Here is a 57,671-nt window from a genome sequence, read left to right on the forward strand (position 1 = left end):
GGCTCCAGTCAAGGTAGCTGCGAAGAACGTCGAGCATTTCGGTTCCTTCGACGCGCTGCGTAAGACCGTACTTGACGTCCGTGGCCAGCTCGGTGAGGAAAACCCGGTCGTGGTGGCCCTCTCTGGCGTGAATGAGGAAGGCAAGCCCATGGTTGCCGTGGCCACCAATGAAGCCGCACGCAAGCAGGGTATCAAGGCGGGAGATCTCGTTCGAGGCGCATCTAAGATCCTCGGCGGCGGTGGCGGCGGCAAGCCGGACTTCGCTCAGGGTGGCGGCGCGGACGCCACCAAGATTGACGAGGCTCTCGAGGCGTTGGTCCATCAGGCCATGAAGGGCTGAACCACCAAACATGGTTTGGCTTGGCATTGATTTGGGTGATGCCAGGGTCGGACTCGCATTGTCTGACCCCGGCATCACCCTCGCACACCCTGCAGGCAACATCCAAGTCTACGGGGATTCATTTCGCGCATTGGATGAGGTCGTCGACGTCATCGAAGACGAATCAGTCGACCATGTGATAGTCGGGTTGCCGTTGCTGTTAAGCGGAGAAGAAGGCAAAAGCGCGAAGAAGGCACGGCGGTGGACCGTTAATCTTGAGAGAAGACTGCGTGCCGCGGTGGATGATGATGAATACTCGTTGACGCAAGTTCCAACCATCGAATTGGTTGACGAGCGACTGACCACGGTGACTGCGCATCATCAGCTGTTCGATGCGCAAATCGGTGGACGTGAGCATCGTCCTATGGTCGATCAACAGTCGGCGGTGGTGATACTGCAGACGGCAATCGACAGAAGAGAGAGACAAGAGGAGAGGGGCCTGTGACCGACAATCTCGATGATTTTTTCTCCGATAACGCGCAATGGGTGGATTCGTCGGATGACACATCCTTCAACTCGGCAATGCCGCCGCAGCCGCCGAAATCACGTAGAGACATGCGTCGTCGCAGAAAACAAAAGCGTCGTCATCTGTACATCACGATTATTGCTGCACTTGTGGTAGTTATTCTGATCGGTGTCAGCGGATTCTTCGGAATACGTGCTTTGAAACATTGGAAGGTCGCGAACGAAGCGAATTCGCAGAGCCAGATTGAGGATTATACGGGACCAGGCGATAAGGAAGTGACCTTTACCGTAGAATCCGGTCAGGGCGCCGCCGAAATCGCTGAGAACCTTGTCAAAGTGAAGATCGTCAAGTCCGCTGCCGCGTTTACTTCCGCGGTAAGCGGGGCTTCGGCCACGTTGTATCCGGGATCGTACGCTTTGAAGACGCATATGAAGGCGTCCGACGTGGTCAAGATTTTGTCTGACCAAAGCCAGGCCGGAGGCTTCGCCGAAGTCAAGGCCGGTGAACGTGTGTCTGATGTCATCGCAGATGCGGCGCAGGTATCGGGCATAAACGTTTCGGAATTCCAAGCCATCATAGATGGTGGGGGATCGGGAATCCTCCCTGAAGAAGCCGATGGCAAATTCGAAGGTTGGCTTGAGCCTGGCGCCTACAATGCGCAGAACAAGTCCGCTGAGGATATTATCAAAAGCATGGTCGATGCGCGCATCGCCAAGTTGGATGATCTGGGTGTGCCGACCGGCAGCGAACGCGAACGTATTTTAATCATCGCGTCCATTGCTGAATCTGAAGTGGGCAGTGACAGATACTACGGGCAGGTCGCAAGGGTTATTCTCAACCGTATCGACAGCGACATGGCGCTCGGCATGGACACGACTGTCGCCTACGGTCTAGGCATTTCCGCGAGCCAGCTTACCGATGACCAGCTGAACGATGATAGCAATCCATACAATACCCGCATTCACAAGGGGCTGACGCCGACGCCAATCAGCAATCCTGGAGACGACGCCATCAAGGCATCCATCAACCCTCCGGAAGGCAAGTGGATGTATTTCGTCACCACCAATCTGCAAACCGGCGAAACGAAATTCGTCGAAACGGAAGACGAGTTCTGGAAGATTCGCGACGAGTATAAGAACAACAACGAAAACGCGAACTAATCAGAACATAACGCCAACCGCAATGCCTATCGCCCCGGTCGCCACAATCGCCGGGGCGAATGGCGTTCTACCGGCGTAAGAAGTATGCTTTTGCGGATCAAAACGTGTCCATAGGACAATCCAGCACAAGCCGACTATGCCGATAGCAAGCCACCAAGACACTACGGCGAACAGGCCGAACATGCCGATGGCCAAACCCATAAGCAACGTGGTCGTGACGTCGCCAAATCCCAATGAACCGGGTTTCACCAAAGCAAGAGCGCATTGCAGCGCCGCCGACAGCGTGGCGAAGAGCAGTGCCTGCAGCGCTAAGAATAGTGTGTTGGCGTAGAGCGCGTATATGAGGTTCACGATAATCTGTACCACGCATCCTGCGGCGACCCATGTGCGTGGGATGCGACGTGAACGGATGTCTTCGACGCTGACGGCTAGTCCACAGATCAGACTCGGCAGGCAAATCATGTACCACATACCGTTAAGATAGTCCACTAGTTGCATTCGGAAGAAAAGGAGTTGGCATGTTGCGCTGGCAGACAGCAGGTGAGTCGCACGGTGAGGCGCTTGTCGCCATGATCGAAGGGCTGCCTGCGGGCGTCCACATCACGACAGAGGATATTGTTGGCGCGTTGGCGCGTCGTCGTCTTGGATATGGCCGTGGCGCACGTATGAAGTTCGAGCAGGACAAGGTTCGTATGCTTACTGGTGTGCGCTTCGGTGAGACCATCGGCTCCCCGGTGGCCATTGAAATCGCCAACACCGAGTGGCCGAAGTGGACTGAAGTGATGAGCGCCGACCCGCTTGATCATGAGATCGCTCGTGAGGGACGCAATGCCCCGCTGTCCCGCCCGCGCCCAGGGCATGCTGACTTGACCGGCATGCGCAAATACGGTTTTGATGACGCTCGTCCGGTACTGGAACGTTCTTCCGCACGTGAGACGGCTTCGCGTGTGGCGCTGGGCGAGGTTGCCAAGCAGTTCCTGGAGCAGACATTCGGCATCCGCACCGTTTCGCATGTGCTCTCCATTGGCGGTGCGGGCATTGCCGATCCGCAGCAGGCCACGCTTCCTAAGCCGGAGGATCTTGAAGCATTGGATGCCTCTCCGGTGCGTACGCTTGATAAGGAAGCGGAAAAGCAGATGATCACCCGCATCGATGAGGCGAAAGAGAACGCCGACACGTTGGGCGGTGTGATTGAGGTTGTAGTATACGGCGTTCCTGCGGGTGTTGGTACCTATGTCGAGTCGGATCGCCGTCTTGATGCGGCTTTGGCAAGCGCTGTGATGGGCATTCAGGCCATCAAGGGTGTGGAAATCGGTGACGGCTTCCTTGAAGCCGTGCGCCCTGGCTCCCAGGCCCATGATGAGATGGTGGTGGGTGAGGATGGTCGTATCGCTCGTCTGAGCAACCGTGCCGGTGGCATCGAGGGTGGTATGTCGAACGGCCAGCCGATTGTGGTGCGTGCGGCCATGAAGCCAATTCCTTCCATTCCGAAGGCGCTGCGAACCGTTGATGTGACCACAGGCGAACCGGCGCAAGCCATCAACCAGCGTTCTGATAACACCGCGGTTCCGGCGGCCGCGGTTGTGGCCGAGGCGATGGTACGTCTGACCATCGCGCAGTATGTGCTTGAGAAGTTCGGCGGCGACTGCGTTGCCGAGACCAAGCGCAATGCCGAGCAGTACATTGCCTCTTGGCCTGAGCATATGAGGTGATTCGTTTCATGGCTGGTATGCACAGGCCTGTCGCCGTGATCATCGGCATGATGGGTGCGGGCAAAACACGTGTCGGCAAGGAAGTGGCGCAGATGATGAATTTGCCGTTTGCCGATGCCGATAATGAGATCGAATATGATGCGGGAATGCGGATCCCCAAGTATTTCGAAAAGTACGGCGAGTTGGAATTCCGTAAACTGGAAAGCGACGTTGTGCTTGACATGCTTGAGGATTTCGATGGCATCTTTTCCTTGGGCGGGGGCGCGCCGATGACACCTTCCATCCAGGAGGGATTGGCGAGATATGTTGCGTCTGGTGGCAAGGTCGTGTATTTGATGGCTGATCCGGAAGAGGCCATGGAACGCGCGAATCGTGGTGGAGGTCGTCCGATGCTCAGCGGTGATGCCAATATGCGTTGGAAGAAACTCTATAAGGAACGTGACCCGGTGTTCAGGCGCGTGGCGAACGTGCATGTGGGCACACGCGGCCAGTCTCCGCAGGTGGCTGCGAGAAAGCTGATGGAAATGATTGATCAACGTATAGTACATGTCACCGGTTCCACCATCGAGCCGTACGATGTTCGTATCGGCGAGGGTGTGATGGGACAGCTTGCACAGGTTTTGGGCAGCAAGCCCGTCAAGGTGGCGCTTATCCACACCCAGCCGGTGCAGCGTCATTCGGATCGTGCGCGCACGCTGCTTCGTCAGGCGGGCTATGATGCGTACGACATTGTCATTCCCGATGCGGAGGCTGGCAAGACCATCGAGGTAGCCAACGGCATTTGGCAGCGCTTGGGCGATGAGGGTTTTACCCGTTCCGACGCGATCGTCGGTCTTGGTGGTGGAGCGGCAACCGATTTGGCTGGTTTTGTGGCAGCCACATGGATGCGTGGCATTCGCTATGTGAACTGCCCGACGTCGATGCTTGCCATGGTTGATGCTTCGACCGGTGGTAAAACCGGCATCAATACGCCGCAGGGAAAGAATCTGGTCGGTTCGTTCTACACTCCGGCCGGAGTGCTCGCCGACTTGAAGTCGCTCACATCGTTGCCGAACGACATTTTCATCGAAGGCTTGGGTGAGGTTGCCAAGTCCGGTTTCATCATGGATCCGGAGATCCTGCAGATCCTCGAGAATCATGCCGATGAACTGCGTGCCTTTGACGGGTCGGCGTTTCTGGATTCCGATCTGAAGGATGTGGTCGCGGAGCTGATCGAACATACCGTGGGCGTGAAGGCCTACCATGTGTCCGCCGATCTCAAGGAGGCGGGACTGCGAGAATTCCTGAACTATGGGCATACGCTCGGCCATGCCATCGAAAAGCTTGAGCACTTCCGTTGGCGTCATGGCAACGCGGTGGCGGTCGGCTGCGTGTATGCGGCCGAACTGTCGCATCTTCTGGGATACATCGATCAGGATCTTGTGGACTACCATCGTTCGCTGCTGGAATCGCTGGGATTGCCAACGTCTTGGAACAACGGTACGTGGGACGATGTGCTCGCTTTGATGCATCGAGACAAGAAGGCCCGCGGCAACAAGCTTCGTTTCGTGGTGCTCGAAGGCGTGGGGAAGCCCATTCATCTTGAGGATCCACCCGCGGACGCCGTCGAAGAAGCGTTCCGTCGCATTCAGCAGTAATAACAAGGGAGTTTGAACATGACTAAAGTAGTGGTCGTCAATGGGCCGAACCTCGGCCGTCTTGGTGTGCGTCAGCCCGACGTGTATGGCAAGCAGGATCTTGAAACCTTGCGTAGCTTGTGCACGCAGTGGGGTGAGGAGCTTGGTCTTAACGTGGAAGTCCGTCAAAGCGATGACGAAGCTGAAATGATCGGCTGGATGCATCAGGCTGCCGACGAAAAGACGCCCATTGTGATGAACCCCGCCGCATTCACCCATTACTCCTACGGTCTTGCGGACGCCGCCCACATGGTGATCGACGAGGGTCTGCCGCTGATGGAGGTGCACATCTCCAATCCGTCCGCGCGCGACGAGTTCCGCAAACGCTCCGTTATTTCACCGGTCGCCACCGGCACCATCACCGGCATGGGCTTCTACGGCTACAAGCTGGCGTTGGAAGCCGTGGCGCATCTGTTGGAAGCCAAGTAATGTTTTTCGATTTCTGATCGGGACTGCCTAAGCTGCGCAATACATGCCGGATACCTTCCGATGGGCGTCCGGCATGTATTGTGATCACCGATCCGTCCGATCCTGATGAGAACCAGGAAGATGACGGGACACTGCCGAACGATGGAAGCGTCACCATCTACTACAAGCCCGATATCGACAGCGCGCCCGTCATCAAGAGACTTGTGGTTTCTGATAGCGGGGCCATCGGATCGAAGAAACACGCCGCGTCTTATACCGCTGATAGACTGAAGTTCCATGGTTAGAAGACAACATGGCAATTCTCAAGAGCACGTTACCAAGCATATTTTTGTCACCGGTGGCGTCGTTTCCTCTCTCGGCAAAGGCCTGACCGCCTCCTCCCTCGGCCGCCTGCTTCGTAGCCGCGGCATCAAGGTTTTGCAGCAGAAGCTCGATCCGTACATCAACGTTGATCCGGGCACTATGAATCCATTCCAGCATGGTGAAGTCTATGTCACCGAAGACGGGGCCGAAACCGATCTCGACATCGGCCACTATGAGCGTTTCCTTGACGTGTACCTGAGCCAAAAGGCGAACGTCACCACCGGCCAGATCTACCAGGAAGTGCTGCGCAAGGAACGCGCCGGCGAATACCTCGGTCAGTGCGTGCAGGTCATTCCGCACATCACCAACGAGATCAAGTCCCGTATGCGTGCGCAGGCCTCCGACGACGTCGACGTGATCATCACCGAAATCGGTGGCACCGTCGGCGACATCGAATCCCAGCCGTTCCTGGAGGCCGCGCGTGAGGTCCGCCGCGATCTGGGCGCCGAGAACTGCATGTTCGTGCACGTCTCCTTGGTGCCGTACATTGCCGCGGCTCATGAGCTCAAGACCAAGCCGACCCAGCACTCCGTCATGATGCTGCGCCAGCTTGGCATCTCCCCGGACGCCTTGGTGTTGCGTTCCGATCGCCCGCTGAACCAGTCCATCAAGGACAAGATCTCCCTGATGTGCGACGTGGATTCCGAAGGCGTGGTCAACTGTGTGGACGCCCCGAGCATCTACGACGTGCCGAAGACCCTGTTCGACGAAGGCCTCGACGCCTATGTCGTGCGCGAACTCGGCCTGCCGTTCCACGATGTCGATTGGGACGAGTGGGAGGATCTGCTGGAGCGCGTGCACCACCCGAAGCATGAGGTGAACATCGCCATCGTCGGCAAGTACATCGATCTGCCGGATGCCTACCTGTCCGTCACCGAAGCCATCAAGGCCGGTGGTTTCGCCAACTATGCTAAGGTGAACGTCAAGTGGGTCGCCGCCGATAAGTGCGAGACCGAGGAGGGCGCGGCCGCTGCGCTCGACCAGGTCGACGGCATCGTCGTTCCCGGAGGCTTCGGCATCCGTGGCATCGATGGCAAGATCGGTGCCCTGAAGTTCGCCCGTGAGAACAAACTGCCGGCCCTCGGCCTGTGCCTCGGCCTGCAGTCCATGGTCATCGAATACGCCCGCCACGTCCTCGGCTTGGAGGACGCGAACTCCACCGAGTTCGAGCCCGATTGCGCGACCCCAGTCATCGCAACCATGGAGGAGCAGAAAGACATCGTCGCCGGCAATGGTGACATGGGACACACCATGCGTCTTGGCTCCTATCCGGCTGAGCTTGAAGAAGGTTCCATCGTCGCGGAACTGTACGGCACCACGCATGTCACTGAACGTCATCGTCACCGTTACGAAGTGAACGTGGCATATAAGGATCGTCTGCGTGAAGCGGGTTTGCGTATTTCCGGCCAGAGTCCGGACGGCGAACTCACCGAGTTCGTCGAGCTTCCTCGTGAAGTGCACCCGTTCTATGTATCCACTCAGGCTCATCCTGAGTTCAAGTCCCGCCCGACTAAGCCGCACCCGCTGTTTGCAGGTCTGGTCAAGGCCGCTCTGGACCACCAGCAGGAGCGCTAAATCGACGAATTGTGATTAACGTCGGATAACTCGATATGCAACATGGTCATGAGTCCAAAGGAGTTCATGGCCATGTTGCATAATAGGGGCTTGGCCTTGAATTACCAACAAGATGTATTCGTAATGAAAAACCTTTACGAGGGAGCATGAGCTTGAACGATATGGATTCTCCGGAAAGCGGCAACGGTAAGTTCGCCTTCCCGAACATGGGCGATGAACCAAAAGTCATCTCTCAGGTGAGCTTGGATTCGTTTGCCGAAACGGCCGATCCCATTGATGATGGCGCAGCGTTGACTGTGAATGCCAGCAAGAAGCGCCATCTGTTGTGGCTGTGGATTGTTCTTGCGGTGATGCTTCTTATTGGTGCCGTGGCCGGAGGTGGATACTGGTTCTTCCAGTCACATGCGTTGCCAGGCGTTACTCTTTGGGGCAAGTCCATGACAGGGCAATCTCGAGATCATATCGTCCAAGAGATTTCCGATACGGCGGAGTCATTGACGGTTCCCGTTTCCTATGAGGGAACGAGCAAGAAAGTCACGTTGAAGGATCTTGGCGTTGCCGTTGACGCGGAATCCATCGCCGAAAATGTGATGAACACAAAACGTGACGATTCCTTCTTTCAGAAGTATGCATTCTGGACCCGTGAGGATGTCGACGTCGAGTCTTTCGATGATTCTCGAGTCAGCGCCCAGACGGTAGGTGACATGTTGGGAGTGCAGTCCGTGTCCGCCACCAACCCGTCGCTACAGCTCAACGCGGATGGTACCGCCTTCGATGTGACGCCAGGTCAGCAGGGGACTGGTATCGATGTGACGGATATCGTCAAAGAAGCCAAGAACGTGCTTGAGTCCTTTGGCAAGCAGACCGCTCAAATGGTGACTCTTAAAAATAAGGTTACTGATCCCGTCATCACGGATGACCAAGCCAACGAGGCCAAAGCTTCTGCTGACGCGTGGATAGCGAAGCCGGTGGCTATCAAGATCGGCGACCATAAAGTGGCGGAATTCGGTGCGCAGTCCATTGCATCGGCTATCACGCTTGGACCGGATAGTGAGAAGCTCGGCGATAATCAAATCCGAAATGGCTCTTTGATCATCGACGGTGACAAATTGCAGCAATACTATAATGATTCCATCAAATCGAACTTCCATGCGGATCGAGTTGATGGTGATGTCATCGTTAATAGTGTCGGTGATGTGCTGCAAACCAATGTAGCTGGGCATGATGGTATAACCGTTACTGATGGTAGCGACACCAATGTTGGCCGTGATGCCGCTGAGGCGTTTGCCAAAGGTTCTGATTCAGTAAGTATTCAAGGCACTTGCGACCCACAGAATGAGAAAAAAACCACGCGTACCGTGGTAGTCAGCTTGTCTTCACATACCGTTACAGCCATTGAAAATGGGCAGACCGTCCGTGTCATGCATATGTCTGCCGGTCAGGGCAATGATTATCAGACGGGCCAGTGCCAGCCGAGCGGCGACTTGTGCACGCCAACCTACTGCGATCCGAACTCCTACGACAACTGCACGCCTGACGGCGACTTCAAAGTGTGGCTCAAGTACCAGTCCCAAGATATGAGCGGCACGCTTACCCTATCGGACGGAAACACCGAGAAGTGGGATGTCAAGGATGTTGGATTCGTCAACTATTTCTCGAAAACAGGTTGCGCGATTCATCGCATCGCCACTCAAAGCGCGTTTAACGACAGCGGTATTCAGGCTATGGGGAAAAACACATCCCATGGTTGCGTCGGCGTCGGCTGGGATCAGGCTGAATGGTTCTACAATTGGTGCCTGATGGGAACGACGGTTCACGTTCAGGCCTGATATGCGGGCTAACGGCAGAAAGACGCAAAGGCGGAAGACTGAATGTTCGGCTTCCGCCTTTACGCTATGTAAGATAAATCACGACAAATCATTGCCGAATAGCGAAAGGGGAGCTAGTATTTAGCCCCACGTTCTGTTAGGTTGTCATAGGTACAAATGAGTGATTGGAGGCAGCGTACGGTGGCAGAGAACCAAGCGCCCAACGCCGCGGCTGACGTGGAGATGAGCCAGTATGTGGCTGATCGCACGCGAGTGAATGAAGACAAAATCAAGCAGGATGACGAGATCATTCAGCAGTTCGGCGACTATACGTACGGATGGCATGACACGGATTTCGCCGGAGAAGCGGCAAAAAAAGGCATTGACGAGAATGTCGTGCGCGCTATTTCCGCAGATAAGAACGAGCCGGAATGGATGCTGGAAAAGCGATTGGAAGGCTATCGCGATTTCATTAACCGTCCGATGCCTCAATGGGGTGTCGATCTAAAGGATTTCGACGCCGACGATTTCAAGTATTACGTCAAGCCGATCGACAAGCAGGCCACGACTTGGGAGGAATTGCCTGACGAGATTCGTGCGACGTATGACAAGCTCGGTATTCCCGAAGCGGAAAAAAGCCGTCTTGTCTCCGGCATCGCGGCACAGTACGAATCCGAGGTCATCTACAACTCAATCCAGAAGGATCTTGAAGACCAAGGCGTGATTTTCGTCGACACCGACACCGCGGTGCAGAAGTATCCGGAAATCGTCAAGAAGTATTTCGGCAAGTGCATTCCGAGCAACGACAACAAATTCTCGGCATTGAACACCGCCGCATGGTCGGGCGGGTCGTTCGTCTACGTGCCGAAGGGTGTGCATGTTGATATTCCGTTGCAGGCATACTTCCGTATCAATACGCCGAATATGGGTCAGTTCGAGCGCACGTTGATTATTGCCGATGAGGGATCGTACGTGCATTATGTGGAAGGCTGCACCGCACCGATCTACTCGACCGATTCGTTGCATTCCGGTGTGGTGGAGATTTTCGTCGAGCCGCATGCCCGCGTGCGCTACACTACCGTGCAGAATTGGTCGAACAACGTCTACAATCTGGTGACGCAGCGTGCCTACGTGCGTGAAGGCGGCACCATGGAATGGGTCGATGGCAATATTGGTTCCAAGGCAACCATGAAGTATCCGGCCTGCATTCTCGCCGAGCCGTATGCGAAGGCCAGCACCATGTCGCTCGGCTTCGCAGGCAAGGGCCAGTATCAGGACACCGGTGCGAAGATGATTCATCTTGCACCGCACACCAGTTCCACCATCGTGGCGAAGTCGATTTCCCGCGGCGGTGGACGTTCCGCATACCGCGGTCTCGTCAAAATCGTCAAGGGTGCCGAAGGATCGTCCAACTCGACGGTATGCGATGCACTGCTTGTCGATGAGTTCAGCCGCTCCGACACCTACCCGCATGTGGACGTGCGCGAAGACGACGTTTCCATGGCACATGAGGCTACGGTTTCCAAGGTTTCCGAAGACCAGCTGTTCTACCTGATGAGCCGCGGTCTTTCCGAAGACGAGGCCATGGGCATGATCGTGCGAGGCTTCGTGGAGCCTATCAGCCGTGAGCTGCCGATGGAATACGCGCTTGAACTGAACCGACTGGTTGAACTGCAGATGGAAGGATCGGTGGGCTGATCACCATGGCACAAACTCAGGAAATCAATATTCCCGTTGCGGATCCGAATGATCCGTATGCGAATCCGGCAGCCATGCCCTCTTCGGCGGATCGTTCGCCGCGTTCATTTGATGTGGACGCATTCGAAGTGCCCGACCGCAAGCAGGATGATTGGCGCTATACCCCTGTGGAACGCGTCGAAGAATTTTTTGAACCGTTTACGCCGTCGAACGAAACCCAGATTGCCGTCACTATGATCGACGGCACGGCTCTTACTGAAGGCGTGACCTATAGCGAAGGCAAGCCGGGAGACGCCGATACAGGGATTGTTTCCAAGCCTTGCGATCGCGTATCCGCGGTGCAATGGAATTCCACATCCCGCGCTGGAATTCTGCGTATTGGGGGTGAAATCGAGCAACCAGTGCTTGTCAAGGTGCATGGTGCCGGAACCGACTTGGATGCTTTCCATCTGGTGATCATCGCAGCTGACCGCACCCACGCTGATGTTGTTGTAGAGCATGACGGCGATGCACGTATCGCCGAAGGTGTGGAGATCCTCACAGGTAAGGACTCCCATGTGTCCACCACATTCATTCAGGAGTGGAACAAGGGCTCCAAGCATGTGGGCAACCAGCGTATCCACTTGGGGGAGGGCGCTTCCCTGCGCCATTCCGTGGTCACGCTCGGCGGCGACGTTGTTCGAATCCGTATGGATCAGGATTTCGGCGGCGACCAAGGCGATCTCAATATGCTTGGCATCTACTTTGTGGATCCGGGCGAGCATATCGAACATCGCACCATGGTTGTGCACAACCATCCCGAGTGTAAGAGTCGTGTGGTATATAAAGGCGCTCTTGACGGCAAGGGCGCGCACTCCACATGGGTCGGCAACGCGCTGATCGCTCCGACTGCGCCGGGTACCGACTCGTATGAGCTCAACCGCAATCTGGTACTTACTCCGGGCGCGATCGCCGATTCCGAACCGAATCTGGAAATTGAAAACGGCAACATCATCGGAGCCGGACATGCCTCTTCCGTCGGGCGCTTCGACGATGAGGAGCTGTTCTATCTGCAGTCCCGCGGTATTCCGGAAACCGAAGCCCGCAAACTTGTGGTGCGAGGCTTCTTCGGCGAACTCGTTGAGGAAATCGGCATTCCCGCAATCAGCGAACATCTCATGAACGTTATCGACAAGCGCCTGGCACGCGGCGAAAGCGACGCAATCGCCCAGGTGTTGGAAGAGAAGTAGAACGTAGGAGCGAAAACCATGTCAACTCTTGAAATTAAAGATCTGTACGCGCACGTCGAAACCAAGGACGGCATCAAGCCGATTCTCAAAGGCGTGAACCTGACCGTCAACTCCGGTGAAACCCATGCCATCATGGGGCCGAACGGGTCCGGCAAATCCACGCTGGCATACACGCTAGCGGGCCATCCCAAGTACGTGGTCGATTCCGGACAGGTGCTGCTAGACGGCGAAGATATCCTCAAGATGACTCCGGACGAGCGAGCCAAGGCAGGCATCTTCCTAGCCATGCAGTATCCGGTCGAAGTGCCGGGTGTGTCGATGACCAACTTCCTGCGCACCGCAAGAACCGAAGTCGACGGCAAGGCTCCAGCCATCCGTACCTGGACCAAGGAACTGTCTGAAGCGATGAAGCGCCTGAAGATGGATCCGAAGTTCGCCACCCGTTCCGTGAACGAGGGTTTCTCCGGCGGCGAGAAGAAGCGTGCCGAAGTGCTGCAGCTCGAGCTTCTCAAGCCGAAGTTCGCCATCCTTGACGAAACCGACTCTGGTTTGGATGTCGACGCGTTGCGTATCGTCTCCGAGGGCGTGAACCGCGCCAAGGAAGCCAACCAGTTCGGCATCCTCATGGTCACGCATTACACGCGAATCCTCAAGTACATCAAGCCGGATATCGTGCATGTGTTTGCGGCCGGCCACTTCGTCAAGACTGGTGGTCCTGAACTGGCCGACGAGCTTGAGGAATTCGGCTATGACGCATACCTGCCGGAAGGCGCCGACTCCGAAAGCGCGCTGGCATGACTGATTTCGCAGCGATCCGTAAGGAATTCCCGATTCTTAATCAGAAGATTCACGGCCATCAGCTCGTTTATTTGGATTCCGCGGCGACTTCGCAGAAGCCGCAATGCGTGATCGACGCCGAAAGCGATTTCTATCGCACCATCAACGCCGGTGTGCATCGTGGAGCGCATGAACTTGCCGCACGTAGCACCATGGCGTTCGAGGAGGCGCGTGCCAAGGTGGCGCGTCTTGTCGGCGCCAATACGGTTGAAGGCGAGGAAGAGATCGTCATTACTTCCGGCGCCACGGCAGGATTGAATCTGTTGGCGACCGCCTTCGGCAACGCATCCCAAGGGCGTGGGGGAGAAGCGGCACGACGTTTCGCTGTGAAGCCGGGAGACGAGATCGTCGTATCCAAGGCTGAGCATCATTCTGTGTTGCTGCCATTCCAGGAACTTGCCGCACGTACCGGAGCGACACTGAAATGGTTTGATCTGGACGATGAAGGACGAATCCTTGCCAATACCGCAGATAAGGTAATCACCGAGCGCACGAAAATCGTGGCCGTCACCCATGTGGGCAATACCACTGGTGCCATCACCGATATTGCGCCGATTGTGAAGCGTGCGCACGAGGTGGGCGCAGTGGTTGTGCTTGACGCGTGTCAGTCTGTGCCGCACCTGAAGATCGATTTTCATGCATTGGACGTGGATTTCGCTGCATGGAGCGCGCATAAGATGTACGGTCCAACAGGCGTCGGCTTCCTATATGGCAAGCGTGAGATGCTCGAAGCGTTGCCTCCGGCGAATTTCGGCGGATCGATGGTAGAACTTGCCTGGATGGATCAGGAAGCGCAATATATGGCACCTCCGGCACGTTTCGAGGCGGGTACGCAGCCGGTTGCCCAAGTCGTAGCAGCAGGTGTTGCAGCCGAGTGGCTAATGAACATTGGCATGGAAAATCTTGAAGCCCACGAACGCGTTATCGCAGGCGAACTGCTCAAGATGGGGCAGATCGAGGGCGTACGCATTCTTGGACCGCATGCCAATGAGCAACGTATCGGCACGGTTGCTTTCGAGATCGAAGGCGTTCACCCGCATGACGTCGGCCAGTTCATCGATGCGCAGGGCATCGCCATCCGTGTCGGTCACCATTGCGCGCAGCCGGTGCACCGCCATTTCGGTGTATATGCATCCAACCGTGCATCCAGTGGCATCTACAACTGCGTCGAAGACGCACAGGCGTTGGTTGAGGCGTTGAAGAAGGTCCGTCCGTTCTTTGGAGTTAAGTAACACATATGAGTGATTTTGCAATGTCTGGCGACGATCTCGAGCAGATGTACCAAGAGGTCATTCTCGAAGCCTCAAAGAATCCGCATGGCAAGGAGCATTTCGCTCCAGATCTGGCTTCTGAAAATGCCTTCCAAACGGGAAATGCCACGGTTCAAGCGGTTCACGAGTATTGCACTCCTGGCGAGTCCCATCAGTTCAATCCGACCTGTGGAGACGAGGCCACCGTGCACGTGGAGGTTTCCGACCAAGAGCCGCATGTTATCGAACGACTGGTGTGGGACGGTCATGGTTGTTCCATTTCACAGGCCAGCCTCTCGGTGATGGTCGACCTTGTGGAAGGCAAAACCGTGGATGAGGCCATGAACTTGGCAAATATCTTCCATAAGCTCATGGAATCACGTGGCAAGGGACTGGATGATGAATCCGCGGAAGAATCCCTTGAGGACGGCATCGTCTTCCAAGGGGTGTCCAAGTATCCGATGCGCATTAAATGCGCATTGCTTGGTTGGGAAGGTATGAAGGATTCCGTGGCTAAGGCGTTGTCTGCGAAAGCGTGACAAGCATCTTTCCGCAAGTGGGCCGGTGTTTCGTGCGTTGTGCCTACAGTGAACGAAACACCGGCGACAAACTCCAGTCAACACGATAGGCTACTCAACAAGAATATACTCGAATCAAATATGGAGCGACAATGAGTGATACCTTGGTACCAGAACCGCAAGCCTCGATTTTCGATTCCGTTGCCAAGGCATTGGGCAATGACGAGGCCGCTGCGCGTCGCGTCATGCTTAACCCTAATCTCGCCAAAGGATTCAAGGACGGCAAACTAGTGGAAATCGAACACGAGAACATCAAGCAGGATGCTTGTGGCTGTGGCAATCATGCTGGAGCATGCGGCTGTTCCGCAGAGCAGGATGACGGCATCGCATTGAAGGCTGTCGATGATATCGGACGTGCGACTGCCGCCGATGTGAAGGAAGCACTACATCAGGTCATTGATCCGGAACTCGGCATTGACGTGATTGATTTGGGCTTGGTATATGGCATTGAAATCGATGAGCTTGGCCGTGCCATCATCACAATGACGCTGACCACTCCGGCATGCCCGCTGACCGATTTGATTGAAGACGAGTGCGCAAGCACCCTTGCCGGTCTCGTTGAGGAATTCCGTATTGATTGGACATGGCAGCCGCGTTGGAGCATGGAAAAGATCACTCCGGAAGGGCGCGAACAGTTGGCTGCGCTTGGATTCAACTTCGACAATCTTCCGAAATACTGACAATATAGCAACATGAAAACGACATAAAAAAGCGTGCTCCCGACGCTGGGAAGCACGCTTTTGTTCTGTGTGCGGCAGAACGTCAGTCGTCGACCACGGTACCCTTCGGCACCACAGTGATACCTTCCGGCGTGACGGTGAAGCCACGAGCCAAATCATGTTCAGTGTCGATACCGACGGTCGAATTCTCGGTAAGCACAACATTCTTGTCGAGAATCGCCTTGTAGACGCGTGCCCGACGATTGATGGTCACGCCGTCGAACAGAATCGAATCGACGACCTGTGACCACGAGTGGATACGCACGTTTGGTGAAAGCACGGAATGGTGCACTTCGCCGCCCGACACGATGACGCCGGGGGAGACGATCGAATCGGTGGCGTGTCCAAGACGGTCACGACCGGCATGGACGAACTTTGCAGGCGGCAAATTGCCGGACAGCGTGTAGATAGGCCATTCGGTATTGTACAGGTTGAACTCCGGCACATAGGAAATTAGATCCATATGTGCATCGTAGAACTGCTTCAGAGTACCCACGTCGCGCCAGTAGGCATGATCGGTCGGTGTCGCTCCCGGAATCTCGTTGGAATTGAAGTCGTAGACGCCGGCCTCATTGCGAGCCGCGAAGTACGGGGCGATGTCGCCGCCCATATCATGCTTGGTGTCTTCGGCCTTTTCGTCGAGTGCCAAAGCCTCAAACAGGGCGTCCGTGTTGGCAACGTAATTACCCATGGAAGCGAGGATGGAGTTCGGATCATCCGGCAGACCAGTCGTGGTCTGCGGCTTCTCCTGGAAGCTTTTGATCATGCTCGGGTGTTCCGGATCAACCTCGATCACGCCAAACTGGTTGGATTGGCTGATCGGCTGGCGAATACCCGCAACCGTGAACTCCGCACCGGATTCGATGTGCTGCTGCACCATCTGCTGGAAGTCCATGCGGTAGACGTGGTCGGCGCCGACGATCACCACAATATCTGGCTGCACGTCTTCGATGATGTTGATGGTCTGATAGATGGCGTCGGCCGAGCCGAGATACCAGTGCTTGCCGAGACGCTGCTGGGCAGGAACAGGGGAGACATAGTTGCCGAGCAGCGGCGAGAAACGCCACACTGTGGAAATATGCCGGTCGAGCGAATGGGATTTGTACTGGGTGAGCACCACAGTCTGCATGTAGCCGGAATTGACCAGATTGCTCAACGGGAAGTCGATCAGTCGGAACACACCGCCGAATGGAACGGCCGGTTTTGCTCGGTCCCTGGTCAAAGGCATCAGACGAGTGCCTTCACCACCTGCAAGAACGATGGAAAGAATTTTCGGATTCTTCGCCATGAGAACTCCTCTCCTAGAGCGTCGTTACGACACCGCACACATTGGTCGGTCTGCATCATCGCAAACCGCTTACGCACTCAATAATTGCATATTTTTTGCAACATGCAAGGAGTTTGCACCGCGAGTCTTGAAAATTTGCTGATTGTTTCAGTGAACAGCTGTTGAATAGAAGGCTACGGCGCTCGAAGCGGCGACGTTAAGGCTGTCCACTCCGTGGCTCATGGGAATCTTCACCGTCAGATTGGCACGGGAGATGGTGTGATGCGACAGGCCGTCGCCTTCAGTGCCGAAAATCAGCGCCAACTTGTCGATATGGTCTTTTTCGTCGTCGGCATTGTTCAAGCGGCGAACAAGCTCTTCCAACGAAATGGAGTCGTCTTCAAGAGCCATAGCAACGGTCGTGAACCCAAGATCGTGCAATTCCTGCATGCCGGTGAACGGCCAGTAATGCTTATCATTTCCGCCGATGCGCGTCCACGGAATCTGAAACACCGTGCCCATCGACACGCGGGCGGCGCGCCGATACAGCGGATCGCCGCAAGAAGGCGTCACCAACACGGCGTCGACATCCAACGCGGCCGCGGAGCGCATAAGCGCGCCGACATTGGTGTGGTCAACGATATTTTCCATGACCGCGATGCGGCGTGCTCCTCGGCAGACTTCCTCGACGCTGGGCAAAGGCCAACGCTTCATCGCAGCCAACGCGCCTCGGTGCAGCCGATAGCCGGTCAGCTGCTTGAGCTGTTCGGGGGAGGCCACGTACACGGGAATGTCGGTGCCCCATCGGTTGTCGATGAGCATGAAGGTTTCAGCCATGCCTTCAATCCACGGTTCTTCGACCAGCAGCGATATCGGCTCTCGGTTGGCGGCAAGCGCCCTGTCGATGACTTTTGGCGATTCCGCGATGAACAGGCCTTTGCTGGGTTCAAGCTTGTTGCGAAGCTGGATTTCCGTGAGATTTGGGTTATTGGCCAAAATGTGTGTCTGGAATTGTCTCTGAGGCCTTGTGCTGCAAGGGTCTGGAGGTATTTGAATGTGATGGAGGGGACTTTCCAGGTCGGCCAAAATGTGTGTCTGAAACCGGTTGGGACGTCTTATAACAGTAGGCGTGAGGAGCGTTTGAATGTGGTTGTCTGAAAGGTATGAGAATTCCTCTGTGTCCCGGATGTCACACCACGATGAAGAAGAACGGAAAGACCTCGGCCGGTAGGACGCGCTGGCGGTGCAAGGATCCCGGCTGCGGTAGCTCGCTGTCGCGCGGCTATGATCGGCGGGCGGCGGATCTGGAGACGTCGCTGCGCTGGTTGTTGTCCAAGCAAAGCCAGGCCGAGTATGCGATCCCGGCGCGCACGCTGCGCCGGATGAACGAGTTGTTATGGAGCCTGTGGCCGCCGGTTCCGCTGGTCGACGAGGTGTATGACGTGGTGCATTTGGACGGTATTCACTTGCATCGGGATGCGGTCGTGTTGATAGCGATCGCCTGCGGGCATGTGATCGGCTGGTACGTCGCCAAAAGCGAGACCGCTGCCGCGTGGGCTCATCTCATGGCCAGGATCGCCCCGCCACTGGCGGTGGTGGTCGACGGGGGCGGTGGCATTCTGAAGGCATTGCGCGAGCACTGGCCTGATACCAAGGTGCAGCGGTGCTTGTTTCACGTGTGCATGAACATCACCCAGCTCACCGGAATCAAGCCAAGGTCCGAGGCAGGCAAACAACTGCGGAAGATTGCTGTCGCCTTGAGCCGCGTGACGGACACGGATGCCGCGGCCGCATGGCTCGCCTCCTACAACCAGTGGGAGCAAACGTACGACGCGTTCCTTGACGAGAAGAGCACGTACGCGGACGGTACCATAGCCGACCAGCACCAACGCCTCGTCAAAGCCAAACGCATGATCCGCAGACGTATCCGCGAGAACCACCTGTTCACGTTCCTGGAACCACCCAAGGGTTGCACCACGCCGATCCCAGCGACGAACAACCTCATCGAGTCATGGAACGGGCGGATCCGCGACATGCTCCGCCACCACCGGGGATTAAGCCTGTTGCGCCGAATCAAGGCGATCTGCTGGTGGTGTTATCAACACACCCGACAGCCCAAACCAGCCTCATGGCTCATAACCAACGCCATCAGTGACCAGCAGATCGAGGAACTCTACCGCAAAGCATGGGAACACAGCCCACAAGGCGCATACGAAACCTACGGCATCCCCAACCGGTACGGCACCGGCATCGACTGGAACGAATTCCACACCCGCGTAAAATACCCCAACACCACCGACTAACCCCATACCACCAGACACACATTTTGGCCAATAACCCTGAGATTTGTATATGCCGCCACGCGCTCGTCGTCAATGGAATCAAGATGGATGAACTGCATGTGACCGATCTTTCGCCGAATAGCCTTTCAGATACAAGAAAACCCCTTGTTTCCAAGGGGTTTTGCTGGTGTCCGGAGCGGGACTTGAACCCGCACGCCTGTATAAATAGGCACTAGCACCTCAAGCTAGCGCGTCTACCATTCCGCCACCCGGACAGGTGCGTTGCTCACCGGCAACGAATGAAAACTATAGCAGATGCTTGGCGTGATGCAAGTCTCGGCGTGTCGCGCGGAATTCCGCCATTAGTATCCGAGGTGCTGGTAGTCTCTGGAACTATGACTGATGCCCTTTTTCTGCTTGATACGGAACATGATGATGTGCCTGTGAACAGCGATGAGCTGAACGCCGGATGGAAATTGACGTTGCCTCAATCGGTGCGTCGCCACGCCATTCAGGCCATGCGTCTGAAAGACGGTGATGAGTTGCAGCTTTCCGATGGTAGGGGATTGCGCATCCATGCGGTGCTGTGCGACGCGCAGCAGGGAATCGCACAAGTGTCGAGCTTCAGCAAGGAGCCGCAGCCCATCACCAAACTCGCTTTGATTCAGGCGTTGACCAAAACGGGGCATGATGAACAGGCCATCGACACGGCAACGCAGATCGGTGTGGACGAGGTAATTCCATGGCAGGCCGATCGTTCCATCGCCAAATGGAAGGTAGGGCGTACCGGCAAGAAGTGGAGGCAAGTGCTTGAGGCGGCCACCGAACAATCGCGACGTTCCTGGACGCCTGAATTGGGGGAGTGCGTGACCAGCAAGCAGCTGGTCGCCATATGCAAACGTGCCTGCGTGCGCGGCGATATGGTAATCGTGCTGCACCAGGATGCCACCAAAACCTGGAACCAGCTGGAGGAGTCGATCGCGGCGCTTTCCGACAAGTGTCTACAAGACGGGCGTCAGCGTACCGTGTACGTGGTGGTCGGGCCGGAAGGTGGTATCGGCGACGCGGAAATCGAGTCTTTCACCAATGCCGGAGCCGAAGTATGCGTGCTTGGAAGTAACATTCTGCGGGCGTCCACGGCCGGTCCGGTCGCATTGTCGCTGCTCGCACGGGCGTTGGGACGTTTCGTTTGATGCCACTGCCGACGATTTGCCGTGGATTATCCCGGTTGCGCAATAGCATGGTCATGACGGTTTCCCAGCATTAAGGAGCATTATGAGCGACAAGGATTGCCTGTTCTGCAAGATCATCGCAGGAGAGATTCCAAGCGAAAAGGTGTATGAGGACGATACCACCTACGCGTTCAAGGACATCAATCCGAAGGCCAAAGTCCATGTGCTTGTGGTGCCTCGTGAGCATTATGCGAACGTGGCCGAGCTCGCGGCGGCCGATCCGCAGCAGCTTGCCCACATGGCTCAAGTCGCGCAGAACATCGCAGACAAGGAATTCCATGGCGCCTTCCGTCTGATCTTCAACACCGGGCTTGATGCGGGACAGACCGTATTCCATGTGCATGCCCACGTGCTGACCGGTGAAAAACTCGACGAATAGCTTTCTTTTCCCTATATATCAACGTTAGAAGAGGTTTTGTGGCCACCACTACACGTACCATCGCGATTCCCCAACAGCTTGATCCGGTAACCGTGCTTGGGCCGGTCGACGAGGTTCTCCGGGAAGTGGAACGAGCGTTCCCCGACCTGACCATCATCGTCAGAGGCGACCGTATCGCGATCATGTCACGTTCCAACAAATCTGAATCCCAAGCCGCACAGGCCGAACATGTGATTGAAAACATCATTCAAGCCGCATATACGGCTCCGATGGACGCCGACACGGTGCGACGCATGCTCGATCAAAATGTGTTGAAAAACCCCGTTCGAGCCACGCGCCCGGGGCATGGGCGTGTAGTGGAGGGACTACGTTTGGCTGATAGGCAGCAGGGGCGTGCCGCACAACGTGAGCATGCCGCAGACCGCCGCAAGCCGCACGTGCCAGGAGTGATCACCTTTGCGCTTGGTAAGCCGGTCCGCGCGAAAACCGCTGGTCAGGTCGCCTATATCAATGCCATTGAGTCGCACACCATCACGTTCGCCATTGGTCCCGCTGGTACAGGTAAGACGTATCTTGCAGTAGCCAAGGCGGTTCGCGCCTTTCAGGATCGGCAGGTGCGACGCATCATCCTGACCAGACCTGCGGTGGAAGCCGGAGAGAACCTCGGTTTCCTGCCGGGCACACTGAACGAAAAAGTCGATCCGTATCTTCGACCGCTGTACGATGCGCTTTCCGACATGCTTGGAGCGGACCTGCTCAAACGCTACATGGACGACGGTACCATTGAAGTCGCGCCGCTTGCGTACATGCGTGGACGCACGCTCAACGATGCGTTCGTGATCCTCGACGAAGCGCAGAATACCACCGAACAGCAGATGAAGATGTTCCTGACACGACTGGGTTTCAACACGAAAATGATCATCACGGGTGACGTGACGCAGGTCGATCTGACAGTACCGAAATCCGGTCTTGCCACCATTGAACGCATACTTGACGGCATCGACGACATAGCGTTCGCCCATCTCAAGCCGGAAGACGTGGTACGACACGCGCTGGTCGGCAAAATCGTCGCAGCCTATGATCGACACGCGGCCATTGCCGGTGACCATAGTCGGCACGTCGCAGGCAAAACCACATCCAAGCAAACGGACGAGCAAATCGAAAGGAACGCTGAATGAGCGTTGAAGTAACCAACGAAACCGTCTGGCAGATTGACGGCAAGGTGTTCTCCGATCTCGGCATATGGGTGATGGACCAGATGCGAGTCAGCACGCAATCCGACCTGACCATCATGTTTGTCGACCCCGATCCGATCGCCCAATTGCATATGCGCTGGATGAACCTTGAAGGACCGACTGATGTAATGAGCTTCCCCATGGACGAACTGCGCCCAGGAGACGGCAGAACCGTGATGGAAGGCGTGCTTGGGGACATCGTGATCTGCCCATGGGTGGCCGCCCAGCAGGCGCTTGCGGCCGGACACAGCACCATGGAGGAAATGATGCTTCTGACGATCCACGGCATTCTCCACCTGCTTGGATACGATCACGCGACACCGGAACAGGAGCGCCAGATGTTCGGCCTGCAGCGTCAACTGCTGCTCACCTTCTTTGCTCTCCGCCAAGGATCGGGAGCGCAGGCAATTCTTCCGTCGGGAGCGCCGGATGCGCTTGCCGAATGGGATCGGGAGCATGGTACCGGGCGGCAGATCGCCAAATAGTGATGACGTTGCCGGTAGTATATCGTCCGGCATGATGGGGGCTGAATTATGATGCAGGAGACAATGATTGCGGTGGTAGTGGTACTTGCCGTGGTAGCGTTGCTGCTGGTCTGGCTGTCTCTTTCGATGGCTGCCACCGAAGGCGCTGTGGGACGTGTGACCCGGGCGAGCCTGAACAACCTGATTCTTGAGATTCAGACGGATGCGGAACTTTCGCAGTTCATTCGCGACAAGAAGATCAAGCGCATCCATAAGGTCCAGCGGTTGGTTACCGACCGGTATGCCACCGCAGGATCGTGTGCGTTCTTCCGTATTTGCTGCAATGTGCTTGATGGTGTGCTTGTAACTGTGATCGCAGGCATGTTGGACGCTCCACTATGGGCCGAATTGCTTGCCGGATTTGTTTTTGCCATCGTCGTTGCGGTGATTTCGCTGCTGGTGCGTCCGCGCAGTGCGGGAGCATCCAAGCCCGTCGACATCATGCTGCAGCATGCGGATACCGTCTCCGTTGCGGTGCTGTTGACCCCATTCGCGAAAATTGGCGGACAAAAGGGCACGAAGCGCCGTGGCAACGATCTTTCCGATGACGAGGAACTCGAAAAAATCCAGATCGAGCAGGGGCGCGCGACCATCGACCGTCTGGTCGAAGCCAACGATTTCGACCCTGAAGTTTCCGAAATGCTGCGCAACGTGCTCACGCTTTCCGAAACACTGACCCGTGAGGTCATGGTGCCGCGCACCGACATGATCTGCATTGAGCGAGGCGAGACATTGGGAAACATGTTGAAGCTTTGCTCCCGTTCCGGATTCTCGCGTGTGCCGGTCATTGGTGACGATGTGGACGATCTGGTCGGCGTGGCCTATCTGAAGGACGCCGTACGCGCGACGGCTTTCAACCATGCGGCGATGACGCGCGAAGTCGAATCGATAGTCCGCGATCCGATGCTGGTGCCCGAATCCAAACCAGTTGACGACCTGTTCCATCAAATGCAACGCACACGTCAGCATGTCGCCATCGTCGTGGACGAATACGGCGGCATCGCAGGCATGGTCACTATTGAAGACGCCATAGAACAAATCGTGGGCGAGTTGGAAGACGAACATGATCGCACGCAACATGCCGATCCGGAACAGATCGGCGACAAAAGATGGAGCATGCCAGCCCGCACGCCGATCGCCGATCTAGAAGAGATTTTCGAAATCGACATTGACGAGGATGACGTCGACACTGTTTACGGATTGTTGACCAAATTGTTGGGACGCGTGCCGATCGTCGGTTCTTCCGCAGTCACCCGAGGATTGCGCATGACCGCAGTCGATTCCGCGGGACGACGCAAGAAGGTGTCGACCATTGTGGTGGAACCGGCCCACGTCGAGGGCGTGGACGAAACTGAAACACGTAACGAAGAACATGCGGATGATGCCGAAGAGGCATCCGACAACGATAAGGATTCCAAAGACAAGCATGACTGACGCAGCAACGACTGAGACGACTTCCGACCATTCCGATTCCACTACGCCCATTCCATATCGTTCCGGTTTCGTTGCCGTGGTAGGACGCCCGAACGTAGGCAAGTCGACGTTGATCAACGCGTTGATCGGCACGCAGATCGCCATCGCATCATCTCGCCCGGAAACCACGCGTAAGGCCATTCGTGGCATTCTTACCACAGATAATGCGCAGATCGTTTTGGTTGACACGCCTGGTATCCATCGCCCGCGCACATTGCTAGGACAGCGCCTGAATGATGTTGTGGACGAGTCGCTCGCCGACGTGGACGCCATCGCCTTCCTGCTGCCCGGCGACCAGGAGATCGGTCCCGGCGACAGGCGCATTTTGAGTCGTCTGCGCTCCGATTTCGCAGTGAAGCGCGACGATGGCACGTTCAAATGGAAAGTGCCGCTGATTGCCATCGTCACCAAAATCGACGAATTAAGCCGCGAAGGACTGATTAACAAGCTTATCGAAATCAACGAGTTTGCCGATTTCACCGATATCGTGCCTGTCAGTGCACTCAAGCATGACAATCTTGCCGAAGTCAAGAACGTGCTTATCGAAAACATGCCGGAAGGTCCGCAAATGTATCCGGCTGAACAGATTACCGAAGAACGTCCGGAAGAAACCATTGCGGAATTGGTTCGTGGCGCATTCCTGGAAGAATTGGATGACGAGCTGCCGCACTCGTTGGCCGTGGTCGTGGATTCCATTGAATATCCGGAAGACAACGATAGCGGAGCGGCCTACGATGGCAAAGCCCACGTCATTGTGTCGATTTATGTGGAGCGTGATTCCCAGAAGCCGATTATCATCGGCAGGGGAGCGGAACATCTTGTGCGTGTCAAAAAGAAGCTGCGCACGCCGGTCAACCGCATCGTCGGTCAGAAAGCAAAGCTCGACTTGCACGTCAAGGTCGCCAAAGGATGGCAGTCGGATCCGAAACAGCTTGAGAAGCTAGGCTTCTAACCTATTTAAGGTTCGTTCGCAGTCAAACAGCTTGAGAAGCTAGGCTCTTGATTTGTTTAGGGTTATTGGCCAAAATGTGTGTCTGGAATTGTCTCTGAGGCCTTGTGCTGCAAGGGTCTGGAGGTATTTGAATGTGATGGAGGGGACTTTCCAGGTCGGCCAAAATGTGTGTCTGAAACCGGTTGGGACGTCTTATAACAGTAGGCGTGAGGAGCGTTTGAATGTGGTTGTCTGAAAGGTATGAGAATTCCTCTGTGTCCCGGATGTCACACCACGATGAAGAAGAACGGAAAGACCTCGGCCGGTAGGACGCGCTGGCGGTGCAAGGATCCCGGCTGCGGTAGCTCGCTGTCGCGCGGCTATGATCGGCGGGCGGCGGATCTGGAGACGTCGCTGCGCTGGTTGTTGTCCAAGCAAAGCCAGGCCGAGTATGCGATCCCGGCGCGCACGCTGCGCCGGATGAACGAGTTGTTATGGAGCCTGTGGCCGCCGGTTCCGCTGGTCGACGAGGTGTATGACGTGGTGCATTTGGACGGTATTCACTTGCATCGGGATGCGGTCGTGTTGATAGCGATCGCCTGCGGGCATGTGATCGGCTGGTACGTCGCCAAAAGCGAGACCGCTGCCGCGTGGGCTCATCTCATGGCCAGGATCGCCCCGCCACTGGCGGTGGTGGTCGACGGGGGCGGTGGCATTCTGAAGGCATTGCGCGAGCACTGGCCTGATACCAAGGTGCAGCGGTGCTTGTTTCACGTGTGCATGAACATCACCCAGCTCACCGGAATCAAGCCAAGGTCCGAGGCAGGCAAACAACTGCGGAAGATTGCTGTCGCCTTGAGCCGCGTGACGGACACGGATGCCGCGGCCGCATGGCTCGCCTCCTACAACCAGTGGGAGCAAACGTACGACGCGTTCCTTGACGAGAAGAGCACGTACGCGGACGGTACCATAGCCGACCAGCACCAACGCCTCGTCAAAGCCAAACGCATGATCCGCAGACGTATCCGCGAGAACCACCTGTTCACGTTCCTGGAACCACCCAAGGGTTGCACCACGCCGATCCCAGCGACGAACAACCTCATCGAGTCATGGAACGGGCGGATCCGCGACATGCTCCGCCACCACCGGGGATTAAGCCTGTTGCGCCGAATCAAGGCGATCTGCTGGTGGTGTTATCAACACACCCGACAGCCCAAACCAGCCTCATGGCTCATAACCAACGCCATCAGTGACCAGCAGATCGAGGAACTCTACCGCAAAGCATGGGAACACAGCCCACAAGGCGCATACGAAACCTACGGCATCCCCAACCGGTACGGCACCGGCATCGACTGGAACGAATTCCACACCCGCGTAAAATACCCCAACACCACCGACTAACCCCATACCACCAGACACACATTTTGGCCAATAACCCTTTGTTTAAAATCCGTTTCGCAACGGGTTGAATAGAATGAGGTCCGGTTCCCGCAGGGATCGGACCTCATTCTATTATTCGAAGAATCACTTCCTCTTAGTATACATCTGCGTGTTCAGCAAAGTGGCGTAACGTTGGATGACCTTCGGACGAATCACCTTCATGGAAGCGGTCATCAAACCATTCTCCTGAGTGAATTCCTCCGGCAGAATAATGAACTTGCGTACGGATTCCGCGCGGGAAACACCTTCGTTGGCCTGATCGACCCACTTCTGCACTTCGGCGCGGACGGCCGCGTTATTGGCGGCGTCTTCCATCGACATGTTACGGTCCAGACCCTTGCTTTCCAGCCATGGACGCAGGGATTCCTCGTCGAGCGTAACCAAAGCGGAAATGAACGGACGCTTGTCGCCGAGAACCAGCGCCTGGGAAATGAACTCGCAACGCTTGATGGCTTCTTCAATCGGGCCAGGGGAAACGTTCTTGCCGCCCGCAGTGATGATGAGATCCTTCTTACGTCCGATAATGTACAGAAAACCATCGTCATCGATACGTCCCAAATCGCCGGTACGATACCAACCATCCTTGGTGAATGAATCCTCAGAAGCTTCTTCGTTCTTGTGATACTTCGGGAACACCGCCGTACCCTTGACCTGAATCTCTTCATCCTCGGCAATACGAAGCTCGAAGCCAGGGAAGGCGACACCAACAGAACCCTGATGATATGGCACGCCAAGCGGGTTGAATGCGCACGGAGCGGTGGTTTCGGTCAAACCATACCCCTCATACACGGGCACACCGGCGCCACGGAAGAACGCCATCAGTTCCGGATCAAGAGGAGCGCCGCCCGCCACAATCCACTGGGCACGTCCGCCGAGTACCTCACGCAGAGAAGCGTAGACCATCGGATCGAACGCCATACGGCGAGCCTTGGCCAGAGCGCTGGCCTTGCCCTTCGCGCTGACTTCCTTCATATAATTCTGAGCTGTCACAACCGCCGCAGCGAAAGCCACTCCCTTGGCGCCATGTCCGGCCTTTTGCGAAGCAGCGTTGTACACCTTCTCGAGTACACGCGGAACGACAATCATAACGGACGGTTTGGCGACCTGCAGATCGGCGATCAGCGTCTTGATACCCTGCGCGATGTAAATATGCATCTCGCTGGCCACGCAGATGTAGTTGATGGCACGTGCGAAGGAGTGTGCTTGGGGAAGGAACAACAGCACGTTGTTCTTCTTCTCGTGCAGCAGCTGCGGCATGTATACCGGAAGATTCAACGCGGTGGTGCAGTAATGCTCATGAGTCATCTCCACACCCTTCGGTGCGGCGGTGGAACCGGAAGTGTATACGATGGAGCATAGGTCGGTTTTCTTGATGGAATCAATGCGCGCGTCGAGTTCCTCATCGCTTACGCCGGAACCATAGGCCATGATCTCGTCAAGACCGCCGTTTTCGAAGCAGATGATATGTTCCAGCGTCGGGCATTCCTTTTCGGCGCCGTCGGCTTTGGTGCGCATATCGGTGGTTTCGACCACCAGCAGACGTGAATCGGAATTATTGACGATGTTGCGAATCTGCTCCGCGGAATCCGTGTCATAGATCGTGGCGAGCACGCCTCCGCACGCCATAACGGCAGCATCGAACACATCCCACTCGTAAGAGGTGCGGCACATGAACGCCACGCCATCGCCCTTCTTCAGACCGTAATGCATCAGGCCTTTGGCGATCTGGCGAATATCAGCAAGCACCTCATTTCCGGTTTTGGTTACCCATTCGCTATCCGATTTATAGGTGTAGAGCGGTTCGTCACCCATACGTTCTGCACGATCGGCGTAGATGTCGTAAATGGTGGTGCCCTCGTCCAGCGGCGGCTGACCCTCGGTTTTGGTGGTCAGCAAACCGGTTTCCGGGTCAAGGAACGTGGTGGATGGGAATCCTTCGCCCCACTCGACGGTGTGCGGAAGATCGATATGACCGTCGGGGGAGATGATGTTGTTCGGATCGTTGTAGTCCGGATTGTTACCGGAATCGTCGCTGACGGGGTGAACGAAGTCACCGCCCAGACGCAGTGCCTTCTGCGCGAGATTTGCAGCTCGCTTGTTCAAAGAGGTGATGACGGACACGTGACTCTCCTACACATCTAAATCCAATATCTGTAGGAATGATAGACCCTTGAACGCGACACGTCACCTTACGGTAGCGTAGGGAAAGCGTATGCGCTAACAAAGCGCTGCATGAAGAAATCGTCATGGAATGCCATTCAATAGGATTCAATAGGTGAACTTTTCTTCATGCGAAGGTGTGACCTACGTTACACTGGTGCGCTGTACCTGTTCATTTTGATTTCTTTAACGAGGAAGAAAGGGCACCTATGGCTGAAAAAGCTGAAGCCACCGTGGTCTTCGGAGTTCTCAATGAGACTTCCGAACACGAGTCTCGCGTTGCTCTGACACCGGATATCGTAGCGAGGTTGCGTAAATCGGGTGTTAATTGCCTGATTGAAACCGGTGCGGGAATCGCATCGCATTATGTTGATGAGGATTATACTAAAGCCGGAGCGCAGGTCGTCTCCGCTGATGAAGTGATTGCGCGTGCTGATGCGCTTGGTTTTGTCGATCGTCCGAGCGATGCGTTGATCGCTCGCATCAAGCAGGGTACTTGGATTATCGGTATGCTTGGCTCGTTCACCGATGCCGGTTATATCGCTGCGATTGAGAAGGCCGGCTTGGTCGGTGTTGCCATGGAGAAGCTGCCGCGTCAGTTGAGCTCCGCTCAGTCCATGGATGAGATGACCTCCCAGAACTCCGTGATGGGCTATAAGGCCGCCATTGTGGCAGCCAACGCTTACGGTTCGTTCCTGCCGATGATGACCACTGCCGCCGGCACGATCCGCCCGGCCAAAGTACTCATTCTTGGCGCTGGCATCGCCGGCCTGCAGGCCATCGGCACCGCCAAGCGTCTTGGTGCGGTCGTCACCGCATACGATGTGCGCCCGGCTTCCAAGGGTGAGGTCGAATCCTTGGGCGCCAAGTTCCTGGATCTGGGTCTTGATTTCTCCAAGGGCCAGGGTGAGGGCGGCTATGCTCGTGCGCTGAGCGCCGAAGAGCAGACCCAGCAGCAGGCTGCCGTCGATCAGAAGGCTGCCGGTTTCGACATCGTTATCACCACCGCCAAGGTTCCTGGTCGCAAACCGCCGGTTCTGCTGACCAAGGCCGGCGTGGCAGGTCTGCACCGCGGCGCCGTGATCGTCGACTGCGCGGCAAGTGATCTCGGCGGTAACGTCGAAGGTTCCACTGTCGGCACTCAGGTCACCGAGAACGGTGTGACCATCATCGGCGCTCCGTACTTGGCAAGCGGCGTTTCCACCACCGCATCCAACCTGCTGAGCCGTAACGTGGCCGACGTGCTTGCGCATTTTGTGCGTGACGGCAAGCTGGCCATCGATTTGAACGAAGAGCTTGACAGCGCCATGGTCGTGGCTGGCCGTGGCGAGGAAACCAAGAAGAAAGGGGAGTAAGCAATGGATATCGTTGTTGCGATCACTCTGTTCGTCCTTGCGCTGCTCATTGGTGTTGAGGTTATCGGCAAGGTGCCGGCCACCTTGCACACTCCGTTGATGTCGGGCGCGAACTCGATCCATGGCATCGTCATCGCAGGTGTCGTCATCGTCGCCGCGCATGCCACCAGCCCGCTCGCTTGGGTGTTTATCTTCCTGGCCGCAGTGCTGGGCACGATGAACGTGGTCGGCGGTTACGTCGTCACCGATCGCATGCTGGAAATGTTCAAGTCCGACAAGGGCAAGAAGAAGGAAGAGGAGGCCAAGTAAATGGGTACCATGGCTGAAATGCTGAGTACTCCGCTCGGTGTCGTCGAATGGTTCGTCTATCTGCTGGCCGCCGTGATGTTCGTTATCGGCCTGCACCTGATGAACTCTCCGAAAACCGCCCGCAAAGGCAATATGGTCTCCGCCATCGGCATGATCCTCGCCGTGGTCATGGCGTTCATTGTGCTATTCGCCGGTGAGATCTCCAATGGTTTTCAGCATGGCGTGGCTGTTGTGCTGTTGATCGCCGGCATCATCATCGGTGCCGTCGCCGGCGTGGTTTCCGCCAAGAAGGTCAAGATGACCGACATGCCGCAGCTGGTGTCCGTGTTCAACACCGTGGGTGGTGGCGCGGCCGCGCTTGTGGCTTTGAACGATATTCTGACCTCCGAAGGCACTCCGTCCATCGTGGTGCTGATCACCGCCGGTTTGGGCATCATGATCGGTTCCGTCACGTTCTCCGGTTCTCTGATCGCAGCTGGCAAGCTGCAGGGCATCAAGTGGGTCAAGAAGCTGAGCCTGCCGGGCAAGGGCTTCTGGAACATTCTGTTCGCCGTGCTGACCATTGCGTCCTTTATCATGCTGTGCGTGCAGCCGGGACAGCGTCTGCTGTGGTCCGTGCTCACCACCGTGTTCGCTCTGTGCTACGGCCTCGTGTTCGTCATCCCGATTGGTGGCGCTGATATGCCTGTGGTCATTTCCGTGCTCAACGCCTGTACTGGTACTGCAGTGGCCATGTCTGGCTTGGCCATCAACAACATCGCTCTGATCGTGGCCGGCGCACTGGTTGGCGCCGCCGGTGTGACCCTGTCCATCGCCATGTCCAAGGCCATGAACCGTCCGCTGCTGTCCGTGCTCGCAGGCGGTTTCGGCGGTGCCAATGCCGCCGCTGGTGCTGGTGAAGGTCCGGAAGGCACCATGAAAGAAACTTCCGCCGATGATCTGGCCGTGCAACTTGTGTACGCCGAAAAGGTCATTTTCGTGCCGGGTTTCGGCTTGGCTCAGGCCCAGGCTCAGCGCGAGCTTGCCGATCTTGGTGTGCTCCTGAAGGACCATGGCGTCGAAGTCTCCTACGCCATCCACCCGGTGGCAGGCCGTATGCCTGGCCACATGAACGTGCTGCTTGCCGAAGCCAACGTGCCGTATGAGGAGCTCGTCGACTTAGACGACATCAACCCGCAGTTCCCGCAGGCCAATGTGGCTCTTGTGGTCGGCGCCAACGACGTGACCAACCCGGCCGCACGCAAGCCAGGCACCCCGGTCTCCGGCATGCCGATCCTCGATGTCGACAAGTCCCAGAACGTGGTGGTCATGAAGCGCGGTCGCGGTACCGGTTACGCCGGCATCCAGAACGAACTGTACTTCGAAGACAACACGCAGATGCTCTTCGGCGACGCCAAGTCCAGCCTGCAGGCCGTTATCGCGGCAGTCAAGGAGCTCATCAACTAACAGCTGAACGTTCTATTGATGCTTTCCTGAAAGGTCTCTTCCGGTGATGGAAGGGACCTTTTTGCATATGGTGGTTTTTGTAAGATCAGGTCTGTTGCATGCGAATTGTGAGTTATCCACAGTTGTTATTCACCTGTGGATATGGGTGGAGTTTTCCACATATCCACAGATTTTCAAGGTTTGGTGGCGCAGGATGATTTGAATATGAGACAGTAGGTGCACCCTACAACAAAGGAGTTGCACATGGCGGAAATAATCACTGGCCCGTTCCATATGGATGAACAGGGATTCTTGGCAACGATCGAAGAACTTATCGAGCGTTTTGATGGATACAGTTCTGGCAAATATCTTGCGGAATTGGGGAAAATCCACGATGAATACGGTGAGATCGGGCCTCTTTCGCTTTTTGACGAAAAAGTCTGTGAACTGGGGAAGGAATTATTCTGCAGCACATCATGGGTGGCGAATCTGGCGTGGGCCATGATTTCGTTCGATTATGATCTGGTTGAGCATGATGCGAATTTTCTTGATGGATGCCGTAACATCGTGCGTAAGTACGGTATGAGCGTTTGGCTCTATGAAATGATCAATGACGCTTCGATGGCGGTGGCTTTGCAAAGACCCAGCAGCAGAATGCCATTCCAGATTGGATTGACCTACACCAAGGATGTGTTTCGAAGAAGCAAGAAAAAGGGCGGAAAATACGCTACTAGCAAAAAGAAGAGACTGGCCTGCATGGCTGAATATTTGCAGGAAGTATATTGGCTGGCCGCGTACAGTCTGCTGCGTTGGGGTGAGGAAGAGCCGCGTGCGGCTGATGTTGCGTTGATGGTGCTTGGATATGGCGGTATCGGCATGTGCATGCTGAGGGACGATCCGAAAGTGGTGGATTCCGGATGCGATGAAGACTTCTCCTATCGCAATCTGTGCGACCATCTGCGCGATCTTAGAATTCAAGCCGATCTGGACTATGCTTGCAATGCCGACCTTGCCGAATCCATGTTGCTTGAATATCCCGCGTGTATGGATGCGCGATATCTGTACGATGCGGGGAAAATCGTGGAAGCGTATCGTGCTTTGTGGAACAAGCAGACTGAATCAGCTTCGCAAATCATGGAATGCGTTTACCAGAAGGGCGCATATCAGGTGGCGAGCATTTGGGAGGATCCGCTGTACCTGCATGATCTTGCCCTGTCGTTATTGGGGGCGGTGGGCTCGCGGCCCCTTACTGAAGGGTTCCGGACCCGAGATGACAAGATGTTCCAGCAGGGAGTGGAAAGTCTGAGACGAACGACTGAATCCGTTAAAGGGATGGGGTTGGTGATGACATTGGGAGGGTATATCTGCTTCCCGGAACCGGAAAGTAGGGATGATGCGCTTTTCGCACCGCGAAAGGAGAAGAAACAATTAATGGACACTTGTAACGGGCTTAGGGATCTGTCGACAATGGTTGCGCTGTACCGTTTTCCGAGAGATATCGAATCCCTACGTGCCACGCGTGCGCTTCTCGCTCATGACGCGAAGGGATATATCGATCTGATGGGTCCATACATGGGAAGCGCGGATGAAACGGGAGGCAACGAGGGGAGGCCGGTTTCAGTCGGCGACTGATCGGCCTCTTAGATCGCGAACGTCTAAGCGTATGTATCGTGGTTATGCCGAGATTGAATGGCGGAACGTTCTGATGAGCTCTGTCTCTTCGATCTCGGTGCATGCTATGCCGTGTTGCTCCAACAATTCGCGAAATGCTTTTACGTATTTATCTGTGGTGAACTTCTGCGTGAATGTCAGACAGAAGTTCTCGTTTACGCAATTCACTTCCACCAGCATGGGTGCCGGATCCGTATAGGTGTAGCAATTTTGGACATGCCGTGCCAAAGAACCCCGATCGAACATTCCTGTATAACAGATGTCAGTCGTTGAACGTCGCATGCTGATAACTTGTCTGCACATCTGTTTCTGGGCTTCCAGATTCGGCAGGCTCTCAAGATAGTGATTCAGCCAAGTGGGTTCGGCCAGCTTAGGAATCAGTGTTTCAATATCGCACTCGTCTACCTGTTCATGGGGTATTTTCAGCTTGGTCCGGCAGATGCGGCTCTTGGCGCAATCCCTGCGCGGGCCATCAGTGTGATCGTCGCGCTGGTGGTGATTCGTTGCAAGCAGAAAGGCATTCGTTTAAGGAAAGCTGATTTCAAGCCGAATCGCAATATGTTGGGCGGCATTTTTAGCATACGGACATTCGTATATTGGCTTCATTACCCTGCCTTACTTGGAAATCGTATCGTCAAGGTGCACAAACAGTGGGCGAGCCAGCCATGCCAAGGGTAGTGATGCCAGTGCTGAAATCAGCAGAATAAGCCAAACCGTGCAATGTGCGTGCAGCCATCCGTAAAGCATTTGTCCGAGTGGCTGGGCACATATCGTCAACGATGAAATAATGGCCATGACCTTGCCTGTAAGCGCGGTTGGCGTCCTCATCTGAATAGATGGCACGAGAATGAGGTTCAAGAAATCAACGGCGATTATGACTACCGCAGTGCAGAGCACCAGCATGATGAGCTTGGTTTGCGTTGAACATGGAAGCAGGAAAGCGATGGCCGGCGGAAGCGGCATAAGACTTTCCACGAACAACAACGAAGGGGCGTTTTGTGATTTCAAACGGTTGGCGAAACATCCAGCAATGAATGTTCCCGCTATGCCGGCAATGCCGATAATGCCATCGCATAGACCGTATGTCGCCGCATCGTAGCCTAACGTAGTTCGAATAATGTAAGGAAAGCTTACTGAACTGAATCCAGTCAGTATCAGATTAATCCATGTGCAAACACCGGCTAATCGTGCTACGGTCGGCTCCTTGCGAAGCAGGAAAGCGGTCGCCGAATGCATATCGCCGATAATGACGCCGAGTAGGCAGATGCCGGCATCATCTTGATTCGATAGGGGCTTCGCGAGTCTGATGAAGCATTCAACCATGGCTGCCGACATAAGACATGCTGCGGTGATGAGCATCATCAGTCGAATGCCAATCAGCCCGTACATCACGCCACCTAGGAAACTCGGGAGTAATTGGCTGAGCTGCTGCACTTGGTTGATGATGGCCGTGCCTCGGCGAAGGTCAGTGGAGGACTCTCTTCCGATGATTTGTGGCAGTGCGGATTGTACGACGGGAGTTTCCATGGCATCGAGTACTGCCAATACTACCTGCATGATGGCGATGGCGAGAATGTTGAATCCGGATAGTGCGAAAAACACAGTCGCGAGCAGCGTGACGATTCCTGAGATGATATCGAGCGCCACCATCATGGCACGTTTGCTTACTCGGTCGGCCATAACACCTCCGAATGGGCTGATAAGTATGGTCGGAATGACGGATATGGCCAGCACAGTGGCGAAGGTCGTGGATGATGCGGTTTCGTCCAGTACCCACATGGACATGGCAAATCGGAGCATGGTATTGCCGAACAAGGAAATGCCTTGACCGAGTACAAGCAGGATGAAGTTTGCGGAGCGCAAGCTGGATTGGAGCGTCGTTGCTGACGAGTTTTTCATGATTATTCCTTTCGACACCGACTGACGGTATGTAAAAAAGTGCAAATAAAGATAGATTGATATTGCTGAGCTTTTATTGCGGATTGCTGGCGAGTAGGAAGAAGCCTTCCGCAAGCCGATCTTCCATATCACTGTCGTGATCGATAAGTGGAACTCCGAGCGAGTCCATAATCAATCCAAGACAGTGGATGCGATGCTTGAATTCACTAAGGGTAGTGATGGGGTAGAAGTTTGGAGCTAGCCAGTAATTGAATAGCAGTGAAAAAAGTTCCGCGGCTTCTTGAGGGTATTCGGTTGTAATTGAACCGTCCTTTAACCCCTCCTGGATGAAGTCGTATGCGATTTTGGTGCTGTCGGTTCGCCAGATGCGAAGATTTTCGGCGAGGATTTTCGGGTCGTTCAGCAGGGGAAACGCATCGCGCATGAGGGTCATATGTTCGGCGTCGGTAATCTGCATCATGAGCGAATTGCGTAGTTTTTGCAATCCGTTTCGTGAGCCATCCTCTTGATTTGCTTGAGGAAGAAGTCGTTCGTTGTCGGAATCTACCAGCGCATACAGCATCGCTTCTTTGTTTTTGAAATGATGATAGATAGCGCCTTTGCTGAGGTCTTCGAGCTCGTCGAGAATATCTTGAATCGTGGTGCGCTCATACCCCTTTTGTGCGAACAGCTTTTTCGCGGCGTCAAGGATTCGCTGTCGCGTCACCTCAGGGTGTGTATTACGCGCCATATACATCTCCTTCAGTGGTGGAGTCGAATACATCAACATTATACATACCGTTGGTCGGTATGGTGTGTCGGATGCCTCCCAGCTCAGTCGAAAAGTGTACCGAAAGAATCTCTGTAGATTTCTGCAAAGAAACCTGAATCTGCGTTGCCGGGGTGCGGGATGTCTGTCTTTTCTGCGGTTAGTGCATGATTGGGCGTCCAAGGTCAACTTGAGTGAGTGACGGCTGGGTTCCCGAAAGGGAATAAGACCCTGGTTCCTATATGCCTTTTATGGCATGGGGCTTTCGGTGAAGAACGATTGCATCCGATGTGAAAAATCCCACAAATCCGGCCCACGTCCTGCTCTGGAACTTCAAAACTGTTGCCAATGCTGGAAACACGCCGTATATAGTGTTTGAGAAGACAGCGAGACACTGTATGTTGTGGTCTTGATTTTTATTTTCGTTCGGATAATGTGTGCCACGTACCAACGACGTACGGTCGTGAAAGGACGTGGAACATGAACATTACGTTATACACCAAAGCAAACTGCCCGCAATGCACGGCGACAAAACGCCAATTGGACAAACGGGGCCTTCCGTATAGGGCTGTCGACATTACGGCCGACGCACGTATCTCCGACAGATTGCGGAACGAAGGCTGGCGGCAGATGCCGGTCATCATCGCAGACGGCGAATCCTGGTCTGGGTATCGTCCCGACAAAATCCACGAGCTGGAGGCTCGCTGCAGGTGAGCGCGCTGGTGTACTTCTCGTCGGCATCGGGCAATACGACACGCTTCGTGGAGGGATGCCGATTGGATGAATTCGGCATCCATGCAATGCGCATCCCGCTGCGGCCAGACGAGCCTGAACTGCATGTGAATGAGCCCTACATCTTGCTGACACCTACATACGGCGGAGGAACAATCGACAAAGCAGTGCCCGTGCAAGTCAAACGATTCCTCAATGATGAACGCAACCGCAGTGGCATCATCGGAGTCATCGCATCGGGTAACACCAACTTCGGCGAAGCCTACGGCATCGCAGGCGACATCATCGCGGCTAAATGCCGCGTACCGCTACTCTACCGGTTCGAACTGATGGGCACTCCAGAAGACACCGAGACCGTGCGCGAAGGACTGCGCAGATTTTTCGACGAATACACACAACAGGAACAACGATAACCATGCCAGAAGATTCAACGACATCACACGCAGCAACCGACGTTACAGCCTCCTACGATCGCGCCCATGACTGGCACTCGCTCAACGCGATGCTGAACCTCTACGACAAGCAGGGGCGCATCCAATTTGATAAAGACCTCCAAGCCGTACGCGAGTACGTCGAAAAGCACGTGCTGCCGAACACCGTCCGCTTCGACTCCACGCAAGACAGACTCAGCCGGCTCATAGCAGACGGCTACTACGACGAATCCGTATTCGCCCAATACGACGCCGAATTCCTTGACAGGTTCTACTGCAACGTGGATGACTGCGGATTCGAATTCGATACATTCCTCGGAGCCTTTAAGTTCCACCGCTCATACGCATTGAAAACCTTCGACGGCAAACAATATCTGGAGAACTTCCCGCAACGCGCGGCCGCCGTCGCGCTCGCGCTTGCCGCCGGCGACCAGGCAGCTGCCGAATCGTATTTCGAAGAACTCGTATCAGGGCGTTTCCAACCGGCGACGCCCACTTTCCTCAACCTCGGCAAAGCGCAGCGCGGAGAGGCAGTCAGCTGTTTCCTCGTACGTATCGAAGACAACATGGAGTCCATATCGCGTGGTATCAACGCCGCATTGCAGTTGAGCAAACGAGGCGGAGGCGTCGCGCTGTTGCTTAGCAATCTGCGTGAGGCCGGCGCGCCCATCAAGCGCATCAAACACCAGTCCAGCGGCGTTGTGCCTGTGATGAAACTGCTTGAGGACTCTTTCAGCTACGCCAACCAGTTGGGCGCTAGACAGGGTGCCGGTGCGGTGTACCTCAGCGCTCATCATCCGGACATCATGCGTTTTCTCGACACCAAGCGCGAGAATGCGGATGAGAAGATTCGCATCAAATCTTTGGCTCTTGGAGTGGTGATTCCCGACATCACATTCGAACTGGCGAAGAGACACGAACGTATGGCCCTGTTCAGCCCATATGACGTCGAACGCGTCATGGGCAGACCCTTCGCCGATGTTTCCATCAGCGAAAACTACCGGAATATGGTGGACGATGAACGCATCGGGAAAACCTACATCGACGCACGAGAGTTCTTCATGACTTTGGCCGAATTGCAATTCGAATCCGGATACCCGTACATGGTGTTCGAAGATACTGTGAACCGAGCCAACCCGATCGACGGACGAATCACCATGAGCAACCTGTGCTCGGAGATCCTCCAAGTGCAGGAGCCAAGCACCTATCATGAGGATCTGTCCTACGATCACGTGGGACGTGACGTGTCCTGCAATCTTGGATCGCTCAACATCGCCAAAGCGATGGACGGTGATTTGGGACGAACTGTGGAACGTGCGATTCGCGCACTGACCTCGGTGTCGGAACATACGGACATCGCGTGTGTGCCATCCATCCGACGCGCCAACGACGAAGGTCATGCCATCGGCTTGGGGCAGATGAACCTCCATGGATTCCTTGCCAGAGAATCGATCATGTACGGTTCACCGGAAGCTCTCGACTTCACCGACATGTACTTCATGACCGTTGCATACCATGCCTACCGTGCCTCGCATGAGCTCGCAGTCGAACGCGGAACACGGTTTAGAGGCTTCGAACGGTCCTCCTATGCGAAGCCTGCCGGCGCAGGCAACTATTTCGACAAATACACGAACGGCGAGCGAACGTTGGCGCCGAAGACCAGCAAAGTCGCGTCGCTGTTCGCACAACGGGGCATCCATATTCCCGACGAGAATGATTGGCGGCGTCTGCGTGACGACATCATACGTGACGGTATCTTCAACCAATATCTACAGGCCGTGCCGCCCACGGGGTCAATTTCGTACATCAATCATTCCACGAGTTCCATCCATCCTATCGCCTCGAAGATTGAGATTCGCAAGGAAGGCAAGATTGGACGGATCTACTATCCGGCTCCCTATATGACCAACGACAATCTCCAGTATTTCGCGGATGCGTACGAAATCGGATGGAAGGCCATTGTCGATACGTATGCCGAGGCAACGCGGCATATCGATCAGGGCCTGTCATTGACCTTGTTCTTCCCAGATACGGCGACTACCCGAGATTTGAACAAGGCGCAGATTTATGCGTGGCGCAAAGGCATCAAAACGCTGTATTACATCCGCATTCGTCAGCAGGCGTTGTCTGGCACCGAAGTGCAAGGCTGCGTCAGTTGCATGTTGTGAAATTCGTGGCTTGAAAGGAAAGGAAAAGACATGTCTCGTTTGGTTTACCGCGCGATGCTTCGCCTGACGGCTCCGGACGAATACAGGCGGCTATACGGCCGCGACAATAAGACGACGATCAGAAAGGACGACCATCATGGCACCGATATCCGTACCTCGGCAGAGAATTAAGCTCATTGACCGCGTGAGCGCCATCAACTGGAACAAACTCGAGGATGATAAGGACCTTGAAGTATGGGACAGGCTGACCGGCAATTTTTGGTTGCCGGAGAAAGTGCCAGTCTCCAATGATCTGCCCGTCTGGCGCGGAATGAGCGAGGCCGAACATACGTTGACCATGCGCGTATTCACCGGCCTCACCTTGCTTGACACTATCCAGGGAACCGTTGGCGCGGTCAGCCTCATACCTGATGCTCTTACCCCGCATGAGGAAGCCGTCTATACGAACATCGCGTTCATGGAATCAGTGCACGCCAAAAGCTATTCCTCGATTTTCTCCACCTTGTGCTCCACCCGACAGATCGACGAGGCGTTCTCTTGGAGCGAAGAGAACGAGTATCTGCAAAGGAAAGCGCGCATCGTGCTCGACTATTACGAGGGGGACAGTCCACTCAAACGCAAAGTAGCCTCCACGCTGCTGGAATCGTTCCTGTTCTACTCAGGCTTCTATCTACCGATGTATTTCTCCGCGCACGCCAAACTCACCAACACCGCCGACGTGATCCGTTTGATCATCCGTGACGAAGCCGTGCATGGTTATTACATCGGATACAAATATCAAAAAGGGCTCGAGCGGGTCGGCGAGGACAAACGCAGCGAACTGCGCGACTACACCTACGACCTGCTCAACGAGTTGTATGACAACGAGGTGGAGTACACGCGCAGCCTCTACGAGCCTGTCGGATTGACGCAAGATGTCGAAAAGTTCCTGCGCTACAACGGCAACAAAGCGTTAATGAACCTCGGATATCCCGCGCTTTTTCCGCAAGAGATCTGCGACGTGAACCCGTCGATCCTTGCCGCGCTAAGTCCGAATGCCGACGAGAACCATGACTTCTTCTCCGGTTCGGGAAGCTCGTACGTGATGGGCAAATCAGTCGAGACCGACGACGATGACTGGGATTTCTGACTGTATCCCTGACAACCCCGAGGAAAGCCGCTACGGGAAACCGTCACGCCAGACACCACAGTGAGACGTCCTCGCGGAATGTCCGCCAATAACGGATGTACCGTATGCGAGGTAACTGCGCCGTCATCGGTGCTTTTGATCTCGTCTGGCACCAGGGAAGCACGGTCGACGGTTCACACGATGCCTGTTCCGGAGCAGGTCGGGCATGCGACGGCGGAATTGAACGACAACTGTTCGGCGGAAAAACACGCGGGCAGGGGAACCTTGTTCGTCATGGTATTGCTGCAATTGTGGTATCTGATCCATATATTCGACCGCAATGGAGGGGATGCCATTGTTTTTCACGGCTGCCGTCAGCGTACGCGAATCGGAAGGCGATGCTGGAATACGGGGAAATGGATTGGGACAGGAAGGACATATACATCGTATATATCAATACCGGGGAACAGGACCGAAGTCTGTTCCCCGGCGCAGGGCGGCTAACAAGCGAATGCTCAGAACATCTGCATAAGGCGTTGATGGACTCATCCGCCGTGTCAGCGTGTTGAACGATGCATCATGCCGCTCAACGTGATGATAAGGCGTTGGCGCTCTTGCCCTTCGTGCCGAGCACCACGGCGATGATGGACGCGAGAGCGATGGCGTACAGCACGGTGATGATCGGGATCAGCGCGCTGTAGCGGTGGGCCGCGTCCGCCGTATGGGAGACGACGAAGGACGCCAGCTGGTTGCCGGACAATCCGGCGAACGCCCACGCGCTCAGAGCCAGCCCGTGCACGGTCGACACCGACTTCATGCCGAAGTGCTGCTCAAGCAGCACCGGCAGCGTGGAGAATCCGCCGCCATAGCCGGCGTTGACGAGGAACAGCATCGTCACGATCAGCCACAGGATGCCGTTGTCGATCGAATGCGTGAAGATCTGCAGCGCGCACACCGCGATGGACATGATGAAGATCACCAGATATGCGGTCTCACGGCGCTTACAGTGGTCGGACAGCGTGGAGAACCCGACACGTCCGGCCGCGTTGAACACGGCGTCGACGGCCAGGACGACGCTGATGCTTCCCGCGATGGCCGTGGCCAGCTGGGTCGCGTTCAACGATGCGTACTTCGGAAGAATGGACAGCGCATCATGCAGGATGTCCTTCTCCTGGGAGATCAATGCCAGACCGCAGGTGATGTTGAGGTAGAAGGCCAGCCAGATCGCCCAGAACACCGGCTTCTTCATGATGTCGCGACGGCGGATGCGGGCCTGTTCGGAATACACGTATCCGGCGGGGCGCTTGATCAGCGCGAATCCCAGCAGCATCATCACCGCATAGACGGCTGCGAGGATGTAGAACATGGGTGCCAGTCCGACGGTGGAGATCAGCCACTGCATGACCGGGCTTGCGATGGCCTTGGCCAGACCGAATCCCGCGACGGCGATGCCGGTGGCGAGACCCTTATTGTCGGCGAACCACAGCATCAGGTTCTTCACCGGCGTCAGATAGCCGACGCCCAACCCGATACCCATGATTACGCCATAGAAGATGAACACGCCGGGGAGCCATCCCGCCGCGATACTGGCTCCGGTACCGGCGAACCCACAGACGAAGCAGACCGTCGAGATCAAAGCCGACTTCTTGATGTCCTTTTCGACGAAGGGCCCAAGGAAGGCGGCCGACATGCCAAGGAAGAAGATGGCAAGTGAGAAGCCCCATTCCACAATGCCCGGTGCCACATGCATCTGATCGGCGATCAGCTGTTTGAACACGCTCCAGCAGTATACGGTGCCGATTGAGATGTGAATGAGCAACGCCGGAATAACAGCGCGCACCCAGCGGTTTTCCCCATGTTGTTTATTGGCCATGTAATATCCGTTCCTCTCTGTTGTTTGTTCGCCTTGCGACGAACAAACAACAAGATAATGGTGGAGTATTCCGTGGCTTTGAGCGTGCCGGGAGGTGGCAGAAGTGAGTGAGCCGTTGATTTCATTGGATTTTTCAACAAATGAACATTGCGCATGTTCACTTTAGGAATAAATATGAGGAAAATCTCATGTGAGTCTTGACACAGTTTTCATGGCTCACGATTCGAATGTGCGTTTGATGAAGGCGTTGACGGTGTTCCAATACAGTTCGGGATCCACGACGGATGCTTCCATATGGCGTGCGCCGGGAACCATGAGCTTTTCCCGATCGATGCTCGAGCACGCTTCGTAATTGATCTTGAGGAAACGTGAGCTCACAATGTCGTCCTGTTCGCCATGGATGAACAGCATTGGAATGACGGTATGTCTGAGTGACTGCAGACAGGTGGCTTCCGAAAAATCGTACCCTGCATAATGTTTGCAGAACAATCCCGTGGAATCCACGCATGCCGCGGCAAGCGGCTTCGGCAGATGCGACGAATGCCGAAGGTTGTCGATGAACACCATGCGTGCAGACGTGTAGCCGCTATCGACGATCGCGGACACCACATTGCGTGGCAGACGTGGGTCTCCCGTCGTCATCATCACTGTTGCCGCGCCCATCGAACCGCCATACAGCAGGATTCGGGCGCCGGCGTCACTCGACACGATAAGGTCGATCCAATTCAGTAGATCATTGCGTTCAAGCCAGCCCATGCCGACGTACCGTCCCTCGCTCAGGTCTTGGGCGCGCTGCGACGGAACCAATACGGTGAATCCCATGCGGGCGTAACGATGTGCCCATTTCGCGGTTTCCTCCGGTACGCCGGTATAGCCATGCATGCAGATTGCGTACAGGTGTGGTTCTGGCGCAGTGCAATCCGGATCGAACAGCCATCCATGCAGTCGAAGTCCATCATCGCTGGTAATCGTCACAGGCTGTTTGGCTTGCGCGAACCATTCTCCTGCTTCCCTTGCCTCACCCTGCTGAAGCTTTTCGATACGCTCCGGCGCAATCAGCGATTGATGGAAAACGGAACGTTTCCATTGCGTATCGATGCAGAAATGGAACAGGTATTTCGCAGTCGTAGCCAACGATGCGATACAGGCAGCCGTCACGGCTCCCGTGGCGATGCAAATGTCGCGAACGATTGTGTCATTGTCATGCTTCATTGCTGTCTCGATTCCTTGCGATTGACGGATTGTTCACAATTACTATCGATTGTACGTGCGCACGGCGTTTTCGTGGGCTTTGACAGATTTTTGCATTTTTGATGTGTGGCGTTTTTTCGATGATGTCCGCCCCCGCCGTATACTAAGGAATGTTGTCTTGGCGAGGGAAGCATTGGCTTCCGTAATCGACTCGGCGTGTGATTGTAGGCTCCTTGTGGGTTGATTCACGGCTCGTTGATACGCCGAAACAGAATGACGAATAACAAGGAGAAATAGCTATGGCTACCACCATTACCCTCGAAGGCGCTGCTCGTACTGAGTTCGGCAAGGGCGCTGCCCGCCGCATGCGCGTTGTCAACCTCATCCCGGCTACCGTGTACGCAGGCGGCGAAGAGCCGGTCTTCGTGCAGCTGCCGATGAAGGAAACCACCTTGGCTCTGCGCCACACCAACGCTCTGTTCACCATCAAGTACGGTGAAGAGACCAAGATGGCCGTCGTCAAGGACGTTCAGCGCAACCCTGTGAAGCGCATCGTCGAGCACGTTGACTTCTACGAGGTCAAGGCCGGCGAGAAGATCGACGTCGAGGTGCCGGTGTTCGTCGAGGGCACCCCGAAGGGCGCTGCCGTCGCATTCGTAGACATTCAGGAGCTCAAGGTTCGCGCCGATGTCGCCAACCTGCCGGAGAAGATCGTGGTCAACGTTGACGGCCTGACCGACGGTTCCAAGGTCTTCGCCAAGGACGTCGTGCTGCCGGAAGGCGTTGTGCTCGACGTTGAGGATCCGGAAGAGTCCGTCGTCACCGTCGAGGTGCCGGAAGACGCTGCCGATGAGGCTGCTCCGGTCGAAGCCGCTCCGGCTGAAGACGCTGAGTGAGTTCAGTTAGCTTAAGGAAGTGAACTTCCATCTTACGGTTTTGAAAAACTGTAAGAGATGATGAAAAGCCCATGCGCTCAGACGCGCGTGGGCTTTTTCATACCCCGGCAACGCCCGTTCTCCGAGCTGGAAGGCATACGAAACTGACGGCAAATCCTGCATTTCTTACGCAATATTGGTACAACGGTTGGAGACGGACGTATACTCGCCTATACGTTCGGTGAACCCGTATGGCACTGTCGGGTACGAGGGGAACGTTTGCGTACTGCCGGAGACGGACTGCGTGACGATCCGTTTTCCCGGCAGTCATCCCGATGCAGAATCCAGATGCCGCACATTAATGGACTATATCGATAATCATCATTTGACGGTGGTAGGCTTCTCCCATGAGATCACACTGATCGACAATGGTCTGACGCAGGATTCCAGCAAATACGTGACATGCATCAGCATTCCAATCGAATAACGACTAGCATGACTGACGATGCAAGGAGACAATGCACGAGAGGCGAAATGAGACGGTGCGGAGGAGAGGAACATTTGAATAAGCATATTATTCGGCTTGATGTGGTGGCGGTGGTATTCCTTGGCGGATGTGTCGGCACGGGACTGCGGTATGCGAGCTCGTTCATTGCGGACGTGGGCAGCTTCCATGTCGGTACGTTCGCGGCCAATATGGTGGCCTGCTTCGTATATGCGGCGCTTTCCGCATGGCTGGGATCTTCCAGTCTGTTGAAAGGCCGTGCAAAAGAATACGTGAATCGTGGATTCGGCATGGGCATGTGCGGAGGCCTTTCCACCATGTCCACGCTCGCGTTGGAAGAATTCATGATGATTGACGATCACGCGATTCCCAGCGTCCTCACCTATTGCTGCGCAACGTTCATTGTCGGTTTTGCGCTCGCCTACGCCGGTGCCTTATGCGGTTCGTGGCTGGCGGAACGAAACAAAGACGAACATGCTGACAAGGAGGCGATCCGATGAGCGCAATGCTTGCGATCGGCGTATGCGCATGCGGTGGCGTCGGTGCGGCCGCGCGCTATATCTGCGATTCGTATATCAAGGCATTGTGGCGCAAAACGTTCCCGCTTTCGACGTTTGCCATCAATGTTGTGGCCGGTCTGCTTGCCGGCTTGGTGGCGGGATTGTTCGCGGCGAACATCATAAGCCCCGATTGCCGCTTACTACTCGCGACAGGATTCCTCGGCGGTTTCTCAACGTTCTCAACCATGATGAACGAGACGGTTACGCTCCTGCGTAATGGGAAAGTCGCTTGTTTCATCGGCTATGCTCTGGCTTCGATCGTTGTGCCCGTCATGGCCGTTGCGTGCGGTTACTGGCTGGTCTGAGCTAACGTAAACGTGATTCCAAAATCATGTCCAAATGCAGAGACTGGCTTAAGTTCACGCGTAGCATGTAACTACGCTCGGGACTATGGGAATCACGTATACCGATGAAAAGAAGTTCATGACGGAAGAAAGCAAGAACGCCGCCTTCTACCAGAAGCACGGCTTCTCAAGCATGGAAGACGGCGCGGCCATGCAGATCTGCAATCCGGGAGAACGCCGCTGCAGCAAGCATCGTGATGCCAACAATCTTATTGATCCTGCCTAATGACGGGGGTGTTGCTTTTTCGAGTATCCGCCAATACATTGGAGGGTTGGCCGGAGTATTTGGTCATTTCGTACCCTCTATGTGGTCTTTTTCCGGCAAGGTCTGCCATATATAGGCGAGATATCTCCGGTCAAGTTCACGAATCTGCCATATATATATAACGCAGATACGTGCATAGGGGGCATCTTGTCAATGTTGCCCGTGGATGGCGGGCAGAGGTTGCGCCGCTGTGCTGTTTCCGGGGCAAAGGAAGTTTATGCACCATGGCAGTTAACAGCAGTTACCTAGGCCTCCTGACAGTGCCCAACCCTGGGAGCTCTTGTTAACCGAACGAGGCTGCGGTGGGTGCCGACGGGCGTGAGGGCGGCAACTTTTTCGCAGGATGTTTCTTCCTATCTCATATCGCGAACGCTTGTAATCGAAAGAGATTATGATGTGGGAAAGTTACTAACCAGAGCCGGTGCCACAAGCACTGGAATACCAACAACCGCGGGCCGCTTTCGGGCGGCTGCAACAAGAAGAAGTAAAGAATGACTGAACAGAATCATCACGATCCGGCAGAGCTTGACAAGCTCACCGAGAAGTTCACCGTGCTCCCGAACGAAAACCCGGCATCCGACGCCAAACGTGCCGAACTCATCGACAAGCCGGCATTCGGTCAGGTCTTCTCCGACAATATGGCCCACATGACTTGGACCAAGGGCGAAGGCTGGGGAGACCGCCGCATCGAGCCGTATGCGCCGCTGAAGATGGATCCGGGCGCATCCGTTCTGCACTACGCTCAGGAATGCTTCGAGGGTCTGAAGGCCTACCGTCACGCCGATGGCTCCACCTGGCTGTTCCGTCCGGATGCGAACGCCGAGCGTTTCCAGAACTCCGCCAAGCGTCTGTACCTGCCAGAACTGCCGATTGGCGATTTCATCGGTTCCGTGGCCGCCCTCGTCAAGCGTGACGTGAACTGGGTTCCGACCCGCCGCGAGTACACCCTGTACATGCGCCCGTTCATGTTCGCTTCCGAGCCGTTCCTCGGCGTGCGCGCTCCACAGGAAGTGGATTACTGCGTGATCGCATCCCCGTCCGGCCCGTACTTCCCGGGCGGCGTGAAGCCGGTCAGCATCTGGGTTGAAGACAAGTGGTTCCGCACCGGTCCTGGCGGTACTGGCTTCGCCAAGTGCGGTGGCAACTATGCCGCATCCCTGCTGGGCGAATACACCGGTATCGACCACGGCTGCGAGCAGGTCTGCTTCGTCGATGCCGCCACCAAGACCTACCTTGAGGAACTTGGCGGCATGAACATGATGGTCGTGCACAAGGACGGCCACGTGGAGACCCCGTCTCTGACCGGCAACATTCTGCCGGGCGTGACCCGTCGCTCCCTGATTCAGCTCATCCAGGACAACGGCCACGACGTGGTTGAAACCATGATCGCTCTGGACCAGTTGCTCGAAGACATCAAGTCCGGTGAAGTCACCGAGGTGTTCGCTTGCGGTACCGCAGCCATCATCACCCCGATCGGTCGTTTCAAGTCCGAGAAGTTCGACGTGACCGTTGCCGACGGCAACTCCGGCGAATTCACCGTGAACCTGCGCAACCAGCTGCTGGGCATCCAGCTTGGCGAGATCGAAGATCCGCACAACTGGATGTGGAAGGTCTGCTGATTTTTCGCGACTGACTTATAGTTCAAAGTCCGCCGAGGGGTGGGAAACATGGTGTTCGACACACTCAAGGCCGTTCGGCCAAGCCTACGGTCGAACACCATGTTTCCCGCCCCTCGGCTTATTGTGTACGATGAGAAGTCGCGAAATCCGAGAGTGAGGGAAGAGAAAGGGAAGCGTGCCGGTGGCGTTGGAGAGTAATGCCTTCTTTTGGGGGATTGAATATTTGGCGACGTTCTGCTGCGGCATGTGCGGCGGACTTGCCGCCGTGCGCAAAGGCTACGACATTTTCGCGATTCTCGTCACCACGTGGCTCACCGCACTGGGCGGAGGCATCATCCGTGACTTGCTGTTGGGTATTTCGCCGCCAGTCGGCGTATCAGACAAGGGTTTGGTGATCGTCGCGTTGCTCGCTTCGGTGGCTGTAGCGGTGTGTCATCCCGAAATCAACAAGCTCAAATGGTCCATGCTTTCATTGGATGCTCTGGCATTGGGATTGTATGCGGTCAACGGTACCAGCAAAGCCATGATGTACCACACGTCAGGCATGACTGCGGTTTTTCTGGGCATGTTCACCGCGCTTGGAGGTGGGCTGATTCGAGACATGCTCATCAACGAAGTGCCGATGGTGATTCGTGACAAACATTGGTATGCGGTTCCATCCGCCGTGGGATGCGTACTGACGGTGCTTGTCTGCAAAGGCGTGGACGCTGGAATCGTCAGTTTTCCAGCCGAAGTGGTGTTTGATCTGCTGATTGTCACATTGATGGTTGGCATGCGATTGATTTCGGTGATTTTCGACATTCAGCTTCCGGGAGCGCTGGTGCGTCATAATACATATCTGCCAAGTGAATCGAAATATTTGAAACGACCGGTCATTCATTCTGATAAGGATTCCGACAAACGCAAGTGTGACAAGCGCAAGTAGCGGCAGTGAGAGAGTAATTAAACGAAAAAGATATTTGCGTAACAAAAAAATCCCGCAGGAAAAACCTGCGGGATTTTCGTTAGCTGTGAGCTTCTAAAACTCAGAGAGCGTTGATGGCCACGGCAAGACCGGACTTGCGGTTAGCAGCCTGGTTCTTGTGGATCACGCCAGCGCCAGCAGCCTTGTCGAGCTTCTGAGCTGCGACCTTGTAGGCGGCTTCTGCTGCGGACTTATCGCCGGCGGCGATAGCTTCACGGGTGGCGCGAACGGCAGTCTTCAGGCTGGACTTCACGGCCACGTTGCGCTTGTGGGCCTTCTCGTTGGTGAGAACGCGCTTCTTCTGCGACTTGATGTTTGCCACTATTTCTCCAAACGACGTTTTCTATAAGGACATACAAACAGTGATGATAACATGGCGCGCGGATAAATCGCCAACGGGCTTAGGAGTGTCGCGACTCACCATGCCGATACTAGCAGTTAGAATCGTTTGCGTCGAATATTTCAGGAGGAGGATGGCGTGGGCCAGCAGCATAACCAGCCCGGTTTCACCGATCAGTCGTTGATTCGCAATTTCTGCATCATCGCGCATATCGATCACGGCAAGTCTACGGTGGCAGACCGTATTCTGCAGCTCAGCGGCATCGTGCCCGAACGTGAGATGCGTGATCGTTTCCTGGACCGCATGGATATTGAGCAGGAGCGTGGCATCACCATCAAATCGCAGGCCGTGCGCGTGCCGTGGACGTTCGACGGCACCGAATACACCCTCGGCATGATCGACACTCCAGGTCACGTCGACTTCACCTACGAGGTTTCCCGCGCACTCGCCGCATGCGAGGGTGCCGTGCTGCTTGTCGATGCGACACAGGGCATCGAAGCACAGACCCTGTCGAACCTGTATATGGCCATTGACCACGATCTGGCCATCATTCCTGTACTGAACAAAATCGATCTTCCCAGCGCGGAACCAGACAAGCATGCCGAAGAAATCGCAGGCCTGATTGGCTGCGATCCTTCCGAAGTGCTACGCGTGTCCGGTAAAACCGGTGAAGGCGTGTCCGAACTGCTTGACCGTATCGTTGCCGACGTTCCGGCGCCGACTGGAGATCCGGAAGCACCCGCACGTGCGTTGATCTTCGATTCCGTCTACGACTCTTATCGCGGTATCGTCACCTACATTCGTATGGTCGATGGCGAGCTGCGTTCCCGTGAGAAACTGCATATGATGGGTATCGGCATGACCCATGATCCGATTGAAATCGGCGTGATCAGTCCAGACATGATGCCTACGAAGGCGCTTGGCGCGGGCGAAGTCGGTTATGTGATCACCGGCGCGAAGGATGTCAGCCAGTCCAAGGTGGGCGACACCATCACTTCTGCGCTCAAGCCCGCAGCCGATCCGCTCGAAGGCTACCGTGACCCACAGCCCATGGTCTACGCGGGTCTGTTCCCGATCGACAACGCGCAGTATCCGGAACTCCGTGAGGCGCTAGACAAGCTCAAGCTCAACGACGCGGCCCTGATTTATGAGCCGGAAACGTCTGTGGCGTTGGGCTTCGGCTTCCGCTGCGGCTTCCTTGGCCTGCTGCACATGGAGATCGTGACCGAACGACTGAGCCGTGAATTCAATCTTGATTTGATCTCCACCGCGCCGAACGTGCCGTACGAGGTCACTGCGGAAGACAATTCCGTGTATCGTGTGACCAATCCGAGTGAATTCCCCGACGGCAAGATCAAGCAGATCGTCGAACCGATGGTGGCCGCCGACATCATCACTCCGAAGGAATTCATCGGCGCCGTCATGGACTTGTGTCAGGACCATCGTGGCCAAATGGGCACTATGGAATACATTTCCGCCGACCGTGTGGAAATGCATTATCGTATTCCGCTGGCTGAAATCGTGTTCGACTTCTTCGACCAGTTGAAGAGCCGCACCAAGGGCTACGCGTCGCTTGACTACCATGAGGACGGCGAACAGTCCGCCGATCTGGTGAAGGTTGACATTCTCATCCAGGGTGAGAAGGTCGATGCGTTCAGCGCCATCGTGCATAAGGATAAGGCGTATTCCTACGGTGTGATGATGACGAAGAAGCTGCGTGAGCTCATTCCTCGCCAGCAGTTCGAAATCCCGATTCAGGCCGCCATCGGCTCCCGCATCATCGCACGCGAGAACATTCGTGCCTTGCGCAAGGACGTGCTTGCCAAGTGTTATGGCGGCGACATTTCCCGTAAGCGCAAGCTGCTCGAAAAGCAGAAGGCCGGCAAGAAGCGCATGAAGATGCTCGGCCATGTCGAGGTGCCGCAAGAGGCGTTCATCGCCGCATTGTCGACCGGAGAGACCGGCAATGACCGTGACACCAAAGACAAGATCCGTGCGGCCCAGAAGACCGAAGGCTGATGTTCGAAGTTTACATTCATGTGCCATTCTGCATGCGCCGCTGCGGTTATTGTGATTTCAACACGTATACCGCCGTCGACATGGGAGCGGGCGCATCGCGCGGCAACTACGCCAACATGGTGATTCGCGAGATGTCGATCGTTCGCGATTGGCAGATCGCGCACGGCATTGACGAACCGGAAGCGGCCACCGTCTTCTTCGGCGGTGGCACGCCCACGATTCTGAAAGCCTCGGATCTGGTGGACATGCTGAATGCCGTGCGCGATACGTGGGGCATTGCCGAGAACGCGGAAATCACCACCGAGGCGAATCCGGACACGGTGAACGCCGATTATGTGAAGGAACTGGCGAACGGCGGATTCAACCGCATCTCTTTCGGCATGCAGTCGGCCGTGCCAAGCGTGCTGAAAACATTGGACCGTACGCATACTCCGGCCAATGTGGCGGCAGGAATCGCCGCGGCAAATGCTGCCGGCATGCGTTCCAGCGTGGATTTGATTTACGGTGCGCCGGGGGAGAGCCTTGATGATTGGCGCACTTCCGTACGCACGGCGATCGATTTGGGAGTCAACCATATTTCGGCATATGCGTTGACCGTTGCGCCGAACACGAAAATGGGACGTCAGATTGCGGCAGGAACATTGCCTACGCCCGATGATGACGATGAGGCAACCAAATATGAGATCGCCGACGATCTGTTGAGCGCGGCCGGTCTTGAATGGTACGAGATCAGCAATTGGGCACGGCCTGGTTATGAATCGCAACATAATCTCGGCTACTGGCACAATGTCGACTGGGCCGGACTTGGACCGGGTGCGCACAGCCACTATGGCAACGTGCTGGATGTCGAACAGTCCATGCCGAAGGAAAAAACCGAAACAGTCAAAACTTCGGGCTTACGCAGCTGGGATATCGCACATCCGCGCATGTGGGGTCAGGCTATCAACGCCGGCGATATGCCATGGTCGGGACGCGAACGAATCTCCAACGAGGAGAACCTCGAAGAAATCATCATGCTTGGTCTGCGCATACGTGAGGGCCTTGATTTGAGCCTTCTTGGAAGCACGGTTGATATGGCTCGCATCCAACCCATGGAAGACGAAGGTCTTATCGTGATCCGTGACGGACGTGTGATTCCAACCCGAACCGGACGCCTGCTCAACGACACCGTCATCGAGCGTTTCTTCGACGCCTGTTCGTTATAACGCCGATAATCCTCTGACGAATTGGTTTTAGACAGCCCATCTTGGTATGGGCGGATACAGTGTGTGGATTGAACAAGCCTCGAATGCGGCTGTCGCCGGATGTTCGCAATCAGCGCATCGTGAGGCCGCCATCGACATGCAATGTCTGTCCGGTGATGAAACGTGCATCCTCACCCACCAGCAGTGCTACGCCCCCTGCGATGTCATCGGCGGTGGCGAGTCGTCCCAAAGGCGTCTGCTCGATGATATGTTCGCGAATATCTTCAGTAGTGGCGCGACTTGAATCCGTGCCTACGGTCAGACCTGCGGCGATGGCATTCACCGTGATGCCCCACGCTCCGGCTTCCTGCGCTAATGAGCGCGTGAGCCCGATGAGTGCGCCTTTGGCGGCTATGTAGTCGTGGTAGGGGACGATGGGACTGTCGACGAGGTTGCTGGAGATGTTGACGATACGTCCCCATGATTGGCGTCGCATGTATGGCAGTGCGGCTGTGCAGGTGTTGTAGGTGCCTTTGAGACATCCTTCGAGTTGGGTTGCATAGTCGTTCCAGACGGTATTGCCGAAAGTGATGCGGTTGCGCGGATCGAACGAGTAGTGATTGAGTGCGTTGTTGACGAGGATGTCGATGCCGCCGAAAGTGTTGACTGTGGTTTGCGTGAGTTCGTTGACTTGGTTTAGGTCGGTCACGTCTGCTTTGCATACGATGATGCGTCCTTGCGCTTCGGCGTCGTGTTCGATGCGTCGCGCGGTCTGTTGTGCGCGTTCGTTGTTGCTCAGGTAGTCGATGGTCACGTTGGCGCCGAGTTGCGCGAGTCTGAGTGCGATTGCGGCACCGATGCCTCGGCTTGCGCCGGTGACGATAGCTGTTTTGCCGGTGAGCGGTCGGCTTGTATGTTGCTGGTTCATGGGGTTTCCTTAGGGATTATTCGTAATCGATGTCGAAGGTGTCGGAGTAACGGTCGGTGTTGCGTTCGATGTCAACGGCTCTGACAAGATCGAGGATGTTGAATCCGCCATCGTGATGCCATCCGGATTTCGCACGGTTCATTTCGCCGACGGGGCAGATGCGGTCGATGCCGTATTCGCCCACGTGTTGCGCAAGTGTGAATAGTCTGGATGAGCTGGCGGCGATCGCGCAGGTCTGCAGCCAAGCGCGATATGGTTTCAGCGCTGGCAGTGCGTTTTCGAGCTGATCCACGGCGACGAGGTTGATGGTGCGGTTGAGTGGGGTCGCCAATGAGGTGAGACTGTCGGTATTGGGGAAGTAGAGCACGGTCCAGCTGGTGCCTTGCGGTGACTCGATGACGAACGGCGCCTGTGGGTCGCTTTGGGCCGTGGAACCGTCTGGTGCCGGAGCCGCCATGAACAGCGCTTTCATCTCGGTTTCGGAACGCGCTCTGCGTATGGCGAGCGATTCTTCATCGGAAGGGGCGGATCTTGGGTATTTGCGCTGCTGCGAGTCGAGTTCGCGGGCAAGCAGTTCGGCGGTTTGCGCGGGGGAGATGGCGCCGCCTCGTTCCACGAAGATGGTTTGCGGCGCCAAACAGCTTTGTTGGTCGTAGGTGGCCACGTCCACGGCCATGCGGTGCACGGTCTGCACATGCGTGTCCGCGCGCAACGCTTCGCGGCCAATCAGTGAGAAGCCGATGCGAGCACCATAGCTGAGAAACGGTTTGCCGGTACCGACGCGTGGACGGATGGCTTCAGTGGTGTGCGAAGAGCCGTAGGCGATTACGGCATTCGCTTCGCCGATCGCCATGTCTTCAAGTTCCACAGTGCCGCCACGCCATGGCACCACGGCCAAAGCGTCAGCAAGATCCGGATCGATTTGCGCCAAAGAGTGCGCGAAAAGTACGGGCATCAGCGGCTCATCGAACGAGGATTTGCCGATAATCGCGCTTTTCGTCAGCAGACTCATGGTCATGCTCCACACAGGAATGCCGGGAACGTTGCTGGAGAACACGTGGAACGTCAGATCAGGTCCATACAGGCGCGTGTACCCGCCGGACTTGTTCGGACGGTATTCGTCCAGTATGCGCGGGCTTGACAGCTCATCGTCGAGAAAACGCAACAGCTCGCGTCTACGAAACATGCGCATGTAGCGTTTCAACTCGATGCGTGTCATCGTCGCATCATAGCCGGTAATGGCGGGAATCAACGATTCGGCAAGCAGACGTTCCTCATAATCGGGATCCGTCCACAATTCCACAGCCTTACCGATAACATCCACAATGCGTTCGACGGAATATGCCGACAGTGTCTGCAGCCGATTGCGACGTACTGTCCCGCACAAATCACGGATTATTTCCGCAGTGAGCACCGGATATCGTAACGTGACCTCACCATGATTGGTGATGATGTCGCGCGTTTCGAAATCTTGAAACACGAAACCGCGCGGCGTATGGAAAATATCGATGATGCTCATGCGTTCGCCGCCATCACCTCATCGACGGCGATGGAGCAACCACGTGCCTCCGCACCCTTCGCACGACCATTGAGCTCGTAACCGGAAGCGGTGCGCACGCCAAGGTCCTCCGTCAAAATCGCCAGGCAGGAATTCCAATTCGCCAAATCGTAATGCGCGATCACACCTTGTTTGCCATTGGGAACAGGCATGAGGGTCGCCGGATCGAGAAACACGGAGCGAACCCACGACGGCGTAGCCTTCAGATAATTCGACGATCCATCCGTATAGTACGACAGCAGATTCTGGTCGTAAATCTGTGAACTCAACTCCGTCATGCCATACATGTTCACACAGTGCGTGCGAGCGACGCCGAACACCTCAGAGAACCTCGCATACAGGTCATCGACCGTCATATTGGTTTTTGTGCTCTTGAATCCACCGGTATCGAACACACGCGAATCCTTCGCCAACGCATAGGTCTTGCCCTGCCTGGCAAGATAGTCAAGCAGATACAGGTATGCAGACGAGGCGCCCATCAGCATCACCGGCTCGCCATCGGCCACCGCCTGATCGAGGAATCCTTCCACGCCCGCGAAATCCAAACCATCCTCATGGAAGAAGAAGCCGCTGCCTTCGCTGCCGCACTGCTCCAGCGCACGCGTCAGATAACGGGCCAACGAACCATTATGGTTCATCTCCCAAGCGGGGGAGAGTATTGCGATGCGTATACGTTTGCGGTCAGGCATGATGAAATGACGGAACGGGCCGATCATCGAAGCGTCCCACACCTCAAGATCAGGATGATAATTGCGTCCACGTTGGCCGGGATGCGTGGTGCCGCTGGTCATGAACACGGCCTCGCACTCCGTTTCGGGAACCGAAGTGAGCGTCAGCATCTTGAACCCATCCACCGGCATCGGTGGAATATCCATCCAGCTGGACAACGTCTGCGGAGTCACCCTGCGAGACATGCAATACGTACGATACTGCATGTTATGAGCGTACTGAAAAGCGAAAATCTGGCGTGCGAGCGCGTCGAACGCCTTATCCGGCGCGGTTTCGCATCCGTACTTTTCGATGAACTCAAGCACATCTGCCTTGATCTGCTGAGCTTCAGTGTTTAGCGACATCGATGTCATGATGCAATGTTCCTTTCCTATGTTCAATTTCGGTAACGGTTGATCGTGAATCAAGCCTGTGTCTGATCCTCGTCATTGCCTGTGCCTGTTTTGTGACGATTGATCAGATTCGGCAAATCGATCAGCAACGCCTTGAGAATCACCACGCAGAACGCGCCGACCAGAATCGAATTGGAGAAGAACACGTGAGCGCCGCTCTCAAGACCGCTCAATGCGTTCGGCAACGCGATACCCAACAGCAGTGACAAGCCGATGACTACTTGGGATCGGTCGTCCGACTCTGCCTTGCGCAGCGTATTGAAGCCCGTGCTGATCAGGCTCGCCGCGGCCGGAAGGAAAATGCCACCGATTACAGGGGAGGGAATCAACGACAACATCGCACCGGCTTTCGGTATGAAACCAAGTGCCACAAACGCCACACCGGCGATGATCACCGGCACGCAGGTGCGGGACTTGCCCTCATCCGTAACCTTAAGCAAAGCGACATTCTGCGGATACGCGGTAGTGGTGAAACCACCGATCAGCGAAGAAATAGCGGAACCAGCCGCTTCGCCGGACAAGCCATAACGAACCTGACGATCCTCAAGCTTGACGCCCTGAATCTCGCTGGCCGCCTGATACACGCCAAGCGCCTCCATAATCGCAACCATATACGCAATGAAGAATGGTACAAAAACCGCAGCATCAAAATCAAAACCACCATATGGCATGATCTGAGGAAGACCGAACCAAGACTTGGACGCAACCCCGGAAAAATCTGCCATGCCAAACACTATGGAGAGCGAAGTGCCGACAACCAATGCAATCAAGTAGGAAAGCGCCCTGACCATACCCTTGCCAAACTGGGAAAGCACCACCACCAACACGCAAGTCGCCACAGACACGGCCAACGTCTTTGGATCAGCAAACCCATCATCGCCGGGAGCGCCGCCAAGAAACTCACTCAATGTGAAACTCGATAGCGAAACGCCAACCAGAAAAATAATCACGCCGGAAACCATCGGCGCAAATAGAAAGCGCATCTTCTCAATCACGCGAGTCAGACACAGCACCACGAAAATCAGCGAACTAACAAAAATCGACGTGCCAGCCGCAGCCAACGAACCGGCGGTGCCAGCGGCAATCATCAACGCATCGAACGCGGCAGACGGACCTTGCACAATTGGCAGACGCACCAACTTCGTGGCCTGAATCAACGTGACCAAACCAGACACGATGAAAATAGCGTTCACCATATTCGAAGATAAGGCCAACGGCAACCCAATGGCACCGGCCACAAATACCGGATCAAGCCACACATTAGACACCAACACATGCTGCAAACCCAGCAAAACGTTCTTTGGAGTGAGCTTTTTCGAATCGGATCCGTTCTGAACGGATGGTTGCGACATGGCAGACATGTCCATTCCCCTCTCTTCCTTATATGGAGGATGACCAGTTTATGATCGCCGACACAGAGGAACGTATATGTGCACCGTTCGTAACATTCCTACGCAGGCATTACCCTGATCAGGTATGAGGGTCCGGGCAAAAGCCCGTCTCAGCCACATATCGGCTCCCCTGTACTATTCAGACAAGCAGCCAGCATAACGGCATGCGTCGATACTTGGATGAGTTGGCGTGAGAGTCCGGTTCGTTGGATATTCTCCACATCCCCTCGAGAAAGTATGTCTTGACTTTTCGGGGTATTCGTTATATGGACACATGAAACGTGTT

55 protein-coding genes, 1 tRNA gene and 1 riboswitch (1 of these 57 cut by a window edge) are annotated in these 57,671 nt (G+C 55.5%); of the genes, 42 read left to right on the top strand and 14 right to left on the bottom strand.

Annotated elements, in window-relative coordinates:
• The 3 genes in view from alaS to mltG are tightly spaced (at most 10 nt apart) and all read left to right on the top strand, a layout consistent with a single transcriptional unit that may run on beyond the window.
• A protein-coding gene (alaS, locus tag AH68_RS04125) for an alanine--tRNA ligase (RefSeq protein WP_039197900.1) crosses the window boundary here: on the top strand, window positions 1-340 show its final stretch. The gene continues 2,339 nt to the left of window position 1, outside the view; 340 of the gene's 2,679 nt are visible here — the last part of the coding sequence; its start codon lies off the left edge, out of view; its stop codon occupies window positions 338-340.
• Window positions 341-350: 10 nt separating this feature from the next.
• The gene (gene ruvX, locus AH68_RS04130) at window positions 351-824 is read left to right on the top strand and encodes a Holliday junction resolvase RuvX (protein ID WP_039197902.1); all 474 of its coding nucleotides are present in this window, start codon (window positions 351-353) and stop codon (window positions 822-824) included.
• On the top strand, window positions 821-2,005 hold the full coding sequence (gene mltG / locus AH68_RS04135) for an endolytic transglycosylase MltG (protein WP_039197905.1): 1,185 nt from the start codon (window positions 821-823) through the stop codon (window positions 2,003-2,005). Before ruvX ends, mltG begins: the two co-directional genes overlap by 4 nt.
• On the opposite strand, the gene AH68_RS04140 is transcribed toward mltG, so the two are convergent.
• Window positions 2,006-2,476 carry a prepilin peptidase gene (locus tag AH68_RS04140; protein WP_039197907.1) on the bottom strand — a complete coding sequence of 157 codons (471 nt, stop codon included), beginning with the start codon at window positions 2,474-2,476 and terminating at the stop codon, window positions 2,006-2,008.
• Between the two features lie 47 nt (window positions 2,477-2,523).
• Between AH68_RS04140 and aroC the strand changes: the two genes are divergently transcribed.
• The 12 genes from aroC (at window position 2,524) to AH68_RS04200 (ending at window position 15,840) form a co-directional block, all read left to right on the top strand.
• On the top strand, window positions 2,524-3,717 hold the full coding sequence (gene aroC / locus AH68_RS04145) for a chorismate synthase (protein WP_039197910.1): 1,194 nt from the start codon (window positions 2,524-2,526) through the stop codon (window positions 3,715-3,717).
• Between the two features lie 17 nt (window positions 3,718-3,734).
• On the top strand, window positions 3,735-5,354 hold the full coding sequence (locus AH68_RS04150; RefSeq protein WP_039199811.1) for a bifunctional shikimate kinase/3-dehydroquinate synthase: 1,620 nt from the start codon (window positions 3,735-3,737) through the stop codon (window positions 5,352-5,354).
• A gap of 18 nt (window positions 5,355-5,372) precedes the next feature.
• The gene (locus tag AH68_RS04155; protein ID WP_039197912.1) at window positions 5,373-5,822 is read left to right on the top strand and encodes a type II 3-dehydroquinate dehydratase; all 450 of its coding nucleotides are present in this window, start codon (window positions 5,373-5,375) and stop codon (window positions 5,820-5,822) included.
• A gap of 80 nt (window positions 5,823-5,902) precedes the next feature.
• The gene (locus AH68_RS04160) at window positions 5,903-6,106 is read left to right on the top strand and encodes a hypothetical protein (RefSeq protein WP_039197913.1); all 204 of its coding nucleotides are present in this window, start codon (window positions 5,903-5,905) and stop codon (window positions 6,104-6,106) included.
• Window positions 6,099-7,760 carry a CTP synthase gene (locus AH68_RS04165; RefSeq protein ID WP_004221727.1) on the top strand — a complete coding sequence of 554 codons (1,662 nt, stop codon included), beginning with the start codon at window positions 6,099-6,101 and terminating at the stop codon, window positions 7,758-7,760. The genes AH68_RS04160 and AH68_RS04165 overlap by 8 nt, the downstream gene beginning before the upstream one ends.
• Before the next feature lie 146 nt (window positions 7,761-7,906).
• Window positions 7,907-9,589, top strand: a complete 1,683-nt coding sequence (locus AH68_RS04170; protein WP_039197917.1) for a L,D-transpeptidase family protein — start codon at window positions 7,907-7,909, stop codon at window positions 9,587-9,589.
• A gap of 156 nt (window positions 9,590-9,745) precedes the next feature.
• Window positions 9,746-11,266 (top strand): Fe-S cluster assembly protein SufB, encoded by a 1,521-nt coding sequence (gene sufB, locus AH68_RS04175; RefSeq protein ID WP_052189144.1) that lies wholly within the window; start codon window positions 9,746-9,748, stop codon window positions 11,264-11,266.
• 5 nt (window positions 11,267-11,271) lie between these two features.
• Window positions 11,272-12,495 (top strand): Fe-S cluster assembly protein SufD, encoded by a 1,224-nt coding sequence (sufD, locus tag AH68_RS04180; protein WP_039197919.1) that lies wholly within the window; start codon window positions 11,272-11,274, stop codon window positions 12,493-12,495.
• 18 nt (window positions 12,496-12,513) lie between these two features.
• A complete protein-coding gene (gene sufC, locus AH68_RS04185) occupies window positions 12,514-13,293 on the top strand; it encodes a Fe-S cluster assembly ATPase SufC (protein WP_039197921.1) in 780 nt (259 codons plus the stop codon).
• Window positions 13,290-14,564 (top strand): SufS family cysteine desulfurase, encoded by a 1,275-nt coding sequence (locus AH68_RS04190; protein ID WP_039197923.1) that lies wholly within the window; start codon window positions 13,290-13,292, stop codon window positions 14,562-14,564. Before sufC ends, AH68_RS04190 begins: the two co-directional genes overlap by 4 nt.
• Before the next feature lie 5 nt (window positions 14,565-14,569).
• On the top strand, window positions 14,570-15,121 hold the full coding sequence (gene sufU / locus AH68_RS04195; protein ID WP_039197925.1) for a Fe-S cluster assembly sulfur transfer protein SufU: 552 nt from the start codon (window positions 14,570-14,572) through the stop codon (window positions 15,119-15,121).
• A 131-nt stretch (window positions 15,122-15,252) separates the two neighbouring features.
• Window positions 15,253-15,840: a metal-sulfur cluster assembly factor gene (locus AH68_RS04200; protein WP_039197927.1), complete on the top strand. Its 588-nt coding sequence runs from the start codon at window positions 15,253-15,255 to the stop codon at window positions 15,838-15,840.
• A gap of 82 nt (window positions 15,841-15,922) precedes the next feature.
• Here the strand turns inward: AH68_RS04200 and glgC are convergent, their stop codons facing one another.
• On the bottom strand, window positions 15,923-17,167 hold the full coding sequence (gene glgC / locus AH68_RS04205) for a glucose-1-phosphate adenylyltransferase (RefSeq protein ID WP_039197929.1): 1,245 nt from the start codon (window positions 17,165-17,167) through the stop codon (window positions 15,923-15,925).
• A gap of 147 nt (window positions 17,168-17,314) precedes the next feature.
• On the bottom strand, window positions 17,315-18,142 hold the full coding sequence (locus AH68_RS04210; protein WP_236682453.1) for a TrmH family RNA methyltransferase: 828 nt from the start codon (window positions 18,140-18,142) through the stop codon (window positions 17,315-17,317).
• A 167-nt stretch (window positions 18,143-18,309) separates the two neighbouring features.
• Between AH68_RS04210 and AH68_RS04215 the strand changes: the two genes are divergently transcribed.
• Window positions 18,310-19,449, top strand: a complete 1,140-nt coding sequence (locus tag AH68_RS04215) for an IS1249 family transposase (protein WP_039197933.1) — start codon at window positions 18,310-18,312, stop codon at window positions 19,447-19,449.
• A 164-nt stretch (window positions 19,450-19,613) separates the two neighbouring features.
• Here AH68_RS04215 and AH68_RS04220 read toward each other — a convergent pair.
• A tRNA-Leu gene (locus AH68_RS04220) sits at window positions 19,614-19,703 on the bottom strand.
• Between the two features lie 120 nt (window positions 19,704-19,823).
• Between AH68_RS04220 and AH68_RS04225 the strand changes: the two genes are divergently transcribed.
• The 7 genes from AH68_RS04225 (at window position 19,824) to AH68_RS04255 (ending at window position 26,603) form a co-directional block, all read left to right on the top strand.
• Window positions 19,824-20,621 (top strand): 16S rRNA (uracil(1498)-N(3))-methyltransferase, encoded by a 798-nt coding sequence (locus AH68_RS04225; protein ID WP_039197935.1) that lies wholly within the window; start codon window positions 19,824-19,826, stop codon window positions 20,619-20,621.
• An 82-nt stretch (window positions 20,622-20,703) separates the two neighbouring features.
• Complete coding sequence (locus AH68_RS04230; protein ID WP_003835089.1) at window positions 20,704-21,039, top strand: histidine triad nucleotide-binding protein; 336 nt, start codon at window positions 20,704-20,706, stop codon at window positions 21,037-21,039.
• Window positions 21,040-21,077: 38 nt separating this feature from the next.
• Window positions 21,078-22,217: a PhoH family protein gene (locus AH68_RS04235; protein WP_039197937.1), complete on the top strand. Its 1,140-nt coding sequence runs from the start codon at window positions 21,078-21,080 to the stop codon at window positions 22,215-22,217.
• Window positions 22,214-22,759, top strand: a complete 546-nt coding sequence (gene ybeY, locus AH68_RS04240; protein WP_003835085.1) for an rRNA maturation RNase YbeY — start codon at window positions 22,214-22,216, stop codon at window positions 22,757-22,759. The genes AH68_RS04235 and ybeY overlap by 4 nt, the downstream gene beginning before the upstream one ends.
• A gap of 51 nt (window positions 22,760-22,810) precedes the next feature.
• On the top strand, window positions 22,811-24,232 hold the full coding sequence (locus AH68_RS04245; RefSeq protein ID WP_039199813.1) for a hemolysin family protein: 1,422 nt from the start codon (window positions 22,811-22,813) through the stop codon (window positions 24,230-24,232).
• Window positions 24,225-25,223, top strand: a complete 999-nt coding sequence (gene era / locus AH68_RS04250) for a GTPase Era (RefSeq protein ID WP_039197940.1) — start codon at window positions 24,225-24,227, stop codon at window positions 25,221-25,223. The genes AH68_RS04245 and era overlap by 8 nt, the downstream gene beginning before the upstream one ends.
• A gap of 240 nt (window positions 25,224-25,463) precedes the next feature.
• A complete protein-coding gene (locus AH68_RS04255; RefSeq protein WP_039197933.1) occupies window positions 25,464-26,603 on the top strand; it encodes an IS1249 family transposase in 1,140 nt (379 codons plus the stop codon).
• Between the two features lie 123 nt (window positions 26,604-26,726).
• Here AH68_RS04255 and AH68_RS04260 read toward each other — a convergent pair whose 3' ends face one another.
• Complete coding sequence (locus AH68_RS04260; RefSeq protein WP_039197942.1) at window positions 26,727-28,763, bottom strand: AMP-dependent synthetase/ligase; 2,037 nt, start codon at window positions 28,761-28,763, stop codon at window positions 26,727-26,729.
• A 248-nt stretch (window positions 28,764-29,011) separates the two neighbouring features.
• Between AH68_RS04260 and AH68_RS04265 the strand changes: the two genes are divergently transcribed.
• From AH68_RS04265 to AH68_RS10720, 5 genes are all read left to right on the top strand, one after another.
• On the top strand, window positions 29,012-30,157 hold the full coding sequence (locus tag AH68_RS04265) for an NAD(P) transhydrogenase subunit alpha (protein WP_039197944.1): 1,146 nt from the start codon (window positions 29,012-29,014) through the stop codon (window positions 30,155-30,157).
• 3 nt (window positions 30,158-30,160) lie between these two features.
• Window positions 30,161-30,466 carry an NAD(P) transhydrogenase subunit alpha part 2 gene (locus tag AH68_RS04270; RefSeq protein ID WP_003809446.1) on the top strand — a complete coding sequence of 102 codons (306 nt, stop codon included), beginning with the start codon at window positions 30,161-30,163 and terminating at the stop codon, window positions 30,464-30,466.
• The gene (locus tag AH68_RS04275) at window positions 30,467-31,912 is read left to right on the top strand and encodes an NAD(P)(+) transhydrogenase (Re/Si-specific) subunit beta (RefSeq protein WP_039197955.1); all 1,446 of its coding nucleotides are present in this window, start codon (window positions 30,467-30,469) and stop codon (window positions 31,910-31,912) included.
• A gap of 273 nt (window positions 31,913-32,185) precedes the next feature.
• On the top strand, window positions 32,186-33,523 hold the full coding sequence (locus AH68_RS04280) for a riboflavin deaminase (protein ID WP_236682454.1): 1,338 nt from the start codon (window positions 32,186-32,188) through the stop codon (window positions 33,521-33,523).
• A gap of 330 nt (window positions 33,524-33,853) precedes the next feature.
• On the top strand, window positions 33,854-34,240 hold the full coding sequence (locus AH68_RS10720; protein WP_158332980.1) for a hypothetical protein: 387 nt from the start codon (window positions 33,854-33,856) through the stop codon (window positions 34,238-34,240).
• Here AH68_RS10720 and AH68_RS04285 read toward each other — a convergent pair.
• Complete coding sequence (locus AH68_RS04285) at window positions 34,178-35,461, bottom strand: MFS transporter (protein ID WP_039197959.1); 1,284 nt, start codon at window positions 35,459-35,461, stop codon at window positions 34,178-34,180. The two genes, AH68_RS10720 and AH68_RS04285, sit on opposite strands and share 63 nt — an antisense overlap.
• A 73-nt stretch (window positions 35,462-35,534) precedes the next feature.
• The gene (locus AH68_RS04290; RefSeq protein WP_039197961.1) at window positions 35,535-36,191 is read right to left on the bottom strand and encodes a TetR/AcrR family transcriptional regulator; all 657 of its coding nucleotides are present in this window, start codon (window positions 36,189-36,191) and stop codon (window positions 35,535-35,537) included.
• 498 nt (window positions 36,192-36,689) lie between these two features.
• Here AH68_RS04290 and nrdH point away from each other — a divergent pair, with 498 nt between their 5' ends.
• Genes nrdH through nrdF form a run of 5 tightly spaced genes read left to right on the top strand, consistent with a single transcriptional unit; the run spans window position 36,690 to window position 40,669 of the window.
• On the top strand, window positions 36,690-36,923 hold the full coding sequence (gene nrdH, locus AH68_RS04295; RefSeq protein ID WP_039197963.1) for a glutaredoxin-like protein NrdH: 234 nt from the start codon (window positions 36,690-36,692) through the stop codon (window positions 36,921-36,923).
• The gene (gene nrdI / locus AH68_RS04300) at window positions 36,869-37,354 is read left to right on the top strand and encodes a class Ib ribonucleoside-diphosphate reductase assembly flavoprotein NrdI (protein WP_395947836.1); all 486 of its coding nucleotides are present in this window, start codon (window positions 36,869-36,871) and stop codon (window positions 37,352-37,354) included. The genes nrdH and nrdI overlap by 55 nt, the downstream gene beginning before the upstream one ends.
• A gap of 2 nt (window positions 37,355-37,356) precedes the next feature.
• The gene (nrdE, locus tag AH68_RS04305) at window positions 37,357-39,540 is read left to right on the top strand and encodes a class 1b ribonucleoside-diphosphate reductase subunit alpha (RefSeq protein WP_039197967.1); all 2,184 of its coding nucleotides are present in this window, start codon (window positions 37,357-37,359) and stop codon (window positions 39,538-39,540) included.
• A gap of 30 nt (window positions 39,541-39,570) precedes the next feature.
• Window positions 39,571-39,711, top strand: coding sequence for a hypothetical protein (locus AH68_RS10725; protein WP_158332981.1), 141 nt, complete (start codon window positions 39,571-39,573; stop codon window positions 39,709-39,711).
• The gene (nrdF, locus tag AH68_RS04310) at window positions 39,677-40,669 is read left to right on the top strand and encodes a class 1b ribonucleoside-diphosphate reductase subunit beta (RefSeq protein WP_039197969.1); all 993 of its coding nucleotides are present in this window, start codon (window positions 39,677-39,679) and stop codon (window positions 40,667-40,669) included. Before AH68_RS10725 ends, nrdF begins: the two co-directional genes overlap by 35 nt.
• A 565-nt stretch (window positions 40,670-41,234) precedes the next feature.
• Here the strand turns inward: nrdF and AH68_RS04315 are convergent.
• Together AH68_RS04315 and AH68_RS04320 are read right to left on the bottom strand one after the other, a co-directional pair.
• Window positions 41,235-42,521: an OFA family MFS transporter gene (locus AH68_RS04315; RefSeq protein ID WP_039197971.1), complete on the bottom strand. Its 1,287-nt coding sequence runs from the start codon at window positions 42,519-42,521 to the stop codon at window positions 41,235-41,237.
• A 216-nt stretch (window positions 42,522-42,737) separates the two neighbouring features.
• Window positions 42,738-43,733, bottom strand: coding sequence for an alpha/beta hydrolase (locus AH68_RS04320; protein WP_039197973.1), 996 nt, complete (start codon window positions 43,731-43,733; stop codon window positions 42,738-42,740).
• Window positions 43,734-44,011: 278 nt separating this feature from the next.
• On the opposite strand from AH68_RS04320, the gene AH68_RS04325 reads away from it, so the two are divergent.
• The 7 genes from AH68_RS04325 to AH68_RS04350 all read left to right on the top strand — a co-directional run bounded on the left by AH68_RS04325 (window position 44,012) and on the right by AH68_RS04350 (window position 48,805).
• Complete coding sequence (locus tag AH68_RS04325; RefSeq protein ID WP_039197975.1) at window positions 44,012-44,608, top strand: 50S ribosomal protein L25/general stress protein Ctc; 597 nt, start codon at window positions 44,012-44,014, stop codon at window positions 44,606-44,608.
• Between the two features lie 340 nt (window positions 44,609-44,948).
• The gene (locus AH68_RS11160; RefSeq protein WP_268871204.1) at window positions 44,949-45,074 is read left to right on the top strand and encodes a hypothetical protein; all 126 of its coding nucleotides are present in this window, start codon (window positions 44,949-44,951) and stop codon (window positions 45,072-45,074) included.
• Between the two features lie 47 nt (window positions 45,075-45,121).
• The gene (locus tag AH68_RS04330) at window positions 45,122-45,592 is read left to right on the top strand and encodes a fluoride efflux transporter FluC (protein WP_039197977.1); all 471 of its coding nucleotides are present in this window, start codon (window positions 45,122-45,124) and stop codon (window positions 45,590-45,592) included.
• The gene (gene crcB / locus AH68_RS04335) at window positions 45,589-45,957 is read left to right on the top strand and encodes a fluoride efflux transporter CrcB (protein WP_039197979.1); all 369 of its coding nucleotides are present in this window, start codon (window positions 45,589-45,591) and stop codon (window positions 45,955-45,957) included. The genes AH68_RS04330 and crcB overlap by 4 nt, the downstream gene beginning before the upstream one ends.
• An 85-nt stretch (window positions 45,958-46,042) precedes the next feature.
• Window positions 46,043-46,222, top strand: a complete 180-nt coding sequence (locus tag AH68_RS04340; RefSeq protein ID WP_039197981.1) for a hypothetical protein — start codon at window positions 46,043-46,045, stop codon at window positions 46,220-46,222.
• A gap of 530 nt (window positions 46,223-46,752) precedes the next feature.
• The gene (locus tag AH68_RS04345; protein ID WP_039197984.1) at window positions 46,753-47,880 is read left to right on the top strand and encodes a branched-chain amino acid aminotransferase; all 1,128 of its coding nucleotides are present in this window, start codon (window positions 46,753-46,755) and stop codon (window positions 47,878-47,880) included.
• Between the two features lie 175 nt (window positions 47,881-48,055).
• Entirely contained in the window at window positions 48,056-48,805 is a 750-nt protein-coding gene (locus tag AH68_RS04350) for a trimeric intracellular cation channel family protein (protein ID WP_039197985.1), read from the top strand.
• Between the two features lie 100 nt (window positions 48,806-48,905).
• Here AH68_RS04350 and rpsT read toward each other — a convergent pair whose 3' ends face one another.
• Window positions 48,906-49,166 (bottom strand): 30S ribosomal protein S20, encoded by a 261-nt coding sequence (gene rpsT / locus AH68_RS04355; RefSeq protein ID WP_003835031.1) that lies wholly within the window; start codon window positions 49,164-49,166, stop codon window positions 48,906-48,908.
• 156 nt (window positions 49,167-49,322) lie between these two features.
• Here rpsT and lepA point away from each other — a divergent pair, with 156 nt between their 5' ends.
• Together lepA and hemW are read left to right on the top strand one after the other, a co-directional pair.
• A complete protein-coding gene (gene lepA / locus AH68_RS04360; protein WP_039197988.1) occupies window positions 49,323-51,203 on the top strand; it encodes a translation elongation factor 4 in 1,881 nt (626 codons plus the stop codon).
• Window positions 51,203-52,408: a radical SAM family heme chaperone HemW gene (gene hemW / locus AH68_RS04365; protein ID WP_039197991.1), complete on the top strand. Its 1,206-nt coding sequence runs from the start codon at window positions 51,203-51,205 to the stop codon at window positions 52,406-52,408. Before lepA ends, hemW begins: the two co-directional genes overlap by 1 nt.
• 109 nt (window positions 52,409-52,517) lie before the next feature.
• On the opposite strand, the gene AH68_RS04370 is transcribed toward hemW, so the two are convergent.
• From AH68_RS04370 to AH68_RS04385, 4 genes are read right to left on the bottom strand one after another with little or no spacing between them, the layout of a single operon-like run.
• The gene (locus tag AH68_RS04370; RefSeq protein WP_039197993.1) at window positions 52,518-53,315 is read right to left on the bottom strand and encodes an SDR family oxidoreductase; all 798 of its coding nucleotides are present in this window, start codon (window positions 53,313-53,315) and stop codon (window positions 52,518-52,520) included.
• 16 nt (window positions 53,316-53,331) lie between these two features.
• Window positions 53,332-54,834 carry an acyl-CoA reductase gene (locus tag AH68_RS04375; protein WP_039197995.1) on the bottom strand — a complete coding sequence of 501 codons (1,503 nt, stop codon included), beginning with the start codon at window positions 54,832-54,834 and terminating at the stop codon, window positions 53,332-53,334.
• Complete coding sequence (locus tag AH68_RS04380) at window positions 54,831-55,955, bottom strand: LuxE/PaaK family acyltransferase (RefSeq protein ID WP_039197997.1); 1,125 nt, start codon at window positions 55,953-55,955, stop codon at window positions 54,831-54,833. The genes AH68_RS04375 and AH68_RS04380 overlap by 4 nt, the downstream gene beginning before the upstream one ends.
• A 50-nt stretch (window positions 55,956-56,005) precedes the next feature.
• Entirely contained in the window at window positions 56,006-57,355 is a 1,350-nt protein-coding gene (locus tag AH68_RS04385) for a solute carrier family 23 protein (RefSeq protein ID WP_039199814.1), read from the bottom strand.
• Window positions 57,356-57,423: 68 nt separating this feature from the next.
• A riboswitch (TPP riboswitch) is annotated at window positions 57,424-57,527 on the bottom strand.
• Window positions 57,528-57,671: the final 144 nt, after the last annotated feature.

Source organism: Bifidobacterium catenulatum PV20-2 (genome assembly GCF_000800455.1).
Lineage (GTDB): Bacteria > Actinomycetota > Actinomycetes > Actinomycetales > Bifidobacteriaceae > Bifidobacterium > Bifidobacterium kashiwanohense_A.

Bases quoted from the DNA above. Each gene is read 5' to 3' on its own strand.
- ruvX (WP_039197902.1), top strand. From the start codon at position 351: ATGGTTTGGCTTGGCATTGATTTGGGTGATGCCAGGGTCGGACTCGCA.
- AH68_RS04140 (WP_039197907.1), bottom strand. From the start codon at position 2,476: ATGTGGTACATGATTTGCCTGCCGAGTCTGATCTGTGGACTAGCCGTC.
- aroC (WP_039197910.1), top strand. From the start codon at position 2,524: ATGTTGCGCTGGCAGACAGCAGGTGAGTCGCACGGTGAGGCGCTTGTC.
- AH68_RS04150 (WP_039199811.1), top strand. From the start codon at position 3,735: ATGCACAGGCCTGTCGCCGTGATCATCGGCATGATGGGTGCGGGCAAA.
- AH68_RS04155 (WP_039197912.1), top strand. From the start codon at position 5,373: ATGACTAAAGTAGTGGTCGTCAATGGGCCGAACCTCGGCCGTCTTGGT.
- AH68_RS04165 (WP_004221727.1), top strand. From the start codon at position 6,099: ATGGTTAGAAGACAACATGGCAATTCTCAAGAGCACGTTACCAAGCAT.
- AH68_RS04170 (WP_039197917.1), top strand. From the start codon at position 7,907: ATGAGCTTGAACGATATGGATTCTCCGGAAAGCGGCAACGGTAAGTTC.
- sufB (WP_052189144.1), top strand. From the start codon at position 9,746: ATGAGTGATTGGAGGCAGCGTACGGTGGCAGAGAACCAAGCGCCCAAC.
- sufD (WP_039197919.1), top strand. From the start codon at position 11,272: ATGGCACAAACTCAGGAAATCAATATTCCCGTTGCGGATCCGAATGAT.
- sufC (WP_039197921.1), top strand. From the start codon at position 12,514: ATGTCAACTCTTGAAATTAAAGATCTGTACGCGCACGTCGAAACCAAG.
- AH68_RS04190 (WP_039197923.1), top strand. From the start codon at position 13,290: ATGACTGATTTCGCAGCGATCCGTAAGGAATTCCCGATTCTTAATCAG.
- sufU (WP_039197925.1), top strand. From the start codon at position 14,570: ATGAGTGATTTTGCAATGTCTGGCGACGATCTCGAGCAGATGTACCAA.
- AH68_RS04200 (WP_039197927.1), top strand. From the start codon at position 15,253: ATGAGTGATACCTTGGTACCAGAACCGCAAGCCTCGATTTTCGATTCC.
- glgC (WP_039197929.1), bottom strand. From the start codon at position 17,167: ATGGCGAAGAATCCGAAAATTCTTTCCATCGTTCTTGCAGGTGGTGAA.
- AH68_RS04215 (WP_039197933.1), top strand. From the start codon at position 18,310: ATGAGAATTCCTCTGTGTCCCGGATGTCACACCACGATGAAGAAGAAC.
- AH68_RS04225 (WP_039197935.1), top strand. From the start codon at position 19,824: ATGACTGATGCCCTTTTTCTGCTTGATACGGAACATGATGATGTGCCT.
- AH68_RS04230 (WP_003835089.1), top strand. From the start codon at position 20,704: ATGAGCGACAAGGATTGCCTGTTCTGCAAGATCATCGCAGGAGAGATT.
- ybeY (WP_003835085.1), top strand. From the start codon at position 22,214: ATGAGCGTTGAAGTAACCAACGAAACCGTCTGGCAGATTGACGGCAAG.
- AH68_RS04245 (WP_039199813.1), top strand. From the start codon at position 22,811: ATGCAGGAGACAATGATTGCGGTGGTAGTGGTACTTGCCGTGGTAGCG.
- era (WP_039197940.1), top strand. From the start codon at position 24,225: ATGACTGACGCAGCAACGACTGAGACGACTTCCGACCATTCCGATTCC.
- AH68_RS04255 (WP_039197933.1), top strand. From the start codon at position 25,464: ATGAGAATTCCTCTGTGTCCCGGATGTCACACCACGATGAAGAAGAAC.
- AH68_RS04265 (WP_039197944.1), top strand. From the start codon at position 29,012: ATGGCTGAAAAAGCTGAAGCCACCGTGGTCTTCGGAGTTCTCAATGAG.
- AH68_RS04270 (WP_003809446.1), top strand. From the start codon at position 30,161: ATGGATATCGTTGTTGCGATCACTCTGTTCGTCCTTGCGCTGCTCATT.
- AH68_RS04275 (WP_039197955.1), top strand. From the start codon at position 30,467: ATGGGTACCATGGCTGAAATGCTGAGTACTCCGCTCGGTGTCGTCGAA.
- AH68_RS04280 (WP_236682454.1), top strand. From the start codon at position 32,186: ATGGATGAACAGGGATTCTTGGCAACGATCGAAGAACTTATCGAGCGT.
- AH68_RS04285 (WP_039197959.1), bottom strand. From the start codon at position 35,461: ATGAAAAACTCGTCAGCAACGACGCTCCAATCCAGCTTGCGCTCCGCA.
- AH68_RS04290 (WP_039197961.1), bottom strand. From the start codon at position 36,191: ATGGCGCGTAATACACACCCTGAGGTGACGCGACAGCGAATCCTTGAC.
- nrdH (WP_039197963.1), top strand. From the start codon at position 36,690: ATGAACATTACGTTATACACCAAAGCAAACTGCCCGCAATGCACGGCG.
- nrdE (WP_039197967.1), top strand. From the start codon at position 37,357: ATGCCAGAAGATTCAACGACATCACACGCAGCAACCGACGTTACAGCC.
- AH68_RS10725 (WP_158332981.1), top strand. From the start codon at position 39,571: ATGTCTCGTTTGGTTTACCGCGCGATGCTTCGCCTGACGGCTCCGGAC.
- nrdF (WP_039197969.1), top strand. From the start codon at position 39,677: ATGGCACCGATATCCGTACCTCGGCAGAGAATTAAGCTCATTGACCGC.
- AH68_RS04315 (WP_039197971.1), bottom strand. From the start codon at position 42,521: ATGGCCAATAAACAACATGGGGAAAACCGCTGGGTGCGCGCTGTTATT.
- AH68_RS04320 (WP_039197973.1), bottom strand. From the start codon at position 43,733: ATGAAGCATGACAATGACACAATCGTTCGCGACATTTGCATCGCCACG.
- AH68_RS04325 (WP_039197975.1), top strand. From the start codon at position 44,012: ATGGCTACCACCATTACCCTCGAAGGCGCTGCTCGTACTGAGTTCGGC.
- AH68_RS11160 (WP_268871204.1), top strand. From the start codon at position 44,949: ATGGACTATATCGATAATCATCATTTGACGGTGGTAGGCTTCTCCCAT.
- AH68_RS04330 (WP_039197977.1), top strand. From the start codon at position 45,122: ATGAGACGGTGCGGAGGAGAGGAACATTTGAATAAGCATATTATTCGG.
- crcB (WP_039197979.1), top strand. From the start codon at position 45,589: ATGAGCGCAATGCTTGCGATCGGCGTATGCGCATGCGGTGGCGTCGGT.
- AH68_RS04340 (WP_039197981.1), top strand. From the start codon at position 46,043: ATGGGAATCACGTATACCGATGAAAAGAAGTTCATGACGGAAGAAAGC.
- AH68_RS04345 (WP_039197984.1), top strand. From the start codon at position 46,753: ATGACTGAACAGAATCATCACGATCCGGCAGAGCTTGACAAGCTCACC.
- hemW (WP_039197991.1), top strand. From the start codon at position 51,203: ATGTTCGAAGTTTACATTCATGTGCCATTCTGCATGCGCCGCTGCGGT.
- AH68_RS04370 (WP_039197993.1), bottom strand. From the start codon at position 53,315: ATGAACCAGCAACATACAAGCCGACCGCTCACCGGCAAAACAGCTATC.
- AH68_RS04375 (WP_039197995.1), bottom strand. From the start codon at position 54,834: ATGAGCATCATCGATATTTTCCATACGCCGCGCGGTTTCGTGTTTCAA.
- AH68_RS04380 (WP_039197997.1), bottom strand. From the start codon at position 55,955: ATGACATCGATGTCGCTAAACACTGAAGCTCAGCAGATCAAGGCAGAT.
- AH68_RS04385 (WP_039199814.1), bottom strand. From the start codon at position 57,355: ATGTCTGCCATGTCGCAACCATCCGTTCAGAACGGATCCGATTCGAAA.